Consider the following 55564-nt stretch of genomic DNA (forward strand, 5'->3'; position numbering starts at 1 on the left):
TGGCCTCGCGGAACTTCTTCGACCCGTTCGCGTTCGTGCGCTCGCCGATCGCCAGATACGACGTGTCCTGCCGGAACGGCACCGACTGGTACAGCGACGCGGCGCCCGGCTCGGGGTGCGGGTCACGAACCGGCGGAGTCAGGCCCCGGACCCGCTCCACCACCTGACGCAGATGCTCCGGAGTCGTACCGCAGCAGCCACCGACGAGCGAGAGGCCGTACTCCCGGACGAACGTCTCCTGGGCGTCCGCCAGCTCCGGAGCGGTCAGCGGGTAGTGGGCGCCGTCCTTGCCGAGGACGGGCAGGCCGGCGTTGGGCATGCAGGACAGCGGGATGCGGGAGTGCCGGGTGAGGTAGCGCAGGTGCTCGCTCATCTCGGCCGGGCCGGTGGCGCAGTTGAGGCCGATCATGTCGATGCCCAGCGGCTCCAGGGCCGTGAGCGCGGCGCCGATCTCGGAGCCGAGCAGCATGGTGCCGGTGGTCTCGACGGTGACCGAGACGATCACCGGGAGGTCGAGGCCGAGGGCGTCCAGGGCACGCCGGGCGCCGATGACCGACGCCTTGGTCTGCAGCAGGTCCTGGGTGGTCTCCACGAGGAGGGCGTCGGCGCCGCCTTCGATCAGGCCCTCGGCGTTGCGCTGGTAGGCGTCGCGCAGGGTGGGGTAGGGCGCGTGGCCGAGGGTGGGCAGCTTGGTGCCGGGGCCCATGGAGCCGAGCACCCAGCGGGGGCGGCCGTCGCGGGCGGTGAAGGCGTCGGCGGTCTCGCGGGCGACGCGCGCGCCGGCCTCGGACAGTTCGTGGACGCGGTCGGAGATCTCGTACTCGCCGAGGGCGGAGTGGTTGGCCCCGAAGGTGTTGGTCTCGACGCAGTCGACGCCCACGGCGAAGTACGCCTCGTGGACGGAGCGGACGATGTCCGGGCGGGTGAGGTTCAGGATCTCGTTGCAGCCTTCGAGCTGCTGGAAGTCGTCCAGGGTGGGTTCCTGGGCCTGGAGCATGGTGCCCATGGCTCCGTCGGCGACCACCACGCGGGTGGCGAGCGCCTCTCGGAGCGCGGACGCACGGGTCCGGCTGTCGGCGGTAGGGGACGTTGGCAACGAGGCCATGTAGGGGCTCCCTGAAGGTGCGACGGCTGTCGGCTATGCGGTGCCCCCTCGACGGGCGGGAGGGCTGCACGGCGCCAGACTAACCGGGTGTGGGCTTGGATGGGCACAGGCGTCCACGTGACGGACGCCGATGGCCTCGCCGCCAAGCGCGGGCCACATGTGATGTAACAGGTGTCGACCGACCATTAGCGGGAGGTCGACATGGACCGGTAGTGTTCGACATTGCCGAACGGTGGTAGTGAAGCGCGGGAAGTTGGCGGCGCTTCGCCCGCACTGCGTTTCGGCAGTCGAAGGGGACGGAGGCAGGACGGCGATGGCACGGAACATCCAGTCGCTCGAACGCGCGGCCGCGATGCTGCGGCTGCTCGCGGGCGGCGAGCGACGGCTCGGGCTGTCGGACATCGCCTCCTCGCTCGGCCTCGCCAAGGGCACCGCGCACGGGATCCTGCGCACCCTCCAGCACGAGGGGTTCGTGGAGCAGGACGACGCCTCGGGCCGCTATCAGCTGGGCGCGGAGCTGCTGCGCCTGGGCACCACCTATCTGGACGTCCACGAGCTGCGGGCGCGTGCCCTGGTATGGACGGACGACCTGGCCCGCTCCAGCGGGGAGAGCGTGCACCTGGGGGTGCTGCACCAGCACGGCGTGCTGATCGTGCACCACGTCTTCCGGCCCGACGACAGCCGGCAGGTGCTGGAGATCGGGGCCATGCAGCCCCTGCACTGCACGGCGCTCGGCAAGGTGCTGGCCGCCTACGACCCGGTGGCGCACAGCGAGGCGCTGGAGGCCGAGCGCAAGGCCTTCACCGACCGCACGGTGTGCGACGCGGCGGAGTTCGAGCACATCCTCGACCTCACGCGCGCGCGGGGCTACGCGGCCGACGTGGAGGAGACGTGGGAGGGAGTGGCGTCGATCGCCGCGCCCGTCCACGACCGCCGCCGGATGCCCGTGGGCGCGGTCGGCATCACGGGTGCGGTGGAGCGCCTGTGCCGGGACGGCGAGCTGCGGCCCGAGCTGATCGCCGCGGTGCGCGACTGCGCCCGAGCAGTCTCCCGGGACCTGGGCGCCGGACGGTTCTGAGGGTTTCTGAGGGATCACGCTCCGTTGTGGGTATGACCGGGACGCCGGGCGGCGTTCCGGTTCTCGCCCTACCCTGAAATGGACATACAGGGGCGAAAACTGCATAGCGTAGCGAAGAGTGATAGCCGGCGGCGATCAATAACGATCCGGTTTTCGATAAGAGAACCCTTGACGCACGCGTAACACCGAAGCGAGACTCCCGTCCATCGGTCGGCATTGTCGAACACCTACCGGCAATACGCGTTAGAGTGTGACAGCGCCAAGGGCCGGCATCGCTCTCACCCCGAGGGCACCAGAACCCCCGATGGGACCGGGGTTCGCTTACCCCTGGACGAAGGACAAAGGAGTCGCGGGTGTCCAGCTCCGACATCTTCATCGGCGAGACCCTCGGTACCGCCATACTCATCCTGCTCGGCGGCGGCGTGTGTGCCGCCGTCACGCTGAAGGCCTCCAAGGCCCGTAACGCCGGCTGGCTCGCCATCGCCTTCGGGTGGGGCTTCGCGGTCATGACGGCCGTGTACATCTCCGCGCCGCTCTCCGGCGCCCATCTGAACCCGGCCGTGACCGTCGCCCTGGCCATCAAGAACAGCGACTGGAGCGACGTTCCGTACTACCTCGGCGGCCAGCTGCTCGGGGCCATGATCGGTGCGGTCCTGGTGTGGCTCGCCTACTACGGCCAGTTCCACGCGCACCTGACCGACAAGGAGATCGTCGGCGGTCCGGGCGCCCAGGCCACGTCGGCCAAGGCGGTGGAGGCCCAGGAGCAGGGTGCCGGCCCGGTCCTCGGCATCTTCTCCACCGGCCCGGAGATCCGGAACGTGGCGCAGAACCTCGTCACGGAGATCATCGGCACCATCGTGCTGATCCTCGCGGTCCTCACGCAGGGCCTGAACAACCAGGGCAACGGCCTCGGCCCGCTCGGCGGACTGATCACCGCGTTCGTGGTGGTGGCCATCGGTCTGTCCCTCGGCGGCCCGACGGGCTACGCGATCAACCCGGCCCGTGACCTCGGACCGCGCATCGTGCACGCCCTGCTGCCGCTGCCCAACAAGGGCGGCTCCGACTGGAGCTACGCCTGGATCCCGGTGGTCGGCCCGCTGATCGGCGCCGCCATCGCGGCGGGTATCTACAACGTCGCCTTCTGACGGAACCCCCACACGGATTCCGCGCACGCGCCGTACGTTCAGCCCCTCTCACCACGGACCCTTCAGGAGCACACAGTGACCGACGCCCACACCGCAGGCCCCTTCATCGCGGCGATCGACCAGGGCACGACCTCCTCGCGCTGCATCATCTTCGACCGGGACGGCCGTATCGTCTCCGTCGACCAGAAGGAGCACGAGCAGATCTTCCCGAAGCCGGGCTGGGTCGAGCACAACGCCAACGAGATCTGGACCAACGTCCAGGAGGTCGTCGCCGGAGCCGTCGCCAAGGCCGGCATCACCCGCGACGACATCAAGGCCATCGGCATCACCAACCAGCGCGAGACCACCGTGCTGTGGGACAAGAACACCGGTGAGCCCGTCCACAACGCCATCGTGTGGCAGGACACCCGCACCGACGCCCTGTGCCGGGAGCTGGGCCGCAACGTCGGCCAGGACCGCTTCCGCCGCGAGACCGGTCTGCCGCTGGCGTCCTACTTCGCCGGCCCCAAGGCCCGCTGGCTGCTCGACAACGTCGAGGGCCTCAAGGAGCGCGCCGAGGCCGGGGACATCCTTTTCGGCACCATGGACACCTGGGTCATCTGGAACCTGACCGGCGGTGTCAACGGCGGCAAGCACGTCACCGACGTCACCAACGCGTCGCGCACCCTGCTCATGAACCTGCACACGATGCAGTGGGACGCGAAGATCGCCGAATCCATCGGCGTGCCGCTGCAGATCCTGCCGGAGATCCGCTCCTCCGCCGAGGTCTACGGCGAGGTCACCGGCGGCAAGCTCGGCGACCTGCTGGGCGGCATCCCGGTGGCCTCCGCGCTCGGCGACCAGCAGGCGGCCCTGTTCGGCCAGACCTGCTTCTCCCAGGGCGAGACCAAGTCGACCTACGGCACCGGCACCTTCATGGTGATGAACACCGGCGACAAGATCATCAACTCGTACGCCGGTCTGCTGACCACCGTCGGCTACAAGATCGGCGAGCAGCCCACGGTCTACGCCCTGGAGGGCTCGATCGCCGTCACCGGTTCGCTGGTGCAGTGGATGCGTGACCAGATGGGCCTGATCTCCACCGCCGCCGAGATCGAGACGCTCGCGCTCTCGGTCGAGGACAACGGCGGCGCCTACTTCGTGCCGGCCTTCTCCGGCCTGTTCGCCCCGCACTGGCGTTCCGACGCCCGCGGTGTGATCGCCGGTCTGACCCGGTACGTCACCAAGGCGCACCTCGCGCGCGCCGTCCTGGAGGCCACCGCCTGGCAGACCCGGGAGATCGCCGACGCCATGACCAAGGACTCGGGCGTCGAGCTGGCCACCCTCAAGGTCGACGGCGGCATGACCGCCAACAACCTGCTGATGCAGACGCTCTCCGACGTCCTGGACGCACCGGTGGTGCGCCCGATGGTCGCCGAGACCACCTGCCTCGGCGCCGCCTACGCCGCCGGCCTCGCCGTCGGCTTCTGGTCCAGCACCGACGAGCTGCGCGCCAACTGGCGCCGGGCCGCCGAGTGGACCCCCCGCATGGACGCGGAGACCCGCGACCGTGAGTACAAGAACTGGCTCAAGGCCGTTGACCGGACCATGGGCTGGCTCGAGGACGAGAGCTGAGCGGCCTCGTTCCGCTCAGACCGCTCTGACGAGGAGTAAGTACCCCACATGACCAGTCAGTCCACCCTGCAGTCCGTGCCTGCCCTGGGAACGCACCCGGCCTCCGGCTCCAATCCGAGTCGCGCCGAGACCAGGGAGCAGCTCTCCAAGGCGTCGTACGACCTTCTTGTGATCGGCGGCGGCATCCTGGGCATCTCCACCGCCTGGCACGCCGCGCAGTCCGGGCTCAGGGTGGCGCTGGTCGACGCCGGCGACTTCGCCGGTGCCACGTCCTCCGCCTCCTCCAAGCTGCTCCACGGCGGTCTGCGCTACCTACAGACCGGCGCGGTGAAGCTGGTGGCGGAGAACCACTTCGAGCGCCGCGCGGTCTCCCGCCAGGTGGCCCCCCACCTGGCGAACCCGCTGACCTTCTACCTCCCCGTGTACAAGGGCGGCCCGCACGGCGCGGCGAAGCTCGGCGCGGGCGTCTTCGCCTACTCGGCGCTGTCCGCGTTCGGCGACGGCGTCGGCCACCTGCTCTCTCCCGCCAAGGCGGCGCAGGACGTGCCCGAGCTGCGTACCGAGAACCTCAAGGCCGTGGCCGTCTACGGCGACGACCAGATGAACGACGCGCGCATGGCGCTGATGACGGTCCGCGCGGCCGTCGACGCGGGCGCGGTCGTGCTGAACCACGCCGAGGTCACCGGCCTGCGCTTCACCCGGGGCCGGGTGACGGGCGCGGAGCTGAGGGACCGGCGGTCCGGTGACGAGTTCGGCGTCGACGCCCGTCTGGTGCTGAACGCGACCGGCCCGTGGGTCGACCACCTGCGCAGGATGGAGGACCCGAACGCGGCGCCGTCCATCCGCCTGTCCAAGGGCGCGCACCTGGTCCTGAAGCGGACCTCGCCGTGGAAGGCCGCGCTGGCGACGCCGATCGACAAGTACCGGATCACCTTCGCCCTCCCCTGGGAGGACATGCTGCTGCTCGGCACCACCGACGAGGAGTACGAGGGCGACCCGGCGGACGTCTCCGTCAACGACAGGGACATAGCCCAGATCCTGGACGAGGCCGCGTTCTCCGTCCGGGACCAGCAGCTGAAGAAGGACCTGATCACGTACGCGTTCGCCGGTCTGCGGGTGCTGCCGGGCGGTCCCGGCGACACCGCGAAGGCCAAGCGCGAGACGGTGGTGACCGAGGGCAAGGGCGGCATGCTGTCCGTCGCGGGCGGCAAGTGGACCACGTTCCGGCACATCGGTCGTACGGTCATGAAGAAGCTGGAGTCGCTGCCGGGCCACCCGCTGGGCGACGACTTCGAGCCGATCTCCTCGCTGCCGAAGAAGCTCCCGCTGCCCGGTGTCGCCAACCCGCGCGCGGTCGCGCACCGGCTGCTGGTGGACCACCCGGCGCCGGGCCCCCGGATGGGCGCCGACACCGCCAAGCACCTGGCGACCCACTACGGCTCGCTGGCGTTCGACATCGCCCGGCTGGCGAACGAGAACCCCGAGCTGGCGCAGCGGGTGCACCCGGACGCGCCGGAGATCTGGGCGCAGGTCGTGTGGGCCCGCGACCACGAGTGGGCCGAGACGGCGGACGACGTGCTGCGCCGCCGTACCACGCTGACGATCCGCGGCCTGGCCACGGACGAGGTCCGGGCGAAGGTCCAGGGTCTGCTCGACGGGAAGTAGTCCGCGGGGCACCGGGGAGGGGCGGCGCGTGACGCACGGGCCGTCCCTTCCGCGCGCCCACGGGTCCGGGGGTTTCTCCGGGGTGCGAGGGGTGTTCGAGCGGGGAGCGCGGGGCAGTGATCCGTTCACTGCCCCCTACAAGGGGACTGCGGACGCCCTTGCCGGACGCCGTAAGGTTGGTGAGTCAAGCAAGGGCACGTCGGAAGGAGGCACTGGGTGATCGAGCTGGAGGGGGTTCCCGAGCTGATCGACCCAGTCATGGTGGCCGCGTTCGAGGGCTGGAACGATGCCGGTGACGCCGCCTCCACGGCGGTCGCGCATCTGGAACGCGAGTTCAAGGGCGAGGTGTTCGCGGCGCTGGACGCCGAGGACTACTACGACTTCCAGGTGAACCGGCCGACGGTGTTCATGGAGGGCGGGGTACGCAAGATCACCTGGCCGACGACCCGGCTGTCGGTGGTCCGCGTCGGCGGCGACAAGCCGCGCGACCTGGTGCTGGTGCGGGGCATCGAGCCGTCCATGCGGTGGCGCTCGTTCTGCAACGAGCTGCTCGGCTTCGCGCACGAGCTGGGCGTGGAGCTGGTGGTGGTCCTGGGGGCGCTGCTCGGGGACACGCCGCACACACGTCCGGTGCCGGTCAGCGGGGTCACGTCGGACACGGACCTGGCGCAGCGGATGGACCTGGAGGAGACGAAGTACGAGGGGCCGACGGGCATCGTCGGGGTCCTCCAGGAGGCGTGCGCGCACGCCGGGGTGCCGGCGGTGTCGCTGTGGGCGGCGGTGCCGCACTACGTCTCGCAGCCGCCCAACCCCAAGGCCACGCTGGCGCTGCTGAACCGTCTGGAGGACCTGCTGGACCTGCGCATCCCGCAGGGCGAGCTGCCCGAGGACGCGCGGGCCTGGCAGGTCGGCGTGGACCAGCTGGCCGCGGAGGACAGCGAGGTCGCGGAGTACGTCCAGACGCTGGAGGAGGCCCGGGACACCGCGGAGCTGCCGGAGGCCTCCGGCGAGGCCATCGCGCGGGAGTTCGAGCGGTATCTGCGGCGCCGGGACGCACCGGGCGGCAAGGCGCGCCCGTCCAAACCGGATACCGCGAGCGGTTCCGCGGAGGACGACGGCGACGAGGGCGACGGCTCGGAGACCTGAACGAGCAGCGCGAGGGGGCGGCTCCCCACCGGGAGCCGCCCCCTCGCGCTGTCGCGTGCGCGTATCGGGCGAAGACCTACAGCGCCACGCCCAGCAGCGCGTCCACCGCCCTCGTGACCAGGCCGGGCGCGCCGGTGTCCGTACCGCCCTCGGACTCCTGCCGCTCGGCCCAGCGGTCCACCGCGGCCAGGGCGGCCGGGGCGTCCAGGTCGTGGGACAGGGCGTCGCGGATCTCCTCGACCAGGGCGTCGGCGGAGGGGCCGTCGGGGCGGGAGACCGCGGCGCGCCAGTGGGTGAGGCGGTCCACGGCGTCCTGGAGGACCTGGTCGGTCCACTCCCAGTCGGCGCGGTAGTGGTGGGCGAGCAGGGCGAGGCGGATCGCCGCCGGGTCGACGCCGTCGCGGCGCACCTGGGAGACGAAGACCAGATTGCCCTTGGACTTGGACATCTTCTCGCCGTGCAGGGCGACCATGCCGGCGTGGACGTACGCCTTGGCCATGGGGAACTCGCCGGTGAGCACCTGAGCGTGCGAGGCGCCCATCTCGTGGTGCGGGAAGGCGAGGTCGGAGCCGCCGCCCTGGACGTCGAAGCCCATGCCGAGGTGGTCGAGGGCGATGGCCACGCACTCGATGTGCCAGCCGGGGCGGCCGGGGCCGAGGGAGGCGCCGTCCCAGCTGGGCTCGCCCTCGCGGGCCGCCATCCACAGCATCGGGTCGACGGGGTTCTTCTTGCCCGGACGGTCCGGGTCGCCGCCGCGCTCGGCGGACAGCAGCCGCATGGCGGCGGCGTCGAGGTGCGAGACCGAGCCGAAGTGCGGGTCAGACTCGACGGAGAAGTAGACGTCGCCTTCCAGCTCGTAGGCGGCGCCGAGGTCGCGCAGCCGCTCCACGAGCGGGACGATGCCGGGTATCGCCTCGACGGCGCCTATGTACTCCCGCGGCGGGAGCATCCGCAGAGCGGTCATGTCCTCGCGGAAGAGGGCGGTCTCCTTCTCGGCGAGGGCGACCCAGTCGACGCCGTCGCGCTCCGCGCGTTCGAGGAGGGGGTCGTCGACGTCGGTGACGTTCTGGACGTAGTGGACCTGCCGCTTGGTGTCGAGCCACACGCGCTGGACGAGGTCGAACGCGTTGTAGGTCGCCGCATGACCCATGTGGGTCGCGTCGTACGGGGTGATGCCGCAGACGTAGATGCGGGCGACGGGACCGGGCTGGAGGGTGACCAGGCCGCCGGTCGCGGTGTCGTGGATCCTCAGGTCGCGGCCCTGACCAGGCAGGGCGGGGACCTCGGAAGCGGGCCAGGCATGCATGTACATGAGCCTAACCGGCCGTGCGTCGCGAACACGACCGGGATCGCGTCGGATGGCCGGTTGTGCGCTCTTGTATCTTCGATCGCACTGTGCTCACCGGCCACGCCGGCCCGTCCTCACGGGTGGTTCACACGGGCGGCCAGGGGATCGCCGGCCACTCGCCGCCGGGTTCCGGGTGCACTCCGGAGGCGAGCAGGGCGGCGACGCGGGCGCGGGTGGCGTCGAGTTCCGCGGCGGTGACGAGGGGTTGGAGACGCTCGCCGAGGTCGCCGTCCAGGGCGTCGCGGAGTCCCTGGAGGACCTCGACGGCCTCGGCGGTGAGGGGTTCGCCGGCCCAGCCCCACAGCAGGGTGCGCAGCTTGCCCTCGGTGTGGAAGGTGACGCCGTGGTCGATGCCGTAGAGCCGGCCGTCGGCGGTGGGCAGCAGGTGGCCGCCCTTGCGGTCGGCGTTGTTGATCACGGCGTCGAGGACGGCGAGGCGGCGCAGCCGCTCGTCGTCGGCGTGCACGAGCAGCGCGGTGCGGCCCTCGCCGACCTCGGCGAAGCCGATGGCCTTCCAGCCGGGTCCGGGCTCCTCGCCGTCGACGAGGGCGAGGAGTTCCGCCTCGGCGGACACGTCGACCCAGAGCTGGCACATGCCCTCGCCGTAGGGGCCGTCGCGCAGCACGGTCGGCGGGACCAGGCCCCAGCCGGTGGCCTCGGAGACCTCGTAGGCGGCGACCTCGCGGGCGGCGAGGGTGCCGTCGGGGAAGTCCCACAGGGGACGTTCCCCGGCGACCGGCTTGTAGACGCAGGTGGCTTCCCGGCCGTCCTGGGCGACGGTGCAGAACAGGGCGGCGTTGGAGGCGTCGCGGATACGGCCGCGCACGGTCAGTTCACCCCGGGCGAGCAGCTCGGCCGCGTCCGGGTCGGCGGCCGTCACGCCCCGCGGCGGTATCCGTTCTGGCGCGGGCATACGTGTCCTTCCGGATCGAGCGGGAGGCTGCACAGCGGGCACGGCGGCCGCCCGGCGTTGACGACGTCGAGGGCGCGCTTGGCGAAGGCACGGGCCTGCGCGCCGGTCAGCCGGACCCGCAGCATCGGGGGCCCGTTCTCCTCGTCCTGGAGCAGCCGTTCCTCGGCCTCGGCGAGGTCCTCCTCGGTGTCGGCGTCCAACTCCACGAGAGCCTGCGCCTCCACGACCATGCGCTGTTCCTCGGCGTCCCAGGCCAGGGCCATGGTGCCGACGCGGAACTCCTCCTCGACGGGGGTCTCCAGCGGGGCGGTGTCGGCCACCTCGCTCGGCGCCATGGCCGGGACGGAGGCGCTGCCGCCGCTGCGGCGCACGACCTCGTCCAGGAGTTCGTCCATGCGCTCGGCGAGCGCGGCGACCTGGGTCTTCTCCAGGACCACGCTGGTCACCCGGGGGCCCGCGATGGCCTGGAGGAAGAACGTACGGCGTCCGGGCAGTCCGACCGTGCCGGCCACGAAGCGGTCCGGCGGATCGTAGAGGAACACCTGACGGGACACGTCCTGTCTCCATGGGGTCGAGAGTTTCGGTGGTGCGTGTGCGGGCCGCTGCGGATACGCGGCGGCGTGGATCGCTTCACCCTACTGCGGCCGACGATCACGGTGCGCCCGCACCGCCCCCGACCGGTGCGTCGCCGTCGGGGTGTTCCTCGCGCGGGGCGAGCGAGGCGAGGTCACCGGTGTCTCCGAGGCGGACGAGGAAGGGGCGCAGGCGGGTGTAGCGGATCGCGGTGACGGAACACGGCTCCACGGAGATCCGCTGGAAGAGGTCGAGATGGAGCCCGAGGGCGTCGGCGACCAGGGATTTGATGATGTCACCGTGCGAGCACACGAGGTAGACCGCGTCGGCGCCGTGGTCGCGCTCGACGCGCGCGTTCCACTCGCGTACGGCCTCGGCGGCGCGGGTCTGCATGGCGCGCATGGACTCACCGCCGGGGAACGCGGCGGCGGAGGGGTGGGCCTGGACGATCTCCATGAGCGGCTCGTCCTTGAGTTCGGCGAGCTTGCGGCCCGACCAGTCGCCGTAGTGGCACTCCCCGATCCGGTCGTCGGTGTGCGCGCGCAGGCCGGGGCGGGCCGCGAGCAGCGGGGCCACGGTCTCCTGGCAGCGTTGGAGGGGGCTGGTGACGACCTCGGCCAGGGGGAGGGCGGCGAGGCGCTCGGGCAGGGCGGCGGCCTGGGCGGCGCCCCGTTCGTCCAGGGTGACCCCCGGGGTCCAGCCGGCGAGCACGCCGGAGGTGTTGGCGGTGGAACGTCCGTGCCTTACGAGGATCAGCGTGGGCATGCGGACCAGGGTAGGCGCATCAGGTGGTGCGCCGGTGATCTCGTGGAGGGAGAATGCGCTCCGTGATCGTCGACTGCGCCGTCTACCGGCACGGACAGCGGACCGAGGGTCCGGAGGACCTGTCCGACGCGCTCGCCGAGGCGCGGGCGGCGGGCGGGTTCGTGTGGATCGGGCTGTACGAGCCGTCCGAGCGGGAGTTCGACCTGGTGACCCGGGAGTTCGGGCTGCACCCGCTGGCGGTGGAGGACGCTCTCAAGGCGCATCAGCGGCCCAAACTGGAGGTCTACGAGGGTTCGCTGTTCGTGGTGCTGAAGCCGGTCGCGTACGAGGCGGCGAGCGACACCGTCTCGGCGGGCGAGGTGATGGTCTTCGTCGGCGACAGCTTCGTGGTGACGGTACGGCACGGCGAGGCCTCGCCGCTGGCGGCGGTGCGGCACCGGCTGGAGGAGGAGCCGGAGATGCTCGACAAGGGGCCCACCGCGGTGCTGTACGCGATCGCCGACGCCATCGTGGACCGCTATCTGGAGGTGGCGACCGAGCTGCAGACGGATCTGGAGGAGGTGGAGGCGGAGGTGTTCCGGCCGGAGGTCGGGGGCGCGCGCAACACCGCCTCGCGGATCTACGGCTTCAAGCGGCAGATCGTGGAGTTCCGCCGGGCGACCGGGCCGCTGGCGCTGCCGCTGAACCGGCTGGCGGGGACCGGTCCGCTCGGCGCCGGGGCCGGGGTGCCGTTCGTCCATGAGGAGGCTCGGCCGTTCTTCCGGGACGTCGGCGACCATCTCGCTCGTGTGAACGAGTCGGTGGAGGGCCTCGACCGGCTGGTGTCGGACGTGCTGTCGGCGCACCTGGCGCAGACGAGCGTGCGGCAGAACGACGACATGCGGAAGATCTCCGCCTGGGCGGCGATGGCGGCGGTGCCCACGATGATCGCCGGGATCTACGGCATGAACTTCGACCACATGCCGGAACTGCACTGGCTGTGGTCGTACCCGGCGGTGATCCTGGTGATGGCGCTGCTGGAGGTGGTCCTGTACCGGCTGTTCAAGCGGCGGGAGTGGCTGTGAGGGTGCCCCTGCGGGCACGCCGGCTCAGACGAACTCGGGTGCGGGGGTGACGGGACCGCCGAGGGGGTCGCGGCGGCCGGGCATGCCGAGGGTGACCATGCGGTGCCAGCCGACGAGCCGCTCGTAGCAGTAGACGGCGCGGATGCCCGCCGTGAGCAGCGCGGACCTGGTGCGGGACCAGCCCAGGACGCGGCTCATCCGGGCCATGACGGCGAGACTGACGTCGCGGTGGACGCGGATCTCGGCGAGGGCGCAGGCCCGCAGGGTGCGCTGGATGAACCGGCCGTGTCCGGCGGCGGCGAGGCGCAAAAGCTCCTCGTGGGTGTAGGCGAGGTGGTTGTCCTCGTCGTCCGCGATCATCCGCACGGCCCTGCCGATCTCCGGGTGGTCGGCGAAGTGCTTCAGGAGCAGGGCCATCTGCTCGGCGGCGCGCTGCTCGGTGACGCGGCTGTGGGCGAGGTAGACGACGATGTCCCGCTCGGTCAGCGGCTCGTCCCGGCGCAGGCGGGCGTGGGAGAGGCCGATGCCGCGGCGTTCCAGGAGCATCGTGTAGTCGGTCCCGGGCGGTACGGGTGCCGGGGTGAGACCGCGTCGGCGCAGGAGGGCGGTGAAGATGCGGCCGTGCTTGTCCTCGTCGGCGCCATGGCGGGCGATCTTGGGGGCGAGGGCGCGCTGGCTCGGCGGGACCAGGGCGGCGATGCGGCCGTTCTCCCAGCCGCCCTGGGCCTCGCCGCCGGCCGCGATGGAGCAGAACAGCCGGAAGGACTCGTCGTGGTCGAGGATCTCCCGGAACAGCCTCTTGGCCGACAGCATGACGGTCACCCTCTTTCTCCACGTCCCGTGAAGAACGACTCAAATGCGGGCGCGGGGGTGCCGCAACAGGGGTGCGGGCAGGTTCGGCCGAACGAGGGAGGCGCGGGGTCGTAACCGCTCGCCGCCGGGCGCGTTGTTCCCCGTGACGGCCGTGGCGGGGAAGACCCCGAGCCCCCACCACGGCCGGGGAAGATCTCCCGGCTCAGGCGAGCCCGGCGCGCTCCAGGGCCTCGGTGCCCGCGCGCAGGGAGGCGAGCCGCTCCTCCAGCGTGAAGCCCGCGGGGGCGAGGCTGAGGGTGGTGACACCGGCGTCGGCGTAGGCCTTCATCCGGTCGGCGATGCGGTCGACGGAACCCAGCAGCGTGGTCTTGTCGATGAGGTCCTGCGGGATCGCGGCGGCCGCGCCCTGCTTGTCCCCGGACAGGTACTTCCGCTGGATCTCGGCGGCCTCCTTCTCGTAGCCCATGCGCTGGGCGAGCTGGTTGTAGAAGTTCTGCTTGGCGCTGCCCATGCCGCCGACGTACAGGGCGGTGTAGGGGCGGAAGGTGTCGGCGAGCGCGGCCACGTCCTTGTCGTCGCCGACGGCGAGCGGCAGGGTCGGGCACACGTCGAAGCCGTCGAGGGTTCTGCCCGCCTTCTCCCGGCCCGCTCGCAGGTGCGTGAGGGTGGTCTCCTCCAGGTGCTCGGCGGCGGGGAAGATCAGCAGGGCGCCGTCGGCGATCTCACCGGTCTGCTCCAGGTTCTTCGGGCCGATCGCGGCGATGTACAGCGGGATGTGCTCGCGCTGCGGGTGCACGGTCAGCTTGAGCGGCTTGCCCGGACCGCCGGGCAGCGGCAGCGTCCAGTGCTCGCCCTCGTACGACAGCCGCTCGCGGGTCATCGCCTTGCGGACGATCTCGACGTACTCGCGGGTGCGGGCCAGCGGCTTGTCGAACTTGACGCCGTACCACCCCTCGGAGACCTGAGGTCCGGAGACGCCGAGGCCGAGCCGGAACCTGCCGCCGGAGAGGGTGTCCAGGGTGGCCGCGGTCATCGCGGTCATCGCGGGCTGGCGGGCCGGGATCTGGAAGATGGCGGAGCCGACGTCGATGCGCTCGGTCTGGGCGGCGACCCAGCTGAGCACGGTGGCCGCGTCGGAGCCGTAGGCCTCGGCGGCCCAGCACACGGCGTAGCCCAGCCGGTCGGCCTCCTGGGCCACGGCCAGATTGTCCCCGTCCATTCCCGCGCCCCAGTAGCCGAGGTTGAGTCCGAGTTGCATGGCCGAATCCCCTTACCCATGAGTAACGTCCCTGTGGCGCAGACCTTAGCGCGGGGGCGCGGACTGCGCCCCGTGCGGGCCCGTACGAGTTGTCCACAGGCAACCCACCGCACTGGTTCTGGCCAGTAATCTCGCCGACATGGAGCAGAGGCATCTCGGCCGTACCGGCCTGCGCGTGTCCCGGATCGGGCTCGGCACCCTCACCTGGGGGCGGGACACCGAAGAGCATGACGCCGCGGACATGCTGAAGGCGTTCTGGGAGGCCGGCGGCACCCTCGTCGACACCGCGGACGTGTACGGCGGCGGGGAGGCGGAGTACCTGCTCGGGCGGCTGATGGAGCGGCTGGTGCCGCGCCGGGACCTGGTCATCTCCACCAAGGCGGGCAGCGTCCCCGATCCCGAGCGACGCTTCGACGGCTCCCGCGGGCATCTGCTCGCCGCGCTGGACGCCTCGCTGGCGCGCCTGGGCACGGACCATGTCGACCTGTGGCACATCCACGCGTACGACGCCGGGACCCCGCTGGAGGAGACGCTCCAGGCCCTCGACATAGCGGTGGCCAGCGGCCGGGCCCGGTACGCGGGCGTGTCCAACTTCTGCGGCTGGCAGCTCGCCAAGGCGGCCACCTGGCAGCTCGCGGCGCCGGGCACCCGCACCCGGCTGGCCAGCACGCAGATGGAGTACTCGCTGCTCCAGCGGGGCGTGGAGCGCGAGGTGCTGCCCGCCGCGATGGACCTGGGCGTGGGCCTGCTGCCCTCCTCGCCGCTCGGCCGGGGCGTGCTGACCGGAAAGTACCGGCACACGACGCCCGCGGACTCGCGCGGCGCGTCCGACCATCTGGCGCCGTTCGTGGAGCCCTATCTGGACGACGCGGCGACGCGCATCGTCGACGCGGTGACCACGGCCGCCGACGGGCTCGCGGTCACCCCGCTCCAGGTCGCCCTCGCCTGGGTCCGCGACCGCCCCGGAGTCACCGCCCCGATCGTCGGCGCGCGCACCGCGCGGCAGCTCACGGCCGCGTTGTCAGTGGAGGCGCTTAGTCTTCCTGACGAGATCTGCCGGGCGCTGGACGACGTGTCGGCGCCCTTGCACCGCTATCCCGATCACGACTGGAGCACGCTGTGAGCACGGAACCGGAGACCACGGAGGAGACGGGGCCCGGGACGCCGAAGACGCCTCAGGCGCAGGGGACGCCGACGGCCGGGGACGCGGCCGGGAGTGCTCTCGCGGGGGACGGCGGGGCCGAGCGCGCGGACGACGGGGAGACGGGCGAACCGAAGCGGGGCCCCGCGGGCGCGGCCGGGGTGCCCGAGGCGGAGGCCGGGGACACGGGCAGCGGGTCCGCGCAGGCGGCGTCCGAGGACGCCGGTAAGCCCGGGATGTCCGAGGCGGAGGCCGAGTTGGCCGCGCAGCGGGTGGAGCGGGAGCGGATCGAGCGGCGGAAGGCGGAGAAGAAGGGGCCCGTCGAGAGCGGCGCCAAGCTCAGCGGGAAGGCGGCCGATCTGCTGGCCGCCGTGCGCGCGGTGGAGGGTGGCGGGAGGCCCCCCTCCACGGTGTCCGCAAAGCCCGCGCGGTCCACGTCCGAGCCTGCTCCCGCGGCCGCCCCGGTCCGCCCGGCACCCGCGCCGGAGCCCGCGCGGCCCGCACCCGCCCCCGTGGCGGTCGGCCCTTCCCCGCGGACGGTCGACGATGTCCGCCGGGTGCTGGCGGAGGGCGGTGCGCCCGAGGCGCTGGCCCGTCAGGCGGCGGTGGCGCTCGGTGAGGGGGCCGGGGAGGTGCTGCGGGAGGACCCCTGGCAGTTGCTGAGGACCCCCGGGGTACGGCCGGAACAGGCGGACGGTTTCGCGCGGGCGCTGCTCGGTGCCGGGTGCGGACCGGACGACGAGCGGCGGGGGCGGGCGGTGACGGTCTGGCTGCTGGAGCAGGCGGCCCTCGCCGGTCACACCGCCCTGGAACTGCCCGCGCTCACCGCGGCCCTGGCCAAGCAGGGCGTGCCGGACCCGGACGCGGCCGTGCGGAGCACCCTGGCCGAGGGCGAGGCCCTGGTCTTCCGGGACGCCCTGGAGGAACCGGGCGCCCCGGCCGCGCCGGAGGAGGACGAGGAGGAGGAGCGCCCGGTACGGGTGCTCGTCGCCCTGGAGCGGTACGCCCTGGCCGAGGAGAGCCTCGCCGACGGCCTGGCCCGGCTGGTCGCCTCCCCTTCCCAGGACGCCGAGGATGCCTGGGCGGCGGTCGTCGCGGGGGTGTCGGGCGGTGCGGCCGAGCTGGCCCGCGCGGTCGCCGGACACGGCCTGGTGCTGCACACCGGCGGCGAAGCCTCCCGCGCGGAACCGGCGGCCCTGCTCGCCGCCGCCCGGGACGCGGGCCTGCGAGCCCTCGCCGTGTGCCATACGCCCGACGGCCGTGAGCGCCTCGCCGCGCTGCCGGGCAGGCCGGGGGCGGGCGTGGGCGGTGCGGCCGGCCAGGGCCCCTCGGCAGAGGCGGGGGCCGGCGGCGGAGCCCTCGCCGGACAGGACCCCACGGCCGGAGCGCGCGCGGGCATCGGCACCGTCGCCGGGCTGCTGACCGGCGCCGAGGGGTCCGGGCGGGACGCGGACGGGGCGCTGGAGCTGGACCTGCTGATCGTGCTCGACGCGCCCCAACTGGACGTGGAGACCGCGGCGATGCTGGTGGAGTCGTTGCCGGACGGGGCGCGGCTGGTGCTCAGCGGGGACCCGGCGCTGCTGTGGTCGGCCGGTCCCGGGCGGGTCTTCGCCGATCTGCTCGCGGCCCGCGTCTGCCCCCAGGTCGCCTCCCGCACCCCCGACCCCGGTCCGATCGGCGAGCTGGTCTCCGGGATCGGCATCGGCGAGCTGAACCAGGTCGAGGCACCCGGCAAGGAGGTCGTGATCGTGCCGGTGCGGGACGCGGGCGAGGCCGTGCACCGGACGGTGCAGTTGGTCGCGGACTCGGTGCCGAGGGCGTTCGGCGTCCCCGCCGAACAGACGGTGGTGATCACCCCGGGCCATGGTGGCGCGGCCGGCACCCGGGCCCTCAACTCCGCCCTGAAGGAACGCCTCAACCCCGGCCCCGGCCGGTTCGGCGGCTTCGACCCCGGCGACCGCGTCGCCTACTCCCCCGCCCCGGGCCGGGCGCTGCCGGGCACGGTGGTGAAGGCCGACGCCGAGGGCCTGCACCTGTCCTGCGCGGGCGCCCCCGTGGTCGTACCGCGGGAGCGGGTGGAGGGGTGTGTACGGCACGGCTGGGCACTGACCGCGCACCAGGCGGTGGGCGGGCGCTGGCCCGCGGCGATCGTGGTTCTGCCCGGCGACGCCGTCCAGGCGCTGAACAGGCCGTGGGTGTACACCGCCTTCGGCCGGGGCGAGCGGCACCTGTCCGTGGTCCACGGCGCGGAACAGGCCCTGCCGAGGGCCGTCACGGACATCCCGGCCAAGCCCCGCACCACCAGGCTGGGTACCCTGCTGCGCACCCAGTCGCAGAACGGCTGACACGGGGCACCGAGGGTCACCGCCCCGCAGACGCGGCAAGCGGCCCGGCCCCCGTACGACCACCGCGGTGCCGTACCGGCCTCGGCCGTCACGGCACCGCGCCCGAGGTCACCTCCGGGCCCCCCGGACCCCCGCGTCCTCGTCGTCCGCCTCGTCCGGGTCCTCGTCGTCCACGAACTCGAGATCGTCGTCCTCGGTGTCCGCGTCGTCGGTGTCGTCGGTCTCGTCGTCCTCGTCGTCCTCGTCGTCGAAGACGGCGCTGACATCGAACCGGCAGACCACCGCCTGTGGATCGATGTGCTCGAACGGCGCCTCCAGCCACTCCCCGGCCTCCGGCGCCTCCTCCGCCGCGGTCACCCACAGCGTGGAGTCGCCCTCCTCCAGGCCGAACTCCTTGTGCCGGGAGGCGATCTCGTCCGGTTCGAACTCGCCGAAGAGGAGCCCGAGCGCCCCGGGGACGGTGCCGGCCGCGTCCTCGTCCACGCCGGCGATGTCCTCGTAGTCCGCCGCCTCGACCCGCTCGGCCTGGGCCAGCAGCCGCTGGGGTTCCGCCACGGTGTAGTCGCGGCGGATCAGCACGCTGATCGCGTGGGGTTCCTCGGGGCCCGCGTACGGCGGCAGCGTCTCGTCGGCGCCGGGGATCTCGAAGGGAGTGACCTCGTCGTAACGGTCGTAGAGCAGCTCGTCGTACGCCTCGGCGGCCGCGGCCAGCTGGTTGAACGCCTCGAAGACGGCCGGGTCGTCGTCTCCTGACCTGCGTTCGACCGCCGCCAGGTGACGGTCGAGCGCGGTCTTGATCGCCTCGGCGGCGGCGCGTACCTCGGCAGCGGTGGGCTGCGCAGCATCAGACATAGTGCAGACGCTATCCGTACCGGGCACCAGCCCGCACAATAGATGCGATGCCGGAATACGAATTTGTCGACGTGTATGTCCCTCGCGGGGTGTCCCGCAAGGAGACGACACGTCTGCTGACGGACCATGCCGAGTACGGACACTGGGAGTTGGACCGCCTGAGCCTGCTGCGCGACGGCAGCCGGAAGGTGCGGTTGCGGCGGCGGATCATCCGCCAACTGCGGGCCACGTGGTGAGGCGGGACAGCTGAGCACGACGAAGGCGCGAAAGGAACGGAGCGGGCCCGCCGGACGGGCCGGCCCGCTCCCCTCTCGCCGTTCGCCGCGGCGCGCTCGTCCGCCGGACTAGGCCCCGGCCCGTGCCTTGCGGTAGAGCACGGCACCCGCGATCAGCGCGCCCGCGCCGGCCGGCAGCGCGAGGCCCAGCGGCAGGTCACTGCCGGTGTGCGCGAGCTGGCCGCTGCCCAGGGACGCCGAGGAGCCCTGCGGCACGTGCACGTTCCGGGCGGGCGGGGTCGCGGGGGTCCCGGGGTGGTGCGGGGTACCCGGCCGAGTCGGCTGGCCCGGTTGGGTCGGCCCGCCGGGGTGGCTCGGGTGACCGGGGTGGCTCGGGTGACCGGGGTGACCCGGGTGACCGGGGTGACCCGGTGGGGTGGGGGTGCCGCCGCCCGGCGGACGGCCGTGCGTCTCCCCGCCGTTGGCGCAGTCGTTGCCGGTTGCGGGGTTGCCCACACCGACGACGTCGACGCTGTTGCCGCACACGTTCACCGGGACGTCGATCGGCACCTGGACGGTGTTGCCCGATCCCACGCCCGGCGAGCCGGAGCTGTGTCCCCCGGTGTGCGCGCCCCCGGAGCCGCCGTGGCCCTGACCTCCCTGGCCGCCGCCGGAGTTGGTGCAGGCGTTGCCCATCGCCGGGTTGAGCAGTCCGACGACGTTGACGGTGTTGCCGCAGACGTTGACCGGCACGTGCACCGGCACCTGCACGGTGTTGCCGGACAGAACGCCGGGTGAGCCGGTGGCGGCGCCGGACGCGCCCGCGTCCGCGTGTGCCATACCGGTCGCGGCGGCGAACACCCCGGTCGCCGCCGCCATGGTCATCAGACCCTTACGGGTTCCTTGTCGCATTGCTGTGTACCCCCCTGCCTTCGCTGTCTGGAAAGGCCGGTCGGCCTCGGAGCGCATGGAGCACGCTCCGAGGCCGACGGCTGGTAGAAGACGACCCTCGGAGTGGATGGCTCCTCGGGAACCCGCGTCAGCTGTTGGCGCAGGCGTTGCCGAAGGCGGGGTTCAGGATCCCGATCACGTCGATCGTGTCGCCGCACACGCTCACCGGGACGTGCACGGGCGCCTCGATGACGTTGCCGGAGACGACACCCGGGGAGTGCAGGGCCGCGCCCTGGGCACCGGAGTCGGCGACGGCCAGGCCCGCTCCCGCGAGAACCAGCCCACCGGTGGCAGCCGCGGCAGCGACGACCTTCTTGATCATTGTTCCTCCTCGTTGGCAATGCGATCCCAAGGTGCGGGGATCGCATCACCTGTAACGAGGAGGGAGTAATGGAGCTACGAGCTTATGGTCGCATTCACCCTTCCGAGTCGATCTCGAACGAGCACCCGAAATCCGAGTGGTCTCGGACCGGACGCCCCGGGTGTCTCAGGACGCGTCGATGAACCGGTCGAGCACCCGCACGCCGAACCGGAGCCCGTCCACCGGCACCCGCTCGTCCACGCCGTGGAACATGCCGGCGAAGTCCAGCTCCGGCGGCAGCTTCAGCGGGACGAAGCCGAAGCCGCGGATGCCGAGGTCGTCGAAGGACTTGGCGTCGGTGCCGGCGGAGAGCATGTACGGGATCGCCTTCGCGATCGGGTCCTCGGCCAGCAGCGCGGACTGCATGGCCTCCACCAGCGCGCCGTCGAAGCCGGTCTCGACGGCCTTGTCGGTGTGCACGTCCTCGCGGCGCACGCGCGGGCCGAGCAGCCGGTCGAGGTCGCCGAGGAACTCCTCCTCGTACCCGGGCAGGAAGCGGCCGTCGATGTGGGCGGTGGCCTCGCCGGGGATGACGTTGACCTTGTAACCGGCGTTCAGCTGGGTCGGATTGGCGGTGTTGCTCAGGGACGCGCCGATCAGCTTGGCGATACCGCCGAGCTTGGCGATGGTGGCCTCCATGTCCTCGGGGTCCAGCTCGGTGCCGAGCGCGTCGCCGAGTTCGTCGAGGAAGGCCCGGGTGGTCTTGGTGACCCGCACCGGGAACTTGTGCCGGCCGACCCGGGCGACGGCCTCGGACAGCTCGGTGATGGCGTTGTCGCGGTGGATCATGGAGCCGTGCCCGGCGGTGCCGGCCACCGTGAGCTTCATCCAGTGCATGCCCTTCTCGGCCGTCTGGATCAGATAGAGCCGCCGCTGCTCGTTCACGGTGAAGGAGAAGCCGCCGACCTCGCTGATCGCCTCGGTGACGCCCTCGAACAGCTCGGGGTGGTGGTCGACGAGGTGCCGGGCGCCGAAGGTGCCGCCGGCCTCCTCGTCGGCGAGGAAGGCGAGGACGATGTCGCGCGGGGGCCGCCGCCCGCTGCGCAGCCGGTCGCGCACCACCGCGAGCGTCATCGCGTCCATGTCCTTCATGTCGACCGCGCCGCGCCCCCACACGCACCCGTCGGCGATCTCGCCGGAGAAGGGGTGGTGGGTCCAGTCGTCCGCGTTGGCCGGTACGACGTCCAGGTGGCCGTGGATCAGCAGGGCGGGCCGGGACGGGTCCTCCCCCGCGATGCGGGCCACGGTGGAGGCGCGGCCGGGGTGCGACTCGTAGATCTTCGGCTCCAGGCCGACCTCCGCCAGCTTCTCGGCGACCCACTCGGCGGCCCGGCGCTCGCCGGGCCCGGAGTGGTCGCCGTAGTTGCTGGTGTCGAACCGGATCAGCTCGCGGCAGAGGTCCACGACCTCGTCCTCGCCGGTGACGCCCTGGGCCGTGTCCGTCTCGCTCACGCTGCTTCCTCCCGCTTCCCTGCTGGTGGTCCCCCTCATCCTCTCTCCGCGTCGGGCCCCGGCCCAAGACCGGTCCCGGCCCGTCACACGCCGTTCACGCGGGGCGGCCCGGGGAGCCGGGGTGATCAGACACCTCCGAAAGCCTGGTAATGTTTCCTTCGTCGCCGCGAGGGAAACCCCGCCGAGGGAGAACCGCGCACGACAGACACCTTGTCCGGGTGGCGGAATGGCAGACGCGCTAGCTTGAGGTGCTAGTGCCCTTTATCGGGCGTGGGGGTTCAAGTCCCCCCTCGGACACCAGTGAAGGCCCCCTGCTCAGCAGGGGGCCTTTCGCGTGCCCGGACGCGGGCGGCTTCCTAGACTTGTCCATGTGGCCCGGGTCAACGGCGAGGTCGAGGCGGTCCTTCGGGAGTACGCCGATCTCATCGCGATCACCGGAGGCGACGCGTTCAAGGCGCGTGCCTACGAGAAGGCGGCGCGTGCCATCGGTGGCTATCCGGGGGACGTCGGGAAGCTAGACGAGGACGGGCTGCGGGAGATCCCGAACGTGGGGCGGTCGATCGCCGAGAAGGTGGTCGAGTACCTGCGCACGGGGAAGATGGCGGCGGTCGAGGAGCGCCGGGCCAGGATCCCCGCCGGGGTGCGGGAGTTGATCAGCATCCCGACGCTCGGGCCCAAGAAGGCGCTGCGGCTCTACGAGGACCTGCACATCTCGTCGGTGAGCGAGCTGGCCGCGGCGATCGAGGCGGACCGGCTGGCCGATCTCAAGGGGTTCGGGGAGAAGACGCAGGAGAACATCCGGCACGGGATCGAGCTGTTGCAGCAGGCGGGGGCCCGCGTGCCGCTGGCGCTGGCGCTGGAGACCGCCGAGGAGATCGTGGACGCGCTGCACGAGGTCACCGGGTGCAGGCGGTGCGCGTACGCCGGGTCGCTGCGCCGCATGCGGGAGACCGTCGGGGACCTGGACATCCTGGTGGCGGCGAAGAGCTCGGGCCCGTTCATGGAAGCGCTGTGCGAGCTGCCGGGCACGGCCGAGGTGATCGCACGGGGGACGAAGAAGACGTCCGTACGCACCGGGAAGGGGCTCCAGGTGGATCTGCGGGTGCTGCCGCCGGAGTCGTGGGGCGCGGGGTTGCAGTACTTCACGGGTTCGAAGGCGCACAACATCCGGACCCGGACGATAGCCGTGCACCAGGGTCTGAAGCTCTCCGAGTACGGCGTGTTCGACGCGGAGAGCGGGGAGTCGGTGGCGTCCCGCACCGAGGAGGAGGTGTACGCGCGGCTGGGGCTGCCGTGGATCCCGCCGACGCTGCGGGAGGACCGCGGGGAGATCGAGGCGGCGCTGCGCGGGGAGCTGCCGCGGGTGGTGACCGAGCGGGACGTCCGGGGTGACCTGCACACGCACACGGACCTCACCGACGGGCTGGCGTCGCTCGACGCCATGGTGGAGGCGGCGGCGCGGCGCGGTTACGCGTACTACGCGGTGACCGATCACGCGCCCGATCTGTACATGCAGCGGATGACGGACGAGAAGATCCTCGCCCAGCGGCAGCGGGTGCGGGAGCTGGACGGCGAGCACCGCCGGATGCGGCTGCTGCACGGCACGGAGCTGAACATCGGGCCCGACGGCGGCCTGGACTGGCCGGACGAGTTCCTGGCCGGTTTCGATCTGTGCGTGGCCTCGCTGCACTCGCACTTCGACCTCGGGCGGAAGGCGATGACGCGGCGGCTGGTGCGGGCGGTGGAGAACCCGTACGTGAACGTCCTCGGGCATCCCACCACCCGGCTGATCGGCCGGCGGACGGGGGTGGACGCGGACTGGGACGAGGTGTTCGCGGCCTGCGCGCGCAGCGGGACCGCGCTGGAGGTCAACGCCCAGCCGGACCGGCTGGACCTGGGCGACGAGGACATCCTGCGGGCGCGGACGCACGGGGTGCGGTTCGCGGTGGACACCGACGCGCACTCGGTGCCGCAGCTGGCGCAGCTGCGCTACGGCGTCGGCACCGCCCAGCGCGGCTGGCTGACCCCGGACGACGTGATCAACACCTGGCCGTTGACGCGCCTGCGCCGGTTTCTGCGCGAGGGCGGGCGCTGAGCGGGCGCACGAGCGCTAGTCGGCTCGTACGAGGAGGGTGCCGTCGGCTCCCCGTTCGACGCGGGCGCCCAGGGCACGGCTGTCGAGGGTCGTGCGCAGCCAGGCGGTGTCCTCGGCGGACGCGGGTTCGAGGCGCATGCGGCGGGCCTGGAAGGGGACCAGCGTGAGGCCGGTGAGCCGGCCGCTGCCGGGGTCGAGGGAGGCGAGGTACAGCAGTCGGAGGTCGTCGCGGTACTGCTCGTAGCCGCGGATGCCCTCGTAGTCGTCCACGAGGTCCCCGCAGCCGTACAGCACGAGCCGGTCCCGGTGGATCTCCAGGGGGCGCGGGTGGTGCGAGGAGTGGCCGTGGACCAGGTCGGCGCCCGCGTCGACGAAGGCGTGGGCGAGGCGGGTCTCGGCGCGGGAGACCTCGTAGCCCCAGTTGGGGCCCCAGTGGAGGGAGACGATGACGAGGTCGCCGGGGCGGCGCAGCGGGCGCAGGCGGTCGGCGAGGTCCTCCGCCGCGCCCGCGGTGAGCAGGGCCACGCCGGGCCGTTCGGCGGTGGCGGCCCAGGTGCCCGGGATGCCGCTGGAGTGCAGGCCGTAGGCGAAGACCAGGAGGCGGCCGCCCGTCGGCAGCGGGATCTCGGCCGGTCGCCGGGCCGTGTCCGCGGTGCGGCCCGCGCCCGCCGTGCGCAGTCCCGCCGTCTCCAGGGAGGTCAGGGTGTCCTCCAGGCCGCTGGTTCCGAAGTCGAGGACGTGGTTGTTGGCGAGGACGCAGACGTCGGGGCGGACGGCGGTGAGGCAGGGCAGGTTGGCGGGGTGCATGCGGTAGTGGACGGCCTTGCCCGGGGCGAAGGTGCCGTCCGCGGTGACGGCGGTCTCCAGGTTGACGACGCGGGCGTCCGGGGCGGCGGCCTCCAGCGCGGGCAGTGCCTCGCCCCAGGGCCAGCCGAAGTCCACGGGGCGGGGGATGGGGCCGTTGGCGGCCTCGGCGAGGGCGACGTAGTCGCGGGCGTCGTGGAGGTAGTCCTCGCGCAGGAGGGGGGAGCCGGGATGCGGGAGGATCTGGTCGACTCCCCGGCCGAGCATGACGTCGCCGGCAAGGAACACCGTGACCGCGTTGCCGGGCATGGCGTCAGACGTGCGCGGGTGCCATGTGGTCCGTGAACCAGTCGCGGGCCAGCTCGGTCACCCGTTCCAGGGTGCCCGGTTCCTCGAAGAGGTGGGTGGCGCCGGGGACGGTCTCCAGCCGGTTCTCGCAGCGCAGCCGGCTCCGGGCGTCCCGGTTGAGGTCGAGGACCAGGGGGTCGGCGCCGCCGACGATCAGCAGGGTGGGCGCGGTGACCTCGGGGAGCATGGGGCCCGCGAGGTCGGGGCGGCCGCCCCGGGAGACGACGGCGGCGGGGCGCCCCGCGGGGTCGGCGGCGGCCCACAGCGCGGCGGCCGCGCCGGTGCTGGCGCCGAAGTAGCCGAGGGCGAGGCCCGCCGCGGCGGGTTCCGCGCGCAGCCAGTGGGTGGCGGCCAGCAGCCGCCCGGCGAGCAGCGGGATGTCGAACACGTTGTCCCGGTCACGCGCCTCCGCGTCGGTGAGCAGGTCGAACAGCAGGGTGCCGAGCCCGGCGCGGTGCAGCCCCTCGGCGACGTACCGGTTGCGGGGACTGTGCCGGCTGCTGCCGCTGCCGTGCGCGAAGACGACGACGCCCAGGGCGCCCTCGGGCAGGGTCAGGTTCCCGCCCAGCCGTACGGTGCCGGCCGGCACCGTCACCTCCGGGTCGGCGCTCGTGCGACGCGTCTGCCGGCCGGCCCTCGTCCGGCGGGCCCGGCGCAGACAGGCCGTGACCTCCGCGTCCTCGGTCTGCGCGAAGTCGTCGTAGAACTGCCCGACGGCGGCGAAGTCCCAGGGGGTGTCCAGGCAGACCAGGTCGTCGGCGTCGCCGCCGAGGCGGCGGGCGAAGTCGCGGGGGGCGACGGGGACCGCGAGCACGATGCGGGCGGCGCCGCGCGCACGGGCGACCCGGCAGGCGACGCGGGCGGTGGAGCCGGTGGCGACCCCGTCGTCCACGACCACGGCGGTGCGGCCGGCGAGCGGGACGGACGGGCGCTCGCCCCGGTAGCGTTCGGCGCGCTCGGCGAGCACCCGCCGCTCGCGTTCCTCGACACGGGCGAGTTCGTCGTCGCGGACGCCGGTGGCGCGCAGCACGTCCTCGTTGAGCACCCGCACGCCGTCCTCCCCGATCGCGCCCATCGCCAGTTCCGGCTGGTAGGGCACGCCGAGTTTGCGTACGAGGCAGACGTCCAGCGGCGCGTCCAGGGCCTCGGCGACCCGCGCGGCCACCGGTACTCCCCCGCGCGGCAGCCCCAGCACCACCACGTCCTCGCCCCGCAGGAAACCCAGGCGGGCGCCGAGTCGCTCTCCCGCCTCCACTCGGTCGGCGAACCGCACGGCGGGCTCCGTCACTCCCGGGGCAGCCAGAGCGGCGCCGGGCTCTCCTCGTCCGCCGCGCCCAGCGCCCGCATGTCGCCGTTGGCCGCGCGCACCAGCAGCCGGCCCATCGCGATCAGGGCGCGCCCGGCGGCGAGTTCGTCGCCGATCTCGGGTATGTCGCGGTCGTACGGGTTGCGGCGGGCCTCGGCGTGGCTCTCCAGGACGTTGTCCCCGGTGTCCAGGACGATCCGGGCCGTGGTGTCGGGGTCGTGCTCGGACAGGTACAGGTTCAGCCGCCATTCCTTGACGGCGGGAGGATGGCTGCTGCTGGCGGGTCGGGTCATCGTCCGTCCCTCCTCCGGGGTGCCCTCGCGCGGTACCGCACGTGCTGTGCGTCCGCCCGTTCTCCACTGTGCACCCGCCCGGCGGCGGACGCCCACCCGACTCCCGGCACAATGGGCGCATGAGCACGCGTACCTGCCCCTGCGGACTGCCGCTGTCCTACGACGCCTGCTGCGGCCGTTTCCACGCGGGCGCCGCGAAGGCGCCGACCGCAGAGCTGCTGATGCGCTCGCGGTACAGCGCGTTCGTCAAGGGGGACACGGGGTACCTGCTGCGCACCTGGCACCCGCGGACCCGGCCGGAGCGTCTGGACCTCGATCCGCGGACGAGGTGGACCGGTCTGGAGATCCTGGACGGCACCGACGGTTCGGCCTTCCACAGCACGGGGACGGTGACCTTCCGCGCGTCCTACCGGGGAGGCTCGCTGCACGAGCGCAGCCGGTTCGAGCGGGTGGACGGGGCGTGGGTGTACGTGGACGGGGACTTCCTGGAGTAGGCGCCGGCTAGGGCGCCAGGATGTCCAGTTCGTGCAGCGCGCCCACGGTGATCTGCCGGGTGAGTTCCTCGGCGCGGACCGCGTCCCGGGAGCGGACCGCCTCGGCCACCCGGACGTGCAGGGTGACGGCCTCCGGGTCGGGGTCCTCGAACATCACCTCGTGCCGGGTGCGGCCGGTCAGCACCTCGGCCACCACGTCGCCGAGTCGCGCGAACATCTCGTTGCCCGACGCCGTGAGGATGACCCGGTGGAAGGCGACGTCGTGGAACAGGTACTCCCGCAGCCGGTGGCCGCGTGAGTGGGCGACCATGCCGAGCGCGCACTCGGTGAGTTCGGCGCACTGTTCGGCGGTGGCGAGCCGCGCCGCGAGGCCCGCCGCGGCGGGTTCGATCGCGGAGCGCAGCACGGTGAGCGAGCGCAGCTGCCGGGGGCGGTCGGCGCCGGCCAGCCGCCAGCGGATGACCTGCGGGTCGTAGACGTTCCACTCGCACTTGGGGCGGACGGTCACGCCCACCCGTCGGCGGGACTCGACCAGGTGCATGGATTCGAGCACCCGCACCGCCTCGCGCATCACGGAGCGTGACACCTCGAAGTGCTGGGCGAGTTCGTCGGTGCGCAGGATGCTGCCCGGCGGGTACTCGCCCGCGGTGATCGCGGGGCCGAGGGAGTCCAGTACGCGGCCGTGCAGCCCCCGGCCCGGTGTGCTCATGCACTCAGCGTACGGCGTAGGTCACGGAAACAAAAAGTCAGACTTATAAGTCACAGACTCTTGAATTCGTCGTACCTAATGGGTTTCAGTGTGGCGACGCCGCCGCGGCGTCGGATGTCGAGGAAGACAGCGAGGCAGTACATGCGAACCCCCCAGGTCGTCGTCGTGATGGGCGTCGCGGGGACGGGCAAGACCACGATCGGTCCCCTGCTCGCCGCGCGGCTGGGCGTCCCGTACGCCGAGGGCGACGACTTCCACCCCAAGGCCAACATCGACAAGATGACGGCCGGGATACCGCTCGACGACAGCGACCGCTGGCCCTGGCTGGACGCCATCGGCCACTGGGCGCACGGGCGGGCGGGGCTCGGCGGGGTGGTCAGCAGTTCGGCGCTGAAGCGGGTGTACCGCGACCGGCTGCGGGCCGTGGCGCCCGGGGTCGTGTTCGTGCACCTGACGGGCGACCGGAAGCTGATCGAGGACCGGATGGCGCACCGGCAGGGCCACTTCATGCCGACCGCGCTGCTGGACTCCCAGTTCGCCACGCTGCAGCCCCTGGGGCCGGACGAGGCCGGCGTCGCCGTGGACGTCAGCGGCGATCCCCAGGAGATCACCGAACGCGCCGTCCAGGCGCTGAACGGGCTGTCCGCCGCATCCGCGCAGCAGTAGCGCCTCTCCCCAACTCCCCGTAACCGCAAGGAAACCCCGTGACCAGACTCAGCGTCGAGATGCTGGCAGCGGACACCCCTCCGCCGATCTCCACCGCAGGACACGCCCAGCTGGGCATCGCCGTCCTGGTGGGCATCGCGGTGATCGTCCTGCTCATCACCAAGTTCAAGCTGCACGCCTTCCTGGCGCTGACCATCGGGTCGCTGGCGCTCGGCGCGGCCGCCGGAGCGCCGCTCGACAAGGTGCTCGTCAGCTTCACCACCGGGCTCGGCGCCACGGTGGCGAGCGTCGGCGTGCTGATCGCGCTGGGCGCGACACTCGGCAGGCTGCTCGCCGACTCCGGTGGCGCGGACCAGATCGTGGACACGATCCTGGCCAAGGCCGGGGGCCGGGCGATGCCGTGGGCCATGGTGCTCATCGCCTCCGTGATCGGGCTGCCGATCTTCTTCGAGGTCGGCATCGTGCTGCTGATCCCCGTGGTGCTGATGGTCGCCAAGCGCGGCAACTACTCCCTGATGCGCATCGGAATCCCGGCGCTCGCCGGCCTGTCCGTGATGCACGGCCTGATCCCGCCGCACCCCGGCCCGCTGGTCGCGATCTCCGCGCTGCACGCCAACCTGGGCGTCACGCTGGCCCTCGGCATCCTGGTCGCCATCCCGACCGTGATCGTCGGTGGCCCGCTGTTCTCCAAGGTCGCGGCCCGCTGGGTGGACGTCCCCGCGCCCGAACGGATGCTGCCGCAGCGGCCCTCCGAGGACCTGACGCGCCGTCCGGGCTTCGGCGCGACGCTCGCCACCATCCTGCTGCCGGTGGCGCTGATGCTGCTCAAGGCGCTGGTGGACATCGTCGTGGACGACCCCGCCGACACCACGCAGCGCGCCTTCGACGTCATCGGCGCCCCGTTGATCGCCCTGCTCGCCGCCGTGCTCGTCGGCTTCTTCACGCTGGGCCGCCCCGCCGGGTTCAGCAAGGAGCGGCTCCAGTCGACGGTGGAGAAGGGCCTGATGCCCATCGCCGGCATCCTGCTGATCGTGGGCGCGGGCGGCGGCTTCAAGCAGACGCTGATCGACTGCGGCGTCGGCCAGATGATCCTGGACGTCTCCAGGAACTGGTCGATCCCCGCGGTGCTGCTGGCCTGGCTGATCGCCGTGGTGATCCGCCTCGCGACCGGCTCGGCGACGGTGGCCACGGTCTCGGCCGCCGGTCTGGTCGCCCCGCTGGCGGCCGACATGTCGACCACGCACTCGGCTCTGCTGGTCCTCGCGATCGGCGCCGGCTCGCTCTTCTTCAGCTTCGTCAACGACGCCGGGTTCTGGCTGGTCAAGGAGTACTTCGGGCTCAGCGTCGGACAGACCGTCAAGACGTGGTCGATCATGGAGACGATCCTGTCGGTGGTCGGCGGCGCGCTGGTGCTGGTGCTGTCGTTGGTGATCTAGCGCCGTACGACGGTGGTCCGGCACCGGTACGACGCCGGCGGCCTGCCCCTCTTCGACCGCCAAGGTCGCGGAGGGGCAGGCGCGTTCACGGCCGGGGCCGCCACAAAGGGTGCTGCCGCTTCGCCCACTCCTCGCTCACCGTCCCGGTGCGCAGTCCCTTGCGCGCCTCCGGGTCGCCGAGCGCCATGCCGATGTGGCCCGCGAGGACGACGGCGATGGTGAGGGCCAGCCAGTCGTGGACGAAGGTGGCCGAGGTGCGCCAGACCAGCGGGGCGAGGTGGGTGAACCACATCAGCAGGCCGGTGCCGAGCATGACCAGGGTGGCACCGGCGATCCAGGCGGCGTAGATCTTCTGCCCGGCGTTGAACTTGCCCGCCGGACGCGCCTGCCGGCGCCGGTCGCGGCGCAGGGCGGCCCACAGCCAGAGCCTGTCGTGCGGGCCGAACCGGTTGAGGAAGCGCAGGTCGGCACGGAAGGCGCGGGAGACCAGGCCGAGCAGGACGGGGACGGGCAGGGCGAGCCCGGCGCACTCGTGCACCCGGACGACCAGTTCGCGGCGGCCCACCAGGACGGCGAGCTGGGGGATGTAGAGGACGGCCGCGGTCACCACGCAGACGCCCATCAGCGCGGCCGTGGTCCGGTGGATCCAGCGTTCGGCCCGGGAGAAGCGGCGGACACGGGCGGCGGGGCGGGCCGGGGTGTCAGCTCGTAGGCTCATCGGTGCGTCCGTTCGAACGGCCGACCCAGGCGTCGACGTCGTAGCCCAGGTTCTCCCAGTAACCGGGCTTCACCCGGTCGGTGACGGTGATGCCGGAGAGCCACTTGGCGGACTTGTAGAAGTACATGGGGGCGACGTAGAGGCGGACGGGTCCGCCGTGGTCGTGGCTGATGTCCTTGTCCTGCATCCGCAGGGCGACCAGGACGTCCGGGCGGCGGGCCTGGTCGAGGGTGAGGCTCTCGGTGTACGTGCCGTCGAAGCAGGTGAAGCGCAGGGCCCTGGCGGTCGGGCGGACCCCGGCGGCGTCGAGCAGGTCGGCGAGGCGTACGCCCTCGAAGGGCGTGCCGGGCACCCGCCACCCGGTGACGCACTGCACGTCCCTGACGAGCCGGGTCTGCGGGAGGGCACGCAGATCGGCCAGGGTGTAGCCGCGGGGGCGGTCGACCAGGCCGTCGACGGTGAGGCGGTAGTCGGTGGCGTTCTTGTCCGGCACGGAGGCGGCGACGGAGTAGTAGCGAAAGCCGCCGCCGTTGGGCAGCAGTCCGGTCAGGCCCGTCGGGTCGTTGCCGGAGAGGGCCTCCAGGCCGCGTTGCAGGGCGGGCGCGGCGAGCACGCCGAGGGCGCCCAGGCCGAGGGTGCCGAGGAAGACGCGGCGGCCGACGGGGGTGCCGTCCCGCTCCTCGGGGGGTTCGGGGTTCACGTCTTCATTCGAGCACCGGACGCGCCGGGTGACCAGGGAATCGGGGCCGCGGTCAGGCTTTCGTAAGGAATCCGGACGTGCGCGAAGAGGCCCCCGTCAGGAATCCCGGCCGTGCGCGAGGGACCCGTCAGGAATCCCGGCCGTGCGCGAGGGACCCGTCAGGAATCCCGGCCGTGCGCGAGGAGGCACGCCAGGAACCCCGACCCGCGCGCGAGAAGACCCGCCAGGAACCCGACCCACGCACGAAAAGACCCGCCAGGAACCCGACCCGCGCACGAGGAACCCGTCGGAATCCCAGGCCGGGCGCGAAGGGGTTCGTCAGGAGGGCAGTGCCAGGGCGTGCGCGCGGGCGCGGGCCGTGTGGAAGGCGATCCACGGGTCGTGGTGCGGGTAGCACCAGGGCGCCCGGGTGGCGTGGGCGCCGATGCGGCGGAAGAGGGCGGCGGCCTCGGCGGGGCGGCCCGCGCAGGACAGCGCGTGGGCGAGGTGGTTGAGGTCGATGTGGCGGCGCGGGTGTTCGTCGTGCTCCCACTCCAGCCACCAGTCGAAGCCGGCCCGCAGGATCCGCCGGGCGCGCGGCCCGGACCAGTGCCCCGAGGCGGCGGGGTCGGCGGGGGCGAGGCCGGTGGCGGCGAGCACCCGGTAGCGCTCGGCGAGGGCGACGACCGGCAGGACGGCCAGCGGGGAGTCGGCGGGAGCCTCGGCTGCGGCCAGCTCGGCGAGGTCGTACACCTCGTGGGACTCGAACCGGCCGCCCGCGGGCCGCTCGGCGAGGCGGGAGACGAGGAGATGGTGGGCGTGGTGGTGCTCGGGGTGGCGGCGGCGCACCTCGGCGAAGACGTCGAACACCTCGCGCTCGGACCCGAGCAGGCGGGCGAGGCGGAGTAACCCGAGCCAGGGAGTGGGGTCGGCGGGGGCGAGCGCGGCGGCACGGGCGCAGGCCGCGCGGGCCCGCTCAGGGTCCTCCCGTCCGCGCAGGGCGCGCTGGACGCGGGCGAGGGCGAGCAGCGCGGCGGCGTCCGGGGAGTCGGGTTCGGCCTGGAGCCAGTCGAAGGCCCAGGCGGCGGCGTACGGCTCCCGGGCGAGCACGGTCAGCCGGTGGCCCCGGCGGTCCCAGTCGTCGCCGGTGCGCAGCAGCAGGGAGCGGGCGGTGTGGCGGCGGCCCTGGACCAACGCGGCGCGGGCGGCGCGCAGTTCCGCGTCGTCGAGGGCGTCGTCGTAGGCGCCGGGAGCGGCCTGGACGGGGGCGCCGGAGGGTTCCGTGCGGGCCCGGCGCACGACGAGCAGGGGCGGGAGTGGTGACACCGCGGGACTTCCTGTTTCTCGGGCTGCCATCGACCGATCACACACAGCAAACCCGTAGGCCAAGGTTTGCGTCAAGCGGAACGCTGATGTTAATGGGTTCAACTACCGTTCTCCGCAGGGAAATTCGGGCATACGGCAGATACGCGGCCGCCTGACGGGCGGAGCCGGAACCGGCTCGGGGCGCGCGACTGTGGCGTACGCCATGGCGCCGCGCCGAGGGATGTGTCGTACGCCATGGCGCCCCGCCCCTCGGGTGCCGACCATGGCGGGGCAACCGCCCCTTTCCGGGTTCTTCCGGGGCAATGCCGCCCCGGGAGCGCTACAGTCGGCCACTACGCGTCCGTGGTCCGGCCGGATGATCGAGGTACGCAGCGTGTCGGTTCTGGTTCTCCTCCTCGCCGTGAGCGCGGCCTGCTGTCTGGGCCTCGGCTTCGTGCTCCAGCAGAACGCCGCGCAACAGGCGCCGCTGAGCGACTTCCTGTCGTTCCGGCTGCTGCTCGACCTGATGCGGGTGCCGCGCTGGCTGGGCGGGCTCGGGCTGATGGTGGCCGGCATGGTGCTGGGCGCGGTGGCGCTCGGCAAGGGTGAGATCTCGCTGGTGGAACCGCTGCTCGCGACCAACCTGCTGTTCGCGCTCGCGCTGTCCCGGTACCAGACCGGACAGCCGCTGGGGCGCCAGGGTTGGGCCGGGCTGCTGCTGCTCGCGGGCGGGGTCAGCGCGTTCATCACGGCGGGTGAACCGCGGGCCGGCAGCGCCATCGCCGATCCGCTGCGGCACTGGCTGATCATCGGCCTGATGGTGGGCGCGGCCCTGGCCCTGACCACGTACGCCAAGCGCTCCCGGCTGAACTGGGGTCCCGTGCTGCTGGCCCTGGCGGCCGGGCTGTTGTACGGGGTGCAGGACGCGCTGACCCGGGTGAGCGGCACGCTCTTCGCCGACGGCGGCCTCACGGAGCTGTTCACCAGCTGGCAGCCCTACGGCGTCTTCGCGTGCGGGGCCACCGGACTGGTCCTCGTGCAGAGCGCGTTCGAGACGGCGCCGCTGCGGATGTCCCTGCCCGCGCTGACCGCGGCCGAGCCGCTCGCCGGGATCCTGTGCGGGGTGGGCTTCCTCGGCGACCGGCTGCGCACCGACACCGGGGCGCTCGCCTGGGAGGCGGCCGGACTCGCCGCGGTGGTCGCGGGGATCGTGCTCCTCGGGATGCACCCGGCGATGCCGTGCGGCGCGACGGAGTCGGAACCCCCGGCCCACGAACTCCAGCGCCGCTGAGCCCCCGGCCGTACCGCATCGTCCACGGTACGCGCGCCCTCCACCGACCCGCGCCCCCACCCCACTCCACCCCACCCCACCAGCACCCTTCGCCAACCCCCGGTCCGCCGCACCCGCAGGGTCCGCCGCACCGCGCCCCTGCCCTGCCCGCCCCCGTGCTTGGATGAGGGCATGAACCCTGCTGACGAGATCCTCGACATCGTCGACGAACACGACCGCGTCGTCGGGCAGTTGCCGCGCGGCGAGGTGTACGGCCGCGGGCTGCGCCACCGCTGCGTCTTCATCCAGGCCCGGGACGCGGCCGGGCGGCTGTTCGTCCATCAGCGCACGGCGACCAAGCTGGTGTTCCCCTCCCTGTACGACCCGTTCGTCGGCGGCGTCGTCGGCGCGGGCGAGTCCTACGACGAGGCGGCACTGCGGGAGGCCGAGGAGGAACTCGGCGTGACCGGGCTGCCCCGGCCGACGTACCTCTTCAAGTTCCTCTACGACGACGGGGCCGGGAAGACCTGGTGGTCGGCGGTGTACGAGGTGCGCTGCGACCTGCCGGTGAAGCCGCAGGTGGAGGAGGTCCAGTGGCACGACTTCCTCACCGACGAGGAAGTCGAGCGGCGCCTCGGCGAGTGGGAGTGGGTGCCGGACGGGCTGGCGGCGTACGAGAGGCTCGCGGAGTTCCGCGCCGCGAACGCCGGGAACGTCGGGAACTGAGCCCCGGGAGAAGGCACTCCCGGGGGCGGACCGGGGCCCGCGTCCCCGTGGCCCCGGTCACGTTTCCCGTCGCGTTCGCCGCACACACTGGACGACATACCGACCGGTCGGCATCATGAGTCGAGTCCTGTACGCGACCGTTCTCGTAGGAGTGACACATGAGCGTCGACCACCCGCCCGGACTCGACCTGGACCGGCTGCGCGCCCTGCTGGAGCGAGAGCGCCCCGGCCTGGTGCGGGGACCGCTCGGCGGCCGGCTGATCGAGGGCGGCAGGTCGAACCTCACCTACGCGGTCTCCGACGGCACCTCGAAGTGGGTCGTGCGCCGGCCGCCGCTCGGCCATGTGCTGGCCACCGCGCACGACATGAGGCGCGAGCACCGGGTGATCAGCGCCCTGCACCCCACCGCCGTGCCGGTCCCCGCGCCGGTGCTGCTGTGCGAGGACGAGGAGGTGCTCGGCGCGCCGTTCTACATGATGGAGTTCGTGGCGGGCACCCCGTACCGCACCGCCGCGCAGCTCGCCCCGCTCGGCGAGGAGCGCGTGCGGGGCGCCGTGCTGTCCCTGGTGGACACGCTGGTCGAACTGCACGCCGTGGACCCCGCCGAGGTGGGCCTCGGCGACTTCGGCCGGCCCGAGGGCTACCTGGACCGGCAGCTGCGCCGCTGGGGCAAGCAGCTGGACGCCTCCCGCAACCGCGACCTGCCCGGCATCGACGAGCTGCACGCCGAACTCGCCCGCAAGCTGCCCGTATCACCCGCCGCCGCGGTCGTCCACGGCGACTACCGGCTGGACAACGTGCTGATCGGGGCGGACGACAAGATCACCGCGATCCTCGACTGGGAGATGTCCACGCTGGGCGACCCGCTGACCGACCTCGGTCTGCTGGTGATGTACAGCCGCTCCCTGGACGTGCCGGACTCGCCCGTCTCCACGACCGCCGAGGCGCCCGGCCACCCGGCGCCGGAAGAGCTGGTCGAGCGGTACGCGGCGCGTTCCGGGCGGGACGTCTCGGCCGTCTCCTGGTACGAGGCGTTCGCCTTCTTCAAGCTCGCCGTGATCCTCGAGGGCATCCACTACCGCTTCACCCTGGGCCAGACGGTCGGACGCGGCTTCGACCGGATCGGCGAGCTGGTGCCCGTCTTCATCGACCACGGACTGACCACCCTTCAGGAAGGCTGACCCTCATGGACTTCGCGTTCGACGCGCGCACCGAGGAACTGCGTGCCAAGCTGCTCGCCTTCATGGACGAGCACGTCTACCCGGCCGAACCGGTCGCCGAGGAGCAGCGGGCCGCCCTCGCCTCCCCGTGGGACACCCCGGCGGTGGTCGAGGAGCTGAAGGCGGAGGCGCGCAGGCAGGGGCTGTGGAACCTCTTCCTGCCCGACACCGAGTACGGCGCGGGGCTGACGAACCTCCAGTACGCGCCGCTGGCCGAGATCACCGGCCGGTCCCCGCACCTGGCGCCCACCGCGACCAACTGCGCCGCGCCCGACACCGGGAACATGGAGGTGCTGGCGCAGTTCGGCGACGAGGCGCAGAAGAAGCAGTGGCTGGAGCCGCTGCTCGCCGGTGAGATCCGTTCCGCGTTCGCGATGACCGAGCCGGAGGTGGCCTCCTCGGACGCCACCAACATCACCACGCTCATCGAGCGGGACGGCGACGAGTACGTCATCACCGGTCGCAAGTGGTACATCTCCGGGGCGATGAGCCCGGACTGCCAGATCTTCATCGTGATGGGCAAGACGGACCCGGACGGCGCGGACATCCGCCGCCAGCAGTCCATGGTCCTGGTCCCGCGCGACACGCCCGGGGTGACCGTCCAGCGGGCCATGCAGGTGTTCGGTTACGAGGACCACTCCCACGGCGGCCACGCCGAGGTGGTCTTCGACCGGGTGCGCGTGCCGGTGACCAACCTGATCGGCGAGGAGGGCGGCGGCTTCGCCATCGCCCAGGCCCGGCTCGGTCCCGGCCGCATCCACCACTGCATGCGGCTGATCGGCATGGCCGAGCGGGCGATCGAGCTGATGTGCCGCCGGGCGGTGTCCCGTACCGCGTTCGGCAAGCCGCTGGCCCAGCAGGGCGTGGTGCAGAACTGGATCGCCGACGCCCGGGTGACGGTCGAGCAGCTGCGGCTGCTGGTGCTGAAGACGGCCTGGCTGATGGACACCGTCGGCAACCGGGGCGCGCACACCGAGATCCAGGCCATCAAGATCGCCACGCCGCGCGCGGTGGTCGCGATCCTGGACCGGGCGATCCAGCTGCACGGCGCGGGCGGCGTGAGCCAGGACTTCCCGCTGGCCGAGGTCTACGCCGCCGCCCGCACCCTGATGCTGGCCGACGGGCCGGACGAGGTGCACCAGCGGTCGCTGGCGCGGCGGGAGTTGAAGAAGTACCTGTAGGCGGACACGCGAGGGGGGCGGTCGCCGTGGCGGCCGCCCCCCTCGCGCGCTTACGGGCGCAGCGCCCGCAGCAGCAGGTCCGCCAGGTGGTCGGCGACCTGCTGGGGGCTCATCGGCCCGTCCGGGCGGTACCAGGTGGACAGGTGGTGGACGGAGCCGAAGTGGTAGTCCACGACCAGGTCGGCCGGGGTCGCGCTGGAGAAGACGCCGGACTTCTGCCCCTCCTCGACGAGCGCGCGGAACCTCTCGTGGTAGCGGCGCCGTTCGGCCCGCACCTGCTTGGACTTCTCCGGACTCAGGTGGTGCATGGAGCGGAAGAAGATCGAGGCGTCGTCCAGGTTCTCGATGGTCGACACCACGACGTCCGCCGCCGCCCCCCGCAGCCGCGTCTCCACCGGCGCGTCCAGGCCGGCGAAGTGGTCGAGCCGCTCCTGCTGGACGCGGAGCATGCGCGCGTACACCTCGTGCAGGAGGTCGTCCTTGGAGCCGAAGTAGTGGTACAGCGCCCCCTTGGTGACGCCGGCCGCCTCCACGATCTCCTGTACGGAGGTCCGGTCGTAGCCCTGCTCGGCGAAGAGCCGGGTGGCGGCGGCCAGGAGCCGCTGCGGAACAGGTGCTCCGTCGCCGTCCGTCGTCCTGGGCACTGCCGCCACCTGCCTTTCCGTGATGTCGCTGATGTCGCTATTCCTGCCGCTGTCCGCTGCCGTGGGAACGCAGCTCCCGCCGGAGGATCTTCCCACTCGAGGTCTTGGGCAGCTCGGGCAGGATCTCCACCTGGCGCGGATACTTGTAGGCAGCCAGTCTCTCCTTGCAGTACACCGCGAGTTCCTCCGGGTCCGCCTCGGCGCCCGGACGCAGGCTGATGAACGCCTTCACGGTCTCCCCGCGATAGCCGTCGGGCACGCCGACGACGGCCGCCTCGCGCACCGCCGGGTGGGTGTACAGGACGTCCTCGACCTCGCGCGGCCACACCTTGAAACCGGCGGCGTTGATCATGTCCTTCTTGCGGTCCACGACGTAGAGCCAGCCCTGCGGGTCCATGAACCCGATGTCGCCGGTGTGCAGCTCGCCCGCGGGGAAGGTCTCGGCGGTCGCGTCCGGGCGCCGCCAGTATCCGGGGATCACCTGGGGCCCGCGCACCACGATCTCGCCCTGCTCGCCGAACGGCACGTCCGCGCCGTGGTCGTCCACGATCCGCACGAGCGTGTCGGGGCCCGGCAGACCGACCGCGAGCGTCCCGGAGACCGGGTCGACCGGTGCCTCCAGCGTGGTCGGCACCGAGGCGCAGGGGGCGGTGCACTCGGTGAGTCCGTACCCGTTGCGGATGTACGCCCCGAAGCGCTCCCGGAAGCCTTCCACCAGCGCCGGCGGCAGCGGGGCTCCGCCGGAGGCCAGGTGCGCGAAGGAGGCGAAGTGCTCCGGTCCCGCCCCGGGGTGGGCGGCGAGCGCCATGAACGCGGTGGCGGGCCCGACCGTGAACGCCGGGCGGTGCTCGGCGAACGCCTCCAGGACGACGCCCGGCTCGAAGCGGTAGGCGAGCACGAGGGTGCCCGCGCTGTTCAGACAGGCACCGAACTGGCAGACCATGCCGGTGATGTGGAACAGCGGCGCGAGCGCGAAGTAGACCGGGCCCTCGGGCAGCGCCAGCCCGGTGCGCTGCCGCTCCACGGTGTACATGATGTTGCCGTGGGTGTTGGTGGCGCCCTTGGGGGTGCCGCTGGTGCCGGAGGTGTAGCTGATCAGCGCGATGTCCTCGGGCCCCGGCTCCCGGCCCTCGGGCGCCCGTCCGCCCCGCCGGGCCACGGCCACCAGGTCGTCGGCGTCGGGGGCCTCGGGCAGCCGCTCGAAGGTCAGCACCCGGTCGTCGTCGCGTGTCTGGAAGTCCAGCTCGCACCCGGTCAGCACGATCCGCACCGGCGAGTCGGCGGCCGTGTCCCTCAGGTACGCCTCCCACGCCCGGTCGGAGCAGATCAGCGCGGTCGCCTCGGCGTCCCGCAGCACATGGCCGACCTCGGCCGACTTGTACATGGGATTGACCGGCACGACGGTCGCGCCCGCCTTCCACGCGCCGAGCACGGCCAGCACGAAGTGCGGGGAGTTCTGGAGGAGTACGGCGACCCGGTCGCCGCGCTCCAGACCGCGCGCGGCGAGGTGCGCGGCGACCGAGTCGCTGAGTTCGTCCACCTCGCGGTAGCTCAGCCGGGCGTCGAAGTAGCTCAGGAACGCGCGCTCGGGCGCCTCGGCGACGGCGGCACGCAGGGCGTGCACCAGCGAGTCGGCGGGGTCGACGGGGACCCGCTGGGCCTCGTTGAGGAGGGCGAGCCAGGGCCGGGACTCGTAGGGGGACTCGCTCACGCGTGCTCCTCCACCTTCTGCTGGAGCTGGTTCATGCCGGCCAGCCAGCGCTCGGGGTCGGCCGCGCGCATCCGGTAGCGCTCGGCGGTCTGCGGGTGCGGCAGGATCAGGAAGCGGTCCTCCTCGATGCCCCGGAACAGCGCGTCCGCCACGTCCGCCGGCTCGATCGCGTTCGGCGCCAGCACCAGCTCGCCCGCGGTGCCGCTGGCCGTGAGCATGTCGGTGCGCACGCCCTCGGGGCAGATCGCGTGCACCTTCAGCCCCCGGTGACCGTATGTCAGGGACAGCCACTCGGCGAAGGCGTAGGCGCCGTGCTTGGTGACGCTGTAGGAGGGGGCGCCGACCATGCTGATCAGCCCGGCGGCGGACACGGTGGCGACGAACCGCCCGCTGCCCCGCTCCAGCCAGTGCGGCAGCAGGGCGTGGGCCGCGCGGACGTGCGCCATCACATTGACGTCCCAGGACAGCGCCCAGGTCTTCTCGTCCAGCGGGCCGCCGACGTCCCCGTCCGCGAAGGCCACCCCGGCGTTGGCGCAGTACACGTCGATGGAGCCGCCGAGCGCGTCGCGTGCCTCCCCGACGATCGCGGAGGCGTCGCCCGGCACCGCGATCCCGCCGATCTCCTCGGCCACCGCCTCCGCCTTCCGCCCGTCCAGGTCGTTGACCACGACCCGCGCCCCCGCCCCGGCGAACCGCCTGGCCAAGGCGGCCCCGATCCCCCCACCGGCCCCGGTGACGACGACTCCCGCATCCTGCATGGCTTCCACCATCGGTCTCCTTCGACACGACGCGACTCGGCTCAGCGCGGCCAGACTAACCGGTCGGTATGTGTGAAGGAAGGCCCGTCGCATCAACCTCTAGGGGCCCACACTTCCGCACCCACGGAGGCCCCGTGCACCTGTCCCGAAGAAACCTCCTGGCCACCGCCACCGTTGCCGCCGTGCCGGCCACGGCGTCCCACCACCGCGAGACCGTGCGCACCGGCTTCGAACGGCTCGTGGCCGACGACTACCGGCTCCTGCGCGGCCGGCGCGTCGGCATCGTCACCAACCCCACGGGCATCACCAGGAGCGCCGAGCACGTCGTCGACGTGATGCACGCGAGCCCCCTCGTCGAGCTGGCGGCGGTCTTCGGACCGGAGCACGGCTTCCGCGGTACCGCCCAGGCCGGCGGCTCCGAAGGCCGCTACGACGACCCGGAGACGGGCCTGCCGGTGTACGACACGTACCTGAAGAGCGGCCGGCCCCTCGCCGATGTCTTCACCGCCTCCGGCGTCGACACGATCGTGTTCGACATCCAGGACGTCGGCGCGCGCTTCTACACCTACATCTGGACGCTGTACGACTGCATGGAGGCGGCCGGGCTCGCGGGCAAGCGCTTCGTGGTGCTCGACCGCCCGAACCCGGCAACCGGCCGCGAGGCCCAGGGCCCGGTGCTGCACGAGGAGTTCGCCACGTTCGTCGGCCGGCGGCCGATCGCGCAGGCGCACGGCATGACCGTCGCCGAACTGGCCCGGCTGTTCAACGAGGAGTTCCTCGCCGCGCCCGTCCCGCTGGAGACGGTCCGGATGACGGGCTGGCGGCGCACGGAGTTCTACGACGCCTCGAACCTGCCCTGGGTGCCGCCGAGCCCCAACATGCCGACTCCCGACACGGCGTTGGTGTACTCCGGCACGTGCATGTTCGAGGGCACGAACCTTTCCGAGGGCCGCGGCACCACCCGCCCCTTCGAACTCCTCGGCGCCGAGGGCATCGACGGCCGCTGGGCGGCGGCCGCGAACCGGCTCGGGCTGCCGGGGGTGCGGTTCCGGGAGGCGTACTTCGCACCGACGTTCTCGAAGTTCCAGGGCAGGACGGCCGGCGGGGTGCAGATCCACGTGACGGACCGGGCGGCCTACGACCCCGTGCGCACCGGAATCGCCCTGCTGGTGACCGCGCGGAAGGTGTGGGACGGGTTCGCCTGGCGCCCGGACGACTGGATCGACAAGCTGACGGGTTCGGACCGGGTGCGCACGATGATCGACGCGGGCGCGGACACCGACGAGGTGGTGGGCGCCTGGCAGCAGGAGCTGGCCGCGTTCCGGCGGATCCGAGAGGAGTACCTGCTGTACGGGTGAGGCACGAGGGCTGGCCAACTCCGCTCCGTCGCGGGACCATTACGTCAGGTAACGCATCTTTCCGCGGGGCGAGGGAGCCTGGCATGGCGGATCCTGGGACGAGCGTGTCTCCCTACTGGGAACTGACCTTCGACGCGAGCGGGGACGTCGACCCGCCGGAACGCGACCGTCTGCTGGCCCAGGTCACGGACCACGGCGTCCGTGACCTGGTCGTCTTCGCGCACGGCTGGAACGAGGACCGGTCGGCCGCGACCGCGCTGTACCGCCGGTTCTTCGCGCCGTTCCCGACGCTGGCGCCCGGGGCGCGCCTCGGGTACGTCGGCGTGGTCTGGCCGTCGATGCGGTTCAGCGACGAGCCGATCCCCGACTTCCCGAAGTCGGTGGTGGCGACGGAGGCGGAGGCGGCGCCCGCCCCGGCGCTGGACAAGGAGACCCGGCGTGCGCTGCTCACGGCCTTCCCGGACCGGGCGACCGCCCTCGACCAGCTGGCCCGCCTCCTCGACGAACGGCCGGACGGCGAAGCCGGTCTGACCACGTTCGGGCGGCTGGTGCGGCTGCTGCTGGACGGGGCGGGTCCGGCGGCGGGGGACACGGACGAGCAGGGCGAGCCGGCCGTGTTCACCGAGGAACCCGCCACGGTCTGCGCGGAGTTCGCCGACGCGCTGGCCGCGGTCGCGGACCCGGCCGGCACCGAGGGATTCGGGCTGCCCAACCCCTGGGAGGGCGCCAAGGAACTGCTGCGGCAGGCGGCGTACTACCAGATGAAGGGGCGCGCCGGCACCGTCGGCGAACACGGACTCGGACCGCTGCTCGGCACGTTGGCCGCCACGGCGCCCGGGGTGCGGGTGCATCTGGTGGGGCACAGCTTCGGCGGGCGGCTGGTGTCGTTCGCGCTGCGCGGGCTGCCCGACGAGGTGCGCCCGGTGAAGTCCGTGACGCTGCTCGAAGCCGCCTTCTCCCACTACGCGTTCGCCGAGCGGCTGCCCGACGACCCGCAGCGGTCGGGCGCGTTGAAGGGTCAGCAGGGGCGCGTCGACGGCCCGGTGGTGTGCTGCCACTCGCGCTTCGACGCGGCGCTCGGCACGTTCTACCCGCTGGCCTCACGGCTCGCCGGGGACGACCGGTCCTGCCTCGGCAACGAGATCGCGGCCGTGCTGGGCCCCCGGTGGGGCGCGATGGGCCACGACGGGGTGCAGGCGGTGCCGGGCACGGCCCGGCTGGACCTGGCCGGCGCCCTGGCGGGCCGGCTGCCCGCGTCGGGGTGCGTGAACGTGGACGCGGCCGCGGTGGTCCGCCGGGGCGGTCCGCCGGCCGGGGCGCACAGCGACATCCTGCACCCCGAGCTGGCGCGGGTGGTGCTGGCGGCGGGCCGGATCGCCTGACCCGCCGCCAGTCACCGCTTGCCCGGTCCGGCTGTCACCGGTGCGAGGTGTACTCCACGACCTGCTGGAAGGTCGGCCGGTTCTGCCAGCTGATGTTGCCGTGCTTGATGCCGCCCAGCGTGCGCTGGACGATCGAGTCGGCGCACCACTGGTCACCGGCGGAGCAGAGACCGTCGCCCGGGTAGACCTGGGCGGCGGTCATCCCGGCGGCCTGCTTGAGGGTGCTGATCAGGGCGTCCCGGCAGGAGCCGAGGTCGCCGCCACCGCAGTACTTCTCGGCGAGGGGGCCCTGCACGCTCTGCCCGAGCACCGTCCGGATGTCCTTGTCGACATAGCTCCACCAGCCGTACTGGAAGGAGCTTCCGGCGTGCGAGCCGGTCGGACCGTGTCCGGCGGACGGGGCCTCGTCGACGGACAGGTTGGCGGTGAGCGCGTCGTACAGGTCGCTGCCGAGACCGGGCTGGAACTCCGCCTTGACCAGCAGCGGCCACCAGGCGTCCAGGATGCGGATCGCGTCGGCGTCGGCGTAGGTCTTGGAACCGGCGGAGGTCTCGGTGCGCCGGGCGCCCGCGCTCACCCATGCCTGGAGCTTGCTCACCGCGGCGGCGGCCGTGGGGTCGGTCACCGGCGAGGAGCCGATCACCTGGAGCAGTTCGGGCAGCACGTCCTCGGCGCGCAGGTCGGTGACCGCGGCGGACGCCATGGCCTGCACCAGCTCGGCGCGGGTCACCCCGCCGGCCGCGACCAGCTTCTTCACCCTGTCGTTCAGCAGATTGCCGCGGTGCACGGAGCCGTCGCCCCAGGACGCGGTGGTGTAGTCCTTGGCCTGCTTGTTGTTCCAGGAGACGTAGTAGTCCTGGTCGACGGAGTTGGGATGGGCCGAAGGCGCGGTGTAGTCGGCCGTGTTGGTGTCCGGGTTCCAGTTCCGCCACTCGTACGCGGGCTGCGCCCACACCGGGAAGTCGGCGTCGACGCCGTCCGCGCGGACCGGGTTGTCACCGCTGTTGTAGTAGGCGGTGTGCTGGGAGTCGGCGTAGAACCAGTTGAAGGTGTAGTTGATGTGCTGCGCCGCGCTCTGGAAGTCCTGGGGGCCCTTGATGGCGCCGGGGTCGTTCAGCATCTGGAAGCCGATGATCGAGTCGACCTCGTGCAGGTAGGAGGAGCGCAGGCTGGTGTAGGCGACCTTCTTGCCGCCGACGGTCGCCCGGTACTCCACCGGCCCGTACTTGGTGCGCCACACCCGCATGGTGTACGACCCGGCGGCGGTCCCGTCGGCCAGCGTGGGCGACCAGGAGTTCTTCTGCTCGACCTTGTCCATGGCCGTGCAGGTGCCGTGGTACAGGTAGTGGTAGTCGTCCTGGCACAGCTCGACCGCGTAGGTGTCGATGATGTCCTGGCCGGACGTGGTCGCGCTCCAGGAGTAGTCCTGGCCGCGGCCGAGTTCGACGTACATGCTCAGGCCCGCGAAGGAGGCGCCGCGGGCGCTGATGCCGGGGCCCTGGATCTCCTGGAGCATGAGCAGCTGCGGGGCGAAGTAGCCGGTCTGCGGCCCGAAGACGGCGATCGGATGGCCGCTCGCGGTGTATTTGCCGCTCACCACGAGGGCGTTGGACATGCCGCGGCGCGCGGAGCCGAGGTCCGTCCTCGCGGCCGTGGTGGAGGCTTTCTCGGCGGCGGTGGTGGCCGCGCTGCCGGAGCGGTCGTAGACCAGCGGTTCCTGGGTCACCGAGCCGGCGTCGGGCAGGGCCCGGCCCTTGGCGTCGGCGGGCTTGGCGACGTACGGGAAGCTCTGGCCGTCGTGGACGGTGAGCACGGCCTCGGGGTCGTTGCGCTCGCGGAAGGACTCCCAGACCCTGGTGCCCTCCTCGACGCCGTACTTGTTCTGCGCGGCCATCAGGGAGAGGGCGTTGTCGACCTCGCCGCCGCCGCCGGAGCCGAACAGCGAGCCGATGACCGAGGCCAGCGCCACCAGGTCGGTGATCTTGAAGTGGTCGATGGTGCCGGCGTTGGTGACGGCGTCCTTGTGCCCGGTCAGGTCGTACTCGCCGGGGAAGTAGCGGCCGCTGTCGGAGGCGTCGATGTAGGAGTTGATGCCGTCCAGGTAGGCGTCGGCGTCCGCGAGGGCCTGCTGGCCGCGGGCGCCGTTGCTCGCCACGGCGCGGTCGATCTGCGCCTGGAGGTCGGCCTCGGTGTAGGGCGCGTTGCGGTAGAACTCCTGCTCCAGGCCCTGGTTGGCGGCGGCGCCGCCGGCGAAGGAGGTCAGCTGGCCCCGGCCGACGTGCCGGAAGACGTCCATCAGCCAGAGCCGGTCCTCGGCCGCGGCGTACCCGGCGCCGAACTCGGTGCCGTAGCGGGTGGTGCCGGTGATGTGGGGCACACCGGTCTTCTTGTCGCGCACGATCGTCACGTCGCTGCGGCCGTCGGGCTTCTCGGTCGAGGCGACCTGGTCGGACGGGACGCCGAAGGAGGCGTCGTTGAAGAAGTTGTTGATGGTCGTGTCGCTGAGACCCTTGTAGCCCGTGGCCAGGTTGGCGTACGGGCCGAGTTGGTCCTCGGCGTGGGCGGGCTGGGTGCCGAAGGCCTGGTTGAGGAGGATCTGCGCGAGGGTGGCGTTGCCGTTCTCGCCGGGCGGCAGGATGTCCGAACACTGGCCGCCGCAGTAGTCGTTCGAGGCGGCGGCGGTGGCGGTCGGGCTCGCGGCGCTCGCCGCGGTCTGGGTGAGGGGTGAGACAAGTCCGGCTATCAGAACGCATACCGACGCGGTCTTCAGGAACCCGGGGAGTCGGCGGAACGTTCTCACTCTGTCGAGGGCGGTCCGTGGGGTTCGCCGTGGCATGGCAGCTCCTAGCGACTGGGGTGCGCGAACGTTACCGCCGGTATCCCCGAAGTTGAAGATGAACATGCGTCACGTTTTGAAGTCCGCAGGAAGGCCCAGGAGAACACCCGCGGGAAGAGACGGAGCCGAAGCGCCTGTCGCTACGTCTATCAGGCGACGTCCGTACGACGACGCCGAAGTGACCGCGGGACAGGTGCAGGTGTGACGGAGGTGCAGGGCGATGGCCGGTTTCCGGAGTCTGGCGAGACAGGTACGCGATCCGGGCTGCGATCTGGCGCTGCGGCGCTACTCGCTGCGCAAGTGCCTTGAGAAGTTCGCCCCTTATGGGCATCGGGCGACATGGGACCATCTGTGCGCACGGGCCGGGTTCGGCCCCGAGGACCGCTCTCCCGACCCGGCGCGGCTCGTGGCCGCACTGGAGGAGCTGGAGGAGGCCCGCTCCGTCTGGCTCCGCTACGAGAACGAGTTCACCGAGCGCCGTCGTCGCGAGAAGCACGACGGGCTGCGCCGGCCGGGCAGCGTGGACGACTGGCACCGGATGACCTGGGGCGGTTTCGGGGTCGCCTGGTGCGACGACCCGCGGGTGCACCCCTCCGCCCCGCTGGCCGAGGTGCTGCGCCGGCTGATCGCCGCGCTGGAGCGGGAGCCGGGCGCGTGCTGCCCGGTGTGCGGGGCGGACCGGCTGGTCTGGAAGTACGGCCTTGACCACGAGCCGTCCTCCGGACCGGTCTGCACCGACTGCGGGATACTCGTCCCGCGCCCGGTGCTCTCCCCGCAGGCGCTGGCGGGCGCCGGGCGGGGGCGGCTGCTGATGCCGGCCTGACCGAGCCGGCCGCAGCGGGGGGAAGCGCCAGGGGGCCGCGCCGGGGATGCCGCGCCCCCCCACGCGCCGCCGGCGTCACCGGCGACGCCTGGCACCATCGGGACATGGTGCGGGCATGTCTCAACGGAGGCCGTACGGCGGGGCACGGACCGGCCGTTCCCAGGTCACCGCGGGACCTGGGGCGTTCCACCGCGGAGACCGTCGCGGCCGGGACCAGGGAGATCCATGTCCACCCCAAGTGCCCGTGCGGCCGCGACAGTCTCTCGCCACGCGTCCTCGGACCGACCCTGGAAGCGCTCCGTGCCGAGGTCCCGGTCCCGATCGGCGTGACCACCGGCGCCTGGGCCGACCCCGCCGCCCGCCTCGCCCACGTCCGCTCCTGGTCCCTCCCGCCCGGCTTCGCCTCGGTCGACTGGCATGAACCGGGCGCGGCGGAACCGGCCGCCCCGCTGCGGGAACGCGGTGTCCGCGTGGAGGCGGGCATTCGGTCTTGACCTCCGGGACAGCGGCGGGGGTCGGAGTCGTCACCGATACGAAGGGGGACCTTCATGTCCACGCTGCGGGTGACCGCCGAGGTGCTGACCGTCCATGAGCACCCGAACGCCGACGCGCTGGGGTTGGCGCAGGTGGGGCTGTACCGGGCCGTGGTGGCCAGGGGCGCCTTCCGGAGCGGGGAGGTGGCGGTCCGCATCCCCGAACAGGCGGTGCTCCCGGACGAGTTGACCGAGGAGCTGGGGCTGACCGGGCGGCTCGCCGGGGCCGCGGCCAACCGGGTCGGGGCGGTACGGCTGCGGGGCGAGCTGTCGCAGGGCATCGTGTGCCGGCCGAAGGCGCTGGACGGCGTCGGAGAGGTGCTGTCCCTCGCGAGCGGCCGGGAGACCGTGTCCGGCCGCGGACTGCACCTGCGCGAGGGCGCGGTGATACGCCCGGCCACCGAGCGCTACAGCCCGGTGACCGGCGGCCGGGCGATCGCGAAGGCGGTGAGCCCGGCGTGTCTGACGCGCAAGGGCGGGACGGAGTACGAGTGACCGGGGCGGCACGACACGTCTACCGCCCCTCCGCCATCAGTCGCGACCCCGCCTGCCGCTCCCCGAACACGTCGTCCGGGTTGGACAGCACACACGTGTCCAGGGACAGGCACCCGCACCCGATGCAGTCGGTCAGGTGGTCGCGCAGACGGTTGAGCTGGGTGATCCGTTCGTCCAGCTCCGACCGCCACGCCTCCGACAACCGTGCCCAGTCCTCCCGCGTGGGCGTCCGCTCCTCCGGCAGCTCGGCCAGCGCGGAGCGGATCGTGGCGAGGGGGATGCCCACCCGCTGCGCCGCGCGGATGAACGCCACCCGGCGCAGCGTGTCACGGCTGAACCTGCGCTGGTTGCCGGCGGTGCGGCGACTGGAGATCAGCCCCTTGGCCTCGTAGAAGTGCAGCGCGGACACGGCGGCACCGCTGCGCGCGGACAGTTGGCCGACGGTCAGCTCATGGATCTTCTCGGGAATCTGCGGCACCCCTCAGAGCCTAGTCAATCCGTTGACATCGCCCTCGTACCGGACCATGCTAAGCAGTTGCTTAGCAATGCGATCGAGAGGCCGGGAACATGGCAGAACCGAGGATCTTCACCTCCCCCGCCGAGCTGAAGGCGGCCGAGGGCGAGCAGCTGGGGTACACCGACTGGCTGGAGGTCGACCAGAAGCGGATCGACCTGTTCGCCGAGGCCACCGGCGACCACCAGTGGATCCACGTGGACCCGGAGAAGGCCGCCTCGGGGCCCTTCGGGACCACCATCGCGCACGGCTACCTCACCCTCTCGCTGCTGCCGCTCTTCGGCCCGCAGCTGATGCGCGTCGAGGGCGTGAAGATGGGCGTCAACTACGGCACGAACAAGGTCCGTTTCCCCTCCCCCGTCCCCGTCGGCTCCCGGCTGCGCGCCACCGCGAGGATCACCGGGGTCGAGGACGTCACGGGCGGCGTCCAGGTCACCGTCGCCTTCACCGTGGAGCGCGAGGGCGGCGACAAGCCGGCGTGCGTGGCGGAGTCGGTGTCCCGCTACTACCTGTAGGCGGCGCGCGCGGCCGGGGCTACTTCGCCCCGACCATCCGCAGCACCAGCTCGGCGTACAGGTCGCCGACCGCCTCGGGCGTACGTGGCCCGTCGATGTTGAACCAGCGGGCCACGTCGATGCACAGCGACAGGACGGCGAGCGTCGTGCCCTGCACGTCGAGCACGTCGAACTCGCCCGCGGCCACGCCGTCCTCGATGATCCCGCGCACCTCGGCGTCGACCTGCCGGCGCAGCCCGAGGATCTCCGCGCGCGCCTCGGGGCCGAGGGCGTCCAGCTCGTACTGCACGACGCGCGCGGTGGTCCGCCGCCCGGCGTGCCAGCGGACGAAGGAGCTGACCGCGTCGGCGAGCCGCGCCTTCGCGGTGCCCTCGCGGCGGGCCGCCGTACGCAGGATGTCGAGCGCCTTGTCGTGGCCGATGCGGCTGATCCGGTGGAGCAGCTCTTCCTTGGTCTTGTAGTGGATGTAGAGCGCGGCGGGGCTCATCCCGGCGCGACCCGCGATGTCCCGGGTCGTCGTCGCGTGGTAGCCGCGCTCGGCGAAGGCCTCCACGGCGGCGACCAGCAGGCGCCGGGCCGCGTCAGGGGTGACCTCTTCCCACGGCTCCGCCTCGCCGCCGGTCGTCTCCTCCGCCGTACTCATCGCTCTCTAGCCCCTCTCGGTGACAGGAGCACCACCATACCGCCGACGGTGAGCGACCGCTTAGCGCAGCAGCCCGAAGGCCCTCCGGTAGGCCGGGGCCGCTCGGCGAACGGGTCGTGCTCCGCGAGGAGCCTGTCCGGACGGGCCGGATCGACCCGGCCGACGATCCGCCCGGCCCTCCCGGCGGTCGGGGGATCGCCCCGGCGACCGCGAGGGACGCGGCGGACCGGCCGCGGAAAGCGGCCGTGCCCCGCCGCCCGACCGGCGTGTCGCTCGCGGGAGGAGCATCGGCGGACGTGGCCCCCGCCCCGTCCGCCCGCCCAGGCGGTACTCGGGGACCCCGGAAGCGCTCAGAACGCCGAAACCCCGGTCAGCGCGCGTCCGATGACCAGCTTCTGGATCTGGCTGGTGCCCTCGTAGAGGGTCATCACCCGTGCGTCGCGCAGCAGTTTGCCGACCGGGTACTCGTCGATGTAGCCGTAACCGCCGAAGACCTGGAGCGCGTTGTTGGCGGCGCGGACGGCGGCCTCGGAGGCGAACAGCTTGGCCTTGGAGGACTCGACGGCGAACGGCTCGCCGCGGTCGATCAGATCGGCGACCCGCCAGGTGAGCAGCCGGGCCGCGTCCACGTCGACGGCGATGTCGCTGATCAGCTCCTGCACCAGCTGGTGCCCGGCGATCGGCTTGCCGAACTGCTCGCGTTCCCCCGCGTACGCGAGCGCCGCGTCCAGCGCGGCGCGGGCTATGCCGACGCAGCCCGCGGCGACCGACATCCGGCCCTTGGCGAGCGCGGACATGGCGACCGAGAAGCCCTTGCCCTCCTCGCCCAGCATCGCCGAGGCGGGCACCCGCACGTCCTGGAGGACGAGTTCGGCGGTGGCCTGGCCGCGCAGGCCGAGCTTGCCGTGGATCGGGCGACGGCTCAGGCCGGGCGTGTCCGTGGGCACGAGGAAGGCGCTCACGCCCCTGTGGCCGGGGGCGTCGGTGGAGCGGGCGAAGAGCAGGACGACATCCGCCCAGGTGCCGTTGGTGATGAACATCTTGGCACCGTTGACGACGTACTCGTCCCCGTCGCGCACCGCACGGGTGGTGAGGTTGCCCGCGTCGGAGCCGGTGCCGGGCTCGGTGAGGCCGAAGCAGCCCACGTACTCGCCCGCGGTCAGCCCCGGCAGCCAGCGCCGCTTCTGCTCCTCGTCGCCCCAGGCGGCGATCGTCTTGGCCACGAGGCCGAGGGAGACGGACACGATGCCGCGCACGGAGGAGTCACCGCGCCCGAGTTCCTCGGTGACCAGGCAGTACGAGAGGTGGTCACCGCCGGAGCCGCCGTACTCCTCCGGGATCGTCAGCCCCAGGAAGCCGACCTCGCCGAGTTTCTTCACGATGCCCCGGTCGACCTCCTCGGCCCGGTCCCAGGCGACCACGTGCGGGGCGATCTCGCGTGTCACGAAGTCCCGCGCGAGCCGCCGTACGGCGGCCTGCTCCTCGCTGAGCCCCAGGTTCACCACGAGATCACCTCATACATTTAAATTAGCACTGCTAGTTTACAGTCGCAGCCCTACTATGTGCGCCATGGCCCGACCGCGCAAGCCCCTGCTCAGCACCGACCGGATCGTCCGGACGGCCCGCGAACTCGTGGACCGGGAGGGCCTGGCGGCCGTCTCCACCCGCCGGCTCGCCGCGGAGCTGGGGGTGAGCGGGCCCTCGCTGTACAACCACTTCCGCACGAAGGACGAGATCCTGGAGGCGGTCGCGGACTCGGTGAGCGCGCTGGTGGACCTGTCGATGTTCGAGGACGGCCGCGCGTGGCGGACCGCGCTGCACGACTGGGCCGTCTCCTACCGGGCCGCCCTGCGCGCCCACCCCAACATCGTGCCCGTGCTGGCGCGGGGCCCCGGGCGGCGGCCGGCCGCGCTGCGGGTGGCGGACGCGGCGTACGGCGCGATGGTCGACGCCGGGTGGCCGCCGGCGCAGGCCACGTCCATCGGGGCGCTGATGCGGTACTTCATCATGGGCTCCGCGCTCGGCTCGTTCGCCGGGGGGTTCGTGGACGACGCGAGCGCGTACGACCCCGCCGACTACCCCCATCTGGGACAGGCCCACCTGCTCGCCGAACAGCAGGAGAAGATCGACGAGCGGGCGTTCGAGACGGGGCTCTCGGCGCTGCTGGACGGGCTGGCGCAGCAGTACGAGCGGGTACGGCAGGGCGCTTAGACCCCTGTTCCCACACTTCGGTACCGGCCGAAGCGTTCCCGGCGCATCCTGGGAGGCATGACCAGGACCAAGGACCCACGGGCCGCGGGGCTCGCCTCGCTCGCCGGGCTGATCGCGGACGAGACCCGGGCGGCGTGCCTGCTGGCCCTGCTGGACGGCCGCGCCTGGACGGCGGGCGAGCTGGCGCGGCGCGCCGGGGTGGCCGCGTCCACGGTGAGCGAGCATCTGGGCAGGCTGGTGGCGGGCGGGCTGCTCGCGGAGGAGCGGCAGGGGCGGCACCGGTATGTGCGGCTGGCCGACGCGCGGGCGGCGACGCTGGTGGAGGACCTCGCGGCGCACGTGCCTCCGGCGGCGGGGCGGCGAGCCGTGCGCACCCTGCGCGAAGCCGGCGTCGAGTCGGCCATGGCGCGGGGGCGCACCTGCTACGACCACCTCGCCGGGCGTCTCGGCATCGCCCTCACGGACGCGCTGATCTCGCGGGGGCTGCTGCGGCAGGACACGGGGTTCGCTCTGACGGACGCGGGCGTCGACTGGTTCGCGACGACGGGTATCCCCTTGGCCTCCGCCGGCCGCCGCCCGCTCGCCCGCGCGTGCCTCGACTGGACGGAACGCCGCCCGCACCTCGCCGGGGCGGCGGGGGCGGCGTTGTGCCGGCACGCGCTCGATGCGGGGTGGTGCGAGCGGATCGGGAGCGAGCGGGCCGTCCGGGTGACTCCGCCGGGGGAGCGGGCGTTGTCCGCGCTGCTGGGGATCTCTCCGGGTGCGCTCGGATGAGTCCCGGCCACGGGGGCGGGTGCGGCGGTGCGCCGCCGGGTACGGGCACGCCGCGGCTGATCGCGCGCTTCCCCGCGCCCCCTCGCCGCCTCAGAACACCACCAGCGCCCGGCCCCCCTTCCCCACCCTCATGTTCTCGAAGGCCCCCGGGATGTCCTGGAGCCCGATGCGTTCCGTGACCAGGGCCGAGAGGTCCAGCCGGCCGGTACGGACATGCCCGGCCAGCACGGGCAGGTCGCGGGCGGGATCGCTGTTGCCGTAGACGCAGCCGGAGAGCGTGCGGCCCCAGTGGAAGAGTTCCAGGGCGTTGAAGGTGACCTGCTGGTCCTTGCCGCCGATGCCCACGACCGTCGTACGGCCGCCCCGCCGCGTGGAATCCCAGGCCGCGCGGATGCTGACCGCGCGGCCCGCGCACTCGACGGCGACGTCCACGCCCTGCTTCCCGGTGAGCGCGCGGATCTCGCGGGGCGTGGTGGCGCAGGCGAGGAGGTAGTCGGTGGCGCCGGCCGCACGGGCCAGGGCCTCCTTCTCCGCGGAGACGTCGACGGCGATGATCCTGGACGCGCCCGCGATCCGCGCCGACTGGAGTGCCGCCAGCCCCACCCCGCCCGCGCCGAACACCGCGACCGTCTCCCCGTCCCGCACCCGGGCGCTGTGGTGGACGGCCCCGTAGCCGGTGAGCACGGCGCAGCCGAGCAGCGCGGCGTCCGCGATCGGCACGCCCGGCGGCAGCGGGAGGACACAGGACGCGGGGACGACGGTCTCCTCGGCGAACGCGGCGACGTTCAGACCGGGATGGAGCGGGGTGCCGTCCGCCGCGTGGGCGTAGACCGAGGCCGCGCCGTTGAGCGCGGCGGCGCACAGCCAGACCTCGCCGAGCGAACAGGCGTGGCAGCGCCCGCACGCGGGGGCCCAGTTGAGGACGACGGACGCGCCGGGCGAGACGTGGGTGACGTCCGGCCCCACGGCGACGACCGTCCCCGCGCCCTCATGACCGAGCACGGCGGGGACCGGCACGCTCATCGTGCCGTCGGACAGGGACAGATCGGAGTGGCACACCCCGGCCGCCGCGAGCCGGACCCGGACCTGTCCGGGGCCCGGGTCGGGCAGCTCGATGGCGGTTATCTCCAGGGGTGCGCCGACGGCGGGAAGGACAGCGGCTCGAACGGCCATGGCGGGCGGACTCCCTCAGAACTGGAAGGACTTGGTCTGGAGGTACTCGTCGAGGCCGTGGCTGCCGAGTTCCCGGCCGACCCCGGACTGCTTGTACCCGCCGAACGGGGCGAGGGGGTTGAAGCGGCCGCCGTTGATGTCGACCTGTCCGGTGTCCATCCGCCGGGCGAAGGCCACCGCCTCGTCCTCGTCACCGGCCCAGACCGCGCCGGCGAGCCCGTACACCGTGCCGTTGGCGATGCGCAGGGCGTCGTCCTCGTCGTCGTAGGCGAGGAGGCAGAGCACCGGCCCGAAGATCTCCTCCTGGGCGATGGTCATCTCCGGTGTCACGTCGGCGAAGACGGTGGGGCTGACGTAGAAGCCCTTCTCGCGCGGGGTGTCCGGGCCGCCCGCGACCAGCCGGGCGCCCTCGGCGACGCCCTTCTCGATGTAACCGAGCACCCGTTCCCGCTGCTTGGCGCTGACCAGCGGTCCGATGCGGTCGCCGTACTTCCCGGCGGCGGCCGCGGCCAGCGAGACGGCCTCCTCGTACCGGTCGCGGTGGACCAGCATCCGGGTCCAGGCGCTGCACGTCTGTCCGGAGTTGGACATCACGTTGGCCACGCCGACGTTGACCGCCTTGGCGAGGTCGGCGCTCGGCAGGATGACGTTGGCGGACTTGCCGCCGAGTTCGAGGGCGACCCGCTTCACGGCCCCGCCGGCCAGCGCGCCGATCCGGCGGCCGACGGCGGTGGAGCCGGTGAAGGAGACGAGGTCCACGTCCGGGTGCTCGGCGAGGGCCTGCCCCGCTACCGGACCGAGACCGGTGACGAGGTTGAACACGCCCGCGGGTACGCCCGCCTCGTGCACCGCCTCGGCGAACAGCCGGGCGGTGAGCGGGGTGTCCTCGGCGGGCTTGAGGACGACGGTGCAGCCCGCGGCGAGCGCCGGGGCGACCTTGGCGACGATCTGGTGCAGCGGGTAGTTCCAGGGGGTGATCGCGCCCACCACGCCGACGGGTTCGTGCAGGACGGTGGAGTTGCCGACCTTCTCCTCGAAGGGGCGGCTCGCGGCGAGTTCGGCGTAGGTGCCGGCGACCGCGATGGGCAGGCTCGCGTGCACGGCCTCCGAGAACGCGGGCGGTGAGCCGAGTTCGGCGGTGACCGTCTCGGCGATCTCGTCCTTGCGGGCCGCGAGGGCGTCCCGGAGGGCGGTGAGGCGGGCGGCGCGCTCGGCGGGCGGCGTGGCGGCCCAGCCGGGCAGGGCGGCGCGGGCAGCGCGGACGGCGGCGTCCACGTCCTCGGGGCCGCCGGCCGGGACCCGGGCGATGACCCGCTCGTCGGCCGGGTTCACGACCTCGATCACGTCGTCCGCGCTCGCGGGGCGCCAGGCGCCGTCGATGTACAGCCCGTCGTGTGCCTTCATGCTGCTTCCTCCCGGCTGATCTCCGCGTCGTCCGCCCCACAAACTAGCGGCGATAGTTTTGCGGCGCCAGACGCTCTCGCCGAGCGGCCTCACCTGGTCGCGGTGAGGTGGGCGAAGACCACGACGTTGCTGGAGTACCCGTTGCGCCTGTTGTACAGGCCCCCGCAGGTGAGCACGCGCAGCTCCGGACGGCGGGAGCGGCCGTACACCTCTTTGTCGGGGAAGCCGGACTTGTCGAAGACCTGGACCCGGTCCACGGTGTAGACGGCGGTACGGCCGTCCGCGCGCCGCGCCTCGATGGCCTTGCCGGGCTTGATCAGCGGGAGGGCGGCGAAGACCGCGGGCCCGGACGGGGTGTCCCGATGGCCGACGGCGATCGCGGTGCCCGCCTCCCCCGGGGTCGCGCCGCCCTCGTACCAGCCGGCCGTCTTCGGGCGGTCGAACGGCGGCGTCTCCAGCTGCCGGTCGCCGCCGAGCCGTACCGCGGTGACCGGGGCGTCGATGCCGAGCGAGGGAATGCGCAGGGAGGTGGGCCGGGACCGGGGCAGCGGGCGGGCCGAGCCGGTCCCCGCCCGGCCGCGCCCGTCGGCCGCACCCGGGTCCGCCCCGGCGGCGGTGACGGTGTCCGGGCCGTCCGTGCGGCCCGGTGCGCCGTCGTCCCCGCACCGGCTGACGAGCGTCACCAGGACGGCCGCGAGCACGGCCGTCCTGGTGAGGCGATAGGCGCGGGTCCGGT

52 protein-coding genes, 1 tRNA gene and 1 pseudogene (1 of these 54 cut by a window edge) are annotated in these 55564 nt (G+C 72.7%); 26 read left to right on the forward strand and 28 right to left on the reverse strand.

Annotated elements, in window-relative coordinates; translation table 11 throughout:
- The coding region (locus QSK45_RS32085; protein ID WP_285562414.1) for a homocysteine S-methyltransferase family protein at positions 1–1105 on the reverse strand (1105 nt) is incomplete at its 3' end.
- 313 nt (positions 1106–1418) lie between these two features.
- On the opposite strand from QSK45_RS32085, the gene QSK45_RS32090 reads away from it, so the two are divergent.
- The 5 genes from QSK45_RS32090 (at position 1419) to QSK45_RS32110 (ending at position 7753) form a co-directional block, all read left to right on the forward strand.
- Positions 1419–2183 (forward strand): IclR family transcriptional regulator, encoded by a 765-nt coding sequence (locus QSK45_RS32090; protein ID WP_285562415.1) that lies wholly within the window; start codon positions 1419–1421, stop codon positions 2181–2183.
- A gap of 353 nt (positions 2184–2536) precedes the next feature.
- Positions 2537–3328, forward strand: coding sequence for an MIP/aquaporin family protein (locus tag QSK45_RS32095; RefSeq protein ID WP_285562416.1), 792 nt, complete (start codon positions 2537–2539; stop codon positions 3326–3328).
- 75 nt (positions 3329–3403) lie between these two features.
- Complete coding sequence (gene glpK, locus QSK45_RS32100) at positions 3404–4942, forward strand: glycerol kinase GlpK (protein ID WP_285562417.1); 1539 nt, start codon at positions 3404–3406, stop codon at positions 4940–4942.
- A gap of 48 nt (positions 4943–4990) precedes the next feature.
- Positions 4991–6607: a glycerol-3-phosphate dehydrogenase/oxidase gene (locus QSK45_RS32105; RefSeq protein ID WP_285562418.1), complete on the forward strand. Its 1617-nt coding sequence runs from the start codon at positions 4991–4993 to the stop codon at positions 6605–6607.
- 216 nt (positions 6608–6823) lie between these two features.
- Positions 6824–7753: a PAC2 family protein gene (locus tag QSK45_RS32110; RefSeq protein ID WP_285562419.1), complete on the forward strand. Its 930-nt coding sequence runs from the start codon at positions 6824–6826 to the stop codon at positions 7751–7753.
- A gap of 76 nt (positions 7754–7829) precedes the next feature.
- Here the strand turns inward: QSK45_RS32110 and mshC are convergent, their stop codons facing one another.
- The 4 genes from mshC to QSK45_RS32130 all read right to left on the reverse strand — a co-directional run bounded on the left by mshC (position 7830) and on the right by QSK45_RS32130 (position 11352).
- A complete protein-coding gene (gene mshC, locus QSK45_RS32115) occupies positions 7830–9059 on the reverse strand; it encodes a cysteine--1-D-myo-inosityl 2-amino-2-deoxy-alpha-D-glucopyranoside ligase (protein ID WP_285562420.1) in 1230 nt (409 codons plus the stop codon).
- A 127-nt stretch (positions 9060–9186) separates the two neighbouring features.
- Positions 9187–10014 carry an SCO1664 family protein gene (locus QSK45_RS32120; protein WP_285562421.1) on the reverse strand — a complete coding sequence of 276 codons (828 nt, stop codon included), beginning with the start codon at positions 10012–10014 and terminating at the stop codon, positions 9187–9189.
- Positions 9978–10568, reverse strand: coding sequence for a DUF3090 domain-containing protein (locus tag QSK45_RS32125; protein ID WP_285562422.1), 591 nt, complete (start codon positions 10566–10568; stop codon positions 9978–9980). Before QSK45_RS32125 ends, QSK45_RS32120 begins: the two co-directional genes overlap by 37 nt.
- A gap of 97 nt (positions 10569–10665) precedes the next feature.
- Positions 10666–11352, reverse strand: coding sequence for a histidine phosphatase family protein (locus QSK45_RS32130; RefSeq protein WP_285562423.1), 687 nt, complete (start codon positions 11350–11352; stop codon positions 10666–10668).
- 62 nt (positions 11353–11414) lie between these two features.
- On the opposite strand from QSK45_RS32130, the gene corA reads away from it, so the two are divergent.
- Positions 11415–12416, forward strand: a complete 1002-nt coding sequence (gene corA, locus QSK45_RS32135) for a magnesium/cobalt transporter CorA (protein WP_285562532.1) — start codon at positions 11415–11417, stop codon at positions 12414–12416.
- A 24-nt stretch (positions 12417–12440) separates the two neighbouring features.
- On the opposite strand, the gene QSK45_RS32140 is transcribed toward corA, so the two are convergent.
- Positions 12441–13229, reverse strand: a complete 789-nt coding sequence (locus QSK45_RS32140; RefSeq protein WP_285562533.1) for a ferritin-like domain-containing protein — start codon at positions 13227–13229, stop codon at positions 12441–12443.
- 202 nt (positions 13230–13431) lie between these two features.
- Entirely contained in the window at positions 13432–14487 is a 1056-nt protein-coding gene (locus tag QSK45_RS32145) for an LLM class F420-dependent oxidoreductase (protein WP_285562424.1), read from the reverse strand.
- A gap of 139 nt (positions 14488–14626) precedes the next feature.
- Here QSK45_RS32145 and QSK45_RS32150 point away from each other — a divergent pair, with 139 nt between their 5' ends.
- Together QSK45_RS32150 and QSK45_RS32155 are read left to right on the forward strand one after the other, a co-directional pair.
- On the forward strand, positions 14627–15610 hold the full coding sequence (locus QSK45_RS32150) for an aldo/keto reductase (RefSeq protein WP_285562425.1): 984 nt from the start codon (positions 14627–14629) through the stop codon (positions 15608–15610).
- A complete protein-coding gene (locus tag QSK45_RS32155; protein WP_285562426.1) occupies positions 15607–17973 on the forward strand; it encodes a helix-hairpin-helix domain-containing protein in 2367 nt (788 codons plus the stop codon). Before QSK45_RS32150 ends, QSK45_RS32155 begins: the two co-directional genes overlap by 4 nt.
- Before the next feature lie 108 nt (positions 17974–18081).
- On the opposite strand, the gene QSK45_RS32160 is transcribed toward QSK45_RS32155, so the two are convergent.
- On the reverse strand, positions 18082–18825 hold the full coding sequence (locus QSK45_RS32160; RefSeq protein WP_285562427.1) for a hypothetical protein: 744 nt from the start codon (positions 18823–18825) through the stop codon (positions 18082–18084).
- Positions 18826–18872: 47 nt separating this feature from the next.
- On the opposite strand from QSK45_RS32160, the gene QSK45_RS32165 reads away from it, so the two are divergent.
- The gene (locus tag QSK45_RS32165; RefSeq protein WP_037661951.1) at positions 18873–19061 is read left to right on the forward strand and encodes a DUF5703 family protein; all 189 of its coding nucleotides are present in this window, start codon (positions 18873–18875) and stop codon (positions 19059–19061) included.
- A 108-nt stretch (positions 19062–19169) separates the two neighbouring features.
- Here QSK45_RS32165 and QSK45_RS32170 read toward each other — a convergent pair whose 3' ends face one another.
- From QSK45_RS32170 to QSK45_RS32180, 3 genes are all read right to left on the reverse strand, one after another.
- Positions 19170–19952, reverse strand: a complete 783-nt coding sequence (locus tag QSK45_RS32170) for a chaplin (protein WP_285562428.1) — start codon at positions 19950–19952, stop codon at positions 19170–19172.
- A 127-nt stretch (positions 19953–20079) separates the two neighbouring features.
- Positions 20080–20313 (reverse strand): chaplin, encoded by a 234-nt coding sequence (locus QSK45_RS32175; RefSeq protein ID WP_285562429.1) that lies wholly within the window; start codon positions 20311–20313, stop codon positions 20080–20082.
- Between the two features lie 165 nt (positions 20314–20478).
- Positions 20479–21804, reverse strand: coding sequence for a M20/M25/M40 family metallo-hydrolase (locus tag QSK45_RS32180; RefSeq protein WP_285562430.1), 1326 nt, complete (start codon positions 21802–21804; stop codon positions 20479–20481).
- 212 nt (positions 21805–22016) lie between these two features.
- Here QSK45_RS32180 and QSK45_RS32185 point away from each other — a divergent pair.
- Positions 22017–22104: transfer RNA gene (locus QSK45_RS32185), tRNA-Leu, on the forward strand.
- Positions 22105–22174: 70 nt separating this feature from the next.
- Entirely contained in the window at positions 22175–23899 is a 1725-nt protein-coding gene (polX, locus tag QSK45_RS32190) for a DNA polymerase/3'-5' exonuclease PolX (protein ID WP_285562431.1), read from the forward strand.
- A 15-nt stretch (positions 23900–23914) separates the two neighbouring features.
- On the opposite strand, the gene QSK45_RS32195 is transcribed toward polX, so the two are convergent.
- From QSK45_RS32195 to QSK45_RS32205, 3 genes are read right to left on the reverse strand one after another with little or no spacing between them, the layout of a single operon-like run.
- Positions 23915–25012, reverse strand: coding sequence for a CapA family protein (locus tag QSK45_RS32195; protein WP_285562432.1), 1098 nt, complete (start codon positions 25010–25012; stop codon positions 23915–23917).
- Between the two features lie 4 nt (positions 25013–25016).
- Positions 25017–26324, reverse strand: coding sequence for a phosphoribosyltransferase (locus QSK45_RS32200; protein WP_285562433.1), 1308 nt, complete (start codon positions 26322–26324; stop codon positions 25017–25019).
- Positions 26325–26335: 11 nt separating this feature from the next.
- On the reverse strand, positions 26336–26650 hold the full coding sequence (locus tag QSK45_RS32205; RefSeq protein ID WP_285562434.1) for a dsRBD fold-containing protein: 315 nt from the start codon (positions 26648–26650) through the stop codon (positions 26336–26338).
- Between the two features lie 119 nt (positions 26651–26769).
- Here QSK45_RS32205 and QSK45_RS32210 point away from each other — a divergent pair, with 119 nt between their 5' ends.
- Positions 26770–27144, forward strand: a complete 375-nt coding sequence (locus QSK45_RS32210; protein WP_285562435.1) for a YchJ family protein — start codon at positions 26770–26772, stop codon at positions 27142–27144.
- Between the two features lie 7 nt (positions 27145–27151).
- Here QSK45_RS32210 and QSK45_RS32215 read toward each other — a convergent pair whose 3' ends face one another.
- Positions 27152–27853: a FadR/GntR family transcriptional regulator gene (locus tag QSK45_RS32215; RefSeq protein WP_285562436.1), complete on the reverse strand. Its 702-nt coding sequence runs from the start codon at positions 27851–27853 to the stop codon at positions 27152–27154.
- Positions 27854–27994: 141 nt separating this feature from the next.
- Between QSK45_RS32215 and QSK45_RS32220 the strand changes: the two genes are divergently transcribed.
- A complete protein-coding gene (locus QSK45_RS32220; RefSeq protein ID WP_285562437.1) occupies positions 27995–28519 on the forward strand; it encodes a gluconokinase in 525 nt (174 codons plus the stop codon).
- A 38-nt stretch (positions 28520–28557) separates the two neighbouring features.
- Positions 28558–29955 carry a GntT/GntP/DsdX family permease gene (locus tag QSK45_RS32225; protein ID WP_285562438.1) on the forward strand — a complete coding sequence of 466 codons (1398 nt, stop codon included), beginning with the start codon at positions 28558–28560 and terminating at the stop codon, positions 29953–29955.
- 85 nt (positions 29956–30040) lie between these two features.
- On the opposite strand, the gene QSK45_RS32230 is transcribed toward QSK45_RS32225, so the two are convergent.
- The 3 genes from QSK45_RS32230 to QSK45_RS32240 all read right to left on the reverse strand — a co-directional run bounded on the left by QSK45_RS32230 (position 30041) and on the right by QSK45_RS32240 (position 32678).
- The gene (locus QSK45_RS32230; protein ID WP_285562439.1) at positions 30041–30673 is read right to left on the reverse strand and encodes a cytochrome b/b6 domain-containing protein; all 633 of its coding nucleotides are present in this window, start codon (positions 30671–30673) and stop codon (positions 30041–30043) included.
- Positions 30657–31373 (reverse strand): molybdopterin-dependent oxidoreductase, encoded by a 717-nt coding sequence (locus QSK45_RS32235; RefSeq protein WP_285562440.1) that lies wholly within the window; start codon positions 31371–31373, stop codon positions 30657–30659. The genes QSK45_RS32230 and QSK45_RS32235 overlap by 17 nt, the downstream gene beginning before the upstream one ends.
- Positions 31374–31691: 318 nt before the next feature.
- Positions 31692–32678 (reverse strand): hypothetical protein, encoded by a 987-nt coding sequence (locus tag QSK45_RS32240; RefSeq protein ID WP_490993649.1) that lies wholly within the window; start codon positions 32676–32678, stop codon positions 31692–31694.
- Between the two features lie 373 nt (positions 32679–33051).
- Between QSK45_RS32240 and QSK45_RS32245 the strand changes: the two genes are divergently transcribed.
- From QSK45_RS32245 to QSK45_RS32260, 4 genes are all read left to right on the forward strand, one after another.
- Positions 33052–33948, forward strand: a complete 897-nt coding sequence (locus tag QSK45_RS32245; RefSeq protein ID WP_285562441.1) for a DMT family transporter — start codon at positions 33052–33054, stop codon at positions 33946–33948.
- Positions 33949–34119: 171 nt separating this feature from the next.
- Complete coding sequence (locus QSK45_RS32250) at positions 34120–34653, forward strand: NUDIX hydrolase (protein WP_285562442.1); 534 nt, start codon at positions 34120–34122, stop codon at positions 34651–34653.
- Positions 34654–34811: 158 nt separating this feature from the next.
- Positions 34812–35834: a phosphotransferase family protein gene (locus QSK45_RS32255; protein ID WP_285562443.1), complete on the forward strand. Its 1023-nt coding sequence runs from the start codon at positions 34812–34814 to the stop codon at positions 35832–35834.
- Positions 35835–35839: 5 nt separating this feature from the next.
- Positions 35840–37054 (forward strand): acyl-CoA dehydrogenase family protein, encoded by a 1215-nt coding sequence (locus tag QSK45_RS32260; protein WP_285562444.1) that lies wholly within the window; start codon positions 35840–35842, stop codon positions 37052–37054.
- 50 nt (positions 37055–37104) lie between these two features.
- Here the strand turns inward: QSK45_RS32260 and QSK45_RS32265 are convergent, their stop codons facing one another.
- The 3 genes from QSK45_RS32265 to QSK45_RS32275 are packed head-to-tail and all read right to left on the reverse strand — an operon-like array spanning position 37105 to position 40179.
- On the reverse strand, positions 37105–37698 hold the full coding sequence (locus QSK45_RS32265; RefSeq protein ID WP_285562445.1) for a TetR/AcrR family transcriptional regulator: 594 nt from the start codon (positions 37696–37698) through the stop codon (positions 37105–37107).
- A 37-nt stretch (positions 37699–37735) separates the two neighbouring features.
- Positions 37736–39409: a class I adenylate-forming enzyme family protein gene (locus tag QSK45_RS32270; RefSeq protein ID WP_285562446.1), complete on the reverse strand. Its 1674-nt coding sequence runs from the start codon at positions 39407–39409 to the stop codon at positions 37736–37738.
- Positions 39406–40179 carry an SDR family oxidoreductase gene (locus tag QSK45_RS32275; protein WP_285562447.1) on the reverse strand — a complete coding sequence of 258 codons (774 nt, stop codon included), beginning with the start codon at positions 40177–40179 and terminating at the stop codon, positions 39406–39408. Before QSK45_RS32275 ends, QSK45_RS32270 begins: the two co-directional genes overlap by 4 nt.
- Before the next feature lie 122 nt (positions 40180–40301).
- On the opposite strand from QSK45_RS32275, the gene QSK45_RS32280 reads away from it, so the two are divergent.
- Together QSK45_RS32280 and QSK45_RS32285 are read left to right on the forward strand one after the other, a co-directional pair.
- Positions 40302–41525 (forward strand): exo-beta-N-acetylmuramidase NamZ family protein, encoded by a 1224-nt coding sequence (locus tag QSK45_RS32280; protein WP_285562448.1) that lies wholly within the window; start codon positions 40302–40304, stop codon positions 41523–41525.
- An 83-nt stretch (positions 41526–41608) separates the two neighbouring features.
- Positions 41609–42907, forward strand: a complete 1299-nt coding sequence (locus QSK45_RS32285) for a serine-threonine protein kinase (protein ID WP_285562449.1) — start codon at positions 41609–41611, stop codon at positions 42905–42907.
- A 34-nt stretch (positions 42908–42941) separates the two neighbouring features.
- Here the strand turns inward: QSK45_RS32285 and QSK45_RS32290 are convergent, their stop codons facing one another.
- Positions 42942–45743 (reverse strand): penicillin acylase family protein, encoded by a 2802-nt coding sequence (locus QSK45_RS32290; RefSeq protein ID WP_285562450.1) that lies wholly within the window; start codon positions 45741–45743, stop codon positions 42942–42944.
- A 220-nt stretch (positions 45744–45963) separates the two neighbouring features.
- On the opposite strand from QSK45_RS32290, the gene QSK45_RS32295 reads away from it, so the two are divergent.
- The 3 genes and pseudogenes from QSK45_RS32295 (at position 45964) to QSK45_RS32305 (ending at position 47594) form a co-directional block, all read left to right on the forward strand.
- Positions 45964–46566 (forward strand): hypothetical protein, encoded by a 603-nt coding sequence (locus QSK45_RS32295; RefSeq protein ID WP_285562451.1) that lies wholly within the window; start codon positions 45964–45966, stop codon positions 46564–46566.
- Between the two features lie 104 nt (positions 46567–46670).
- Positions 46671–47057 (forward strand): annotated as a pseudogene (locus QSK45_RS32300) (3-keto-5-aminohexanoate cleavage protein); the annotation flags it as partial.
- Between the two features lie 57 nt (positions 47058–47114).
- A complete protein-coding gene (locus tag QSK45_RS32305) occupies positions 47115–47594 on the forward strand; it encodes a hypothetical protein (protein ID WP_285562452.1) in 480 nt (159 codons plus the stop codon).
- Positions 47595–47613: 19 nt separating this feature from the next.
- On the opposite strand, the gene soxR is transcribed toward QSK45_RS32305, so the two are convergent.
- Positions 47614–48072: a redox-sensitive transcriptional activator SoxR gene (soxR, locus tag QSK45_RS32310; RefSeq protein ID WP_285562453.1), complete on the reverse strand. Its 459-nt coding sequence runs from the start codon at positions 48070–48072 to the stop codon at positions 47614–47616.
- An 89-nt stretch (positions 48073–48161) separates the two neighbouring features.
- Here soxR and QSK45_RS32315 point away from each other — a divergent pair, with 89 nt between their 5' ends.
- The gene (locus tag QSK45_RS32315) at positions 48162–48623 is read left to right on the forward strand and encodes a MaoC family dehydratase (protein WP_285562454.1); all 462 of its coding nucleotides are present in this window, start codon (positions 48162–48164) and stop codon (positions 48621–48623) included.
- A gap of 19 nt (positions 48624–48642) precedes the next feature.
- On the opposite strand, the gene QSK45_RS32320 is transcribed toward QSK45_RS32315, so the two are convergent.
- On the reverse strand, positions 48643–49266 hold the full coding sequence (locus tag QSK45_RS32320; protein WP_285562455.1) for a TetR/AcrR family transcriptional regulator: 624 nt from the start codon (positions 49264–49266) through the stop codon (positions 48643–48645).
- Positions 49267–49616: 350 nt separating this feature from the next.
- Positions 49617–50768 carry an acyl-CoA dehydrogenase family protein gene (locus QSK45_RS32325; protein WP_285562535.1) on the reverse strand — a complete coding sequence of 384 codons (1152 nt, stop codon included), beginning with the start codon at positions 50766–50768 and terminating at the stop codon, positions 49617–49619.
- Positions 50769–50835: 67 nt separating this feature from the next.
- Between QSK45_RS32325 and QSK45_RS32330 the strand changes: the two genes are divergently transcribed.
- A complete protein-coding gene (locus QSK45_RS32330; protein WP_125208946.1) occupies positions 50836–51477 on the forward strand; it encodes a TetR/AcrR family transcriptional regulator in 642 nt (213 codons plus the stop codon).
- Between the two features lie 57 nt (positions 51478–51534).
- Positions 51535–52251 carry an ArsR/SmtB family transcription factor gene (locus QSK45_RS32335; RefSeq protein ID WP_285562456.1) on the forward strand — a complete coding sequence of 239 codons (717 nt, stop codon included), beginning with the start codon at positions 51535–51537 and terminating at the stop codon, positions 52249–52251.
- A gap of 90 nt (positions 52252–52341) precedes the next feature.
- Here the strand turns inward: QSK45_RS32335 and QSK45_RS32340 are convergent, their stop codons facing one another.
- From QSK45_RS32340 to QSK45_RS32350, 3 genes are all read right to left on the reverse strand, one after another.
- The gene (locus tag QSK45_RS32340) at positions 52342–53424 is read right to left on the reverse strand and encodes a Zn-dependent alcohol dehydrogenase (RefSeq protein WP_285562457.1); all 1083 of its coding nucleotides are present in this window, start codon (positions 53422–53424) and stop codon (positions 52342–52344) included.
- A 15-nt stretch (positions 53425–53439) separates the two neighbouring features.
- Positions 53440–54828: an aldehyde dehydrogenase family protein gene (locus QSK45_RS32345; protein ID WP_285562458.1), complete on the reverse strand. Its 1389-nt coding sequence runs from the start codon at positions 54826–54828 to the stop codon at positions 53440–53442.
- Positions 54829–54917: 89 nt separating this feature from the next.
- On the reverse strand, positions 54918–55564 hold the 3' portion of the coding sequence (locus QSK45_RS32350; protein ID WP_285562459.1) for a class F sortase. The gene runs 34 nt beyond the window's last position; 647 of the gene's 681 nt are visible here — the last part of the coding sequence; its start codon lies beyond the right edge, outside the window — the gene reads right to left on this strand; the stop codon is at positions 54918–54920.

This window comes from Streptomyces hygroscopicus subsp. hygroscopicus, assembly GCF_030269125.1.
Taxonomy (GTDB): Bacteria; Actinomycetota; Actinomycetes; order Streptomycetales; family Streptomycetaceae; genus Streptomyces; species Streptomyces hygroscopicus_C.

What these genes read in the sequence shown, in the direction of transcription:
- QSK45_RS32250 (WP_285562442.1), top strand. Translation starts at nt 34,120, where the DNA reads ATGAACCCTGCTGACGAGATCCTCGACATCGTCGACGAACACGACCGC.
- QSK45_RS32210 (WP_285562435.1), top strand. Translation starts at nt 26,770, where the DNA reads ATGAGCACGCGTACCTGCCCCTGCGGACTGCCGCTGTCCTACGACGCC.
- QSK45_RS32330 (WP_125208946.1), top strand. Translation starts at nt 50,836, where the DNA reads ATGGCCCGACCGCGCAAGCCCCTGCTCAGCACCGACCGGATCGTCCGG.
- QSK45_RS32220 (WP_285562437.1), top strand. Translation starts at nt 27,995, where the DNA reads ATGCGAACCCCCCAGGTCGTCGTCGTGATGGGCGTCGCGGGGACGGGC.
- QSK45_RS32205 (WP_285562434.1), bottom strand. Translation starts at nt 26,650, where the DNA reads ATGACCCGACCCGCCAGCAGCAGCCATCCTCCCGCCGTCAAGGAATGG.
- QSK45_RS32120 (WP_285562421.1), bottom strand. Translation starts at nt 10,014, where the DNA reads ATGCCCGCGCCAGAACGGATACCGCCGCGGGGCGTGACGGCCGCCGAC.
- QSK45_RS32165 (WP_037661951.1), top strand. Translation starts at nt 18,873, where the DNA reads ATGCCGGAATACGAATTTGTCGACGTGTATGTCCCTCGCGGGGTGTCC.
- QSK45_RS32145 (WP_285562424.1), bottom strand. Translation starts at nt 14,487, where the DNA reads ATGCAACTCGGACTCAACCTCGGCTACTGGGGCGCGGGAATGGACGGG.
- QSK45_RS32170 (WP_285562428.1), bottom strand. Translation starts at nt 19,952, where the DNA reads ATGCGACAAGGAACCCGTAAGGGTCTGATGACCATGGCGGCGGCGACC.
- QSK45_RS32305 (WP_285562452.1), top strand. Translation starts at nt 47,115, where the DNA reads ATGTCCACGCTGCGGGTGACCGCCGAGGTGCTGACCGTCCATGAGCAC.
- QSK45_RS32295 (WP_285562451.1), top strand. Translation starts at nt 45,964, where the DNA reads ATGGCCGGTTTCCGGAGTCTGGCGAGACAGGTACGCGATCCGGGCTGC.
- QSK45_RS32335 (WP_285562456.1), top strand. Translation starts at nt 51,535, where the DNA reads ATGACCAGGACCAAGGACCCACGGGCCGCGGGGCTCGCCTCGCTCGCC.
- QSK45_RS32275 (WP_285562447.1), bottom strand. Translation starts at nt 40,179, where the DNA reads ATGGTGGAAGCCATGCAGGATGCGGGAGTCGTCGTCACCGGGGCCGGT.
- QSK45_RS32260 (WP_285562444.1), top strand. Translation starts at nt 35,840, where the DNA reads ATGGACTTCGCGTTCGACGCGCGCACCGAGGAACTGCGTGCCAAGCTG.
- QSK45_RS32130 (WP_285562423.1), bottom strand. Translation starts at nt 11,352, where the DNA reads ATGCCCACGCTGATCCTCGTAAGGCACGGACGTTCCACCGCCAACACC.
- QSK45_RS32160 (WP_285562427.1), bottom strand. Translation starts at nt 18,825, where the DNA reads ATGTCTGATGCTGCGCAGCCCACCGCTGCCGAGGTACGCGCCGCCGCC.
- QSK45_RS32175 (WP_285562429.1), bottom strand. Translation starts at nt 20,313, where the DNA reads ATGATCAAGAAGGTCGTCGCTGCCGCGGCTGCCACCGGTGGGCTGGTT.
- QSK45_RS32320 (WP_285562455.1), bottom strand. Translation starts at nt 49,266, where the DNA reads ATGAGTACGGCGGAGGAGACGACCGGCGGCGAGGCGGAGCCGTGGGAA.
- QSK45_RS32215 (WP_285562436.1), bottom strand. Translation starts at nt 27,853, where the DNA reads ATGAGCACACCGGGCCGGGGGCTGCACGGCCGCGTACTGGACTCCCTC.
- QSK45_RS32340 (WP_285562457.1), bottom strand. Translation starts at nt 53,424, where the DNA reads ATGGCCGTTCGAGCCGCTGTCCTTCCCGCCGTCGGCGCACCCCTGGAG.
- QSK45_RS32150 (WP_285562425.1), top strand. Translation starts at nt 14,627, where the DNA reads ATGGAGCAGAGGCATCTCGGCCGTACCGGCCTGCGCGTGTCCCGGATC.
- QSK45_RS32315 (WP_285562454.1), top strand. Translation starts at nt 48,162, where the DNA reads ATGGCAGAACCGAGGATCTTCACCTCCCCCGCCGAGCTGAAGGCGGCC.
- QSK45_RS32290 (WP_285562450.1), bottom strand. Translation starts at nt 45,743, where the DNA reads ATGCCACGGCGAACCCCACGGACCGCCCTCGACAGAGTGAGAACGTTC.
- QSK45_RS32090 (WP_285562415.1), top strand. Translation starts at nt 1,419, where the DNA reads ATGGCACGGAACATCCAGTCGCTCGAACGCGCGGCCGCGATGCTGCGG.
- QSK45_RS32105 (WP_285562418.1), top strand. Translation starts at nt 4,991, where the DNA reads ATGACCAGTCAGTCCACCCTGCAGTCCGTGCCTGCCCTGGGAACGCAC.
- mshC (WP_285562420.1), bottom strand. Translation starts at nt 9,059, where the DNA reads ATGCATGCCTGGCCCGCTTCCGAGGTCCCCGCCCTGCCTGGTCAGGGC.
- QSK45_RS32230 (WP_285562439.1), bottom strand. Translation starts at nt 30,673, where the DNA reads ATGAGCCTACGAGCTGACACCCCGGCCCGCCCCGCCGCCCGTGTCCGC.
- QSK45_RS32285 (WP_285562449.1), top strand. Translation starts at nt 41,609, where the DNA reads ATGGCGGATCCTGGGACGAGCGTGTCTCCCTACTGGGAACTGACCTTC.
- QSK45_RS32140 (WP_285562533.1), bottom strand. Translation starts at nt 13,229, where the DNA reads ATGCTGTCGGCCAAGAGGCTGTTCCGGGAGATCCTCGACCACGACGAG.
- QSK45_RS32345 (WP_285562458.1), bottom strand. Translation starts at nt 54,828, where the DNA reads ATGAAGGCACACGACGGGCTGTACATCGACGGCGCCTGGCGCCCCGCG.
- QSK45_RS32255 (WP_285562443.1), top strand. Translation starts at nt 34,812, where the DNA reads ATGAGCGTCGACCACCCGCCCGGACTCGACCTGGACCGGCTGCGCGCC.
- QSK45_RS32195 (WP_285562432.1), bottom strand. Translation starts at nt 25,012, where the DNA reads ATGCCCGGCAACGCGGTCACGGTGTTCCTTGCCGGCGACGTCATGCTC.